Consider the following 40,447-nt stretch of genomic DNA (forward strand, 5'->3'; position numbering starts at 1 on the left):
GACGGTGCCGAGGAGGATCAGCGGCGCCAGGATCGAGCGCAGCAGGACCCCGAGCACGACGAGCACGACGAGCAGGATCAGCGGGATGATCAGCTGGTTGTCGGCCGCCGAGGCCGCACGAACGTCGAGGCCGATCGCCGAGATGCCACCGACCTGGGCATCGGCGCCGTCGACCGCGTGCACCGCCTCACGGGCCCGTTCGACGGTGTCGTACGCCGCCTCGGAGTCGGAGGCCGCGGTCAGGGTGCGCTCGAAGTAGACGACGTCGCCGCGCACGAGACCGTCCTGGCTCTCCGGCGAGCCCGGGGCTGCGGAGGCGGACGCGGGCTGCAGGCCGTCGGTGTCGTCGAGCGCGGCCGCCACGGCCCCGGCGTCGGCGGCCCTGGCCACGACCTGCACCGGCGAGCCCTCGCCGGCGGGGAAGTGATCGGCGATGACCTCGTCGGCCACGATCGAGGGTTGCTCGGTCGTGAAGGTGTCGGCGTTCGAGAGCAGGCCCGAGTTGAGCTGGGTCATGCCGACGCAGGCCAGGCCGAGCAGCACGGTCGTGGTGACCCACACGGTGCGCGGGCGTCGGGCGACCCGGGTGCCCACGCGACCCCAGAGCCCGCTGCCCTCGGTCTTGACGTCGCCGAACCGCGGCACGAAGGGCCAGAACACCCAGCGGCCGAAGACCACGAGCAGCAGCGGCAGCACGATCAGCATCACGAGCAGGGCCACCACGATGCCGGCCGCGGTGACGGGACCCAGCCCGGCCGTGGAGTTCATCTGGGCAAAGCTCAGGCACAGCAGCCCGATCACGACCGTGAGCCCGCTCGCGACGATGGCGGGGGCCGCGCGGCGCAGGGCGTGGCTCATCGCGTCGATGCGGTGCTCGAAGTTGCGCAGCTCCTCGCGGTAGCGCGCCACGAGCAGCAGGGCGTAGTCGATGCCGGCGCCCAGCACGAGCACCGCCAGGATCCCGGCGCTCTGGCCGTTGACCGTGAGGTCGGCGTACCGGGCGAGCAGGTACACGACGCCTTCGGCGGCGCCGACGCTGAGCACGCCGCAGACCAGCGGGATGAGCCAGAGGAACGGGCTGCGGTAGGTGAGCAGCAGCATGACGACCACGACGCTGAGGGCGGCCAGCAGGAGGATCCCGTCGATGCCGGCGAAGGCCGTGGCCTGGTCGGCGCCGAAGGCGAGGGGGCCGCCGACGTAGCCCTGGAGCCCGCCCCCGGTGGAGGAGGCGACGACCTCCCGCATCGCGTCGACCGCGTCGGGGAGCTGCTCGAAGCCTGCGGTGTCGTCGATGCGGTAGGTCACCACGAGCTGCAGCGCCGTGCCGTCCTGTGAGGTGAGCCGGGCGACCAGGTCGTCGCTGATCTGACCGGCCGGAGCCGTGGCCGCGACCTGCTGCTCGGCTGGCGACAGGCTCAGCACGGCGGGAGCGACGGCGCTGACGACGTTCTCGTCGAGGTCCTGCAGCTCGGCCAGGGCGCCGCGGACGGTGACGACGTCGGCGGCCGTGATCCCGCTGTCGCGCACGAAGACCACGATCGCCGGTGACTCGTCGTCGCTCGCGAAGCCCGCCGTGCGCTCGATGACCTTGGTGGACTCGGCGTCACCGGGGAGCCAGCTGGCGATGTCGTTCTCCTGGACGTCGCCCAGCTTGCTGGCCATCGAGCCGAAGCCGCCGAGGACCGCGACGGCGACGACCAGGCCGGCGACGATCGCGGTCCACGTGCCGCGGCGTGAGCGCCCGGGGGACGGCGTGGGGGACGGCGGGGAGAGCGGGGTGGGGCTCGGCGAGCTGTTCATGACAGATCCTTCTCGGCGCGCTGCACGCTCACGGTGGTGCAGGTCGCGATCATCATGGTGCCCCCGACCGACACTCCGCGATGGGGGATTTCGCGCATTTCTCCCTGAGGGCGCCTGCTCACGTCGGCTGCGGAGCCGCGTCGCTCAGGCGTCGCCGGGCGGATCGGCCTCCCCAGCACCAGCGCCGACCGCGGCGGCGTGGGCTGACGTCCGACGGCCCTGGCTGCGGCTGCGATACTGGGGGAGATGAGACCTTCCTTCTCCGAGGTCGAGCACGCGTTGCAGGGCCGCTGGCCCGAGACGCGTCTCGAGCCCTCGCTCGACCGCATCGCGGCGCTGACCCGGCTGATCGGCGACCCCCAGCAGTCGTTCCGCGTCGTCCACCTGACCGGCACGAACGGCAAGACGTCGACGGCGCGCATGATCGACGCCCTTCTGCGCACGCTCGACCTGCGCACCGGCCGGTTCACGAGCCCGCACCTGCAGTCGGTCACCGAGCGCATCAGCCTCGACGGCGAACCGCTGTCGCAGGAGGCGTTCGTCGACGCGTTCGCCGACGTCGCCGCCTACGCGCAGATCGTCGACGAGTCGCAGCCGCACCCGCTGTCGTTCTTCGAGATGACCGTCGCGATGGCGTACGCGGCGTTCGCCGACGCCCCGATCGACGTCGCCGTGGTCGAGGTCGGCATGGGTGGCACGTGGGACGCCACCAACGTCGCCGACGCCGACGTCGCCGTCGTGCTGCCCGTCGCGATGGACCACGCGCGCTACCTGGGCGACTCGCTGACCGACATCGCCCAGGAGAAGGCCGGCATCATCAAGGCCGGCGCGCGGGTCGTCGTGGCCGAGCAGGAGCCCGAGGTCATGGACGTTATCGGCCTGCGGGCCACCGACGTCGGCGCGACGCTGGTGCGCGAGGGGATCGACTTCGGCGTCGCCGCGCGGCTCGTGGCCGTCGGCGGCCAGCAGCTCGACCTGCAGGGCATCGGCCGGCTGTACGAGGACGTCTTCCTGCCCCTGCACGGTGCGCACCAGGCGCGCAACGCGGCGCTGGCCCTGGCGGCGGTCGAGTCGTTCCTGGGCGGTCGCGAGCTCGACCCCGACCTCGTCCGGTCGGCGTTCGCCTCGGTGCACTCCCCGGGGCGGCTGGAGGTCGTGCGACGCAGCCCCACCGTGCTGCTCGACGCCGCCCACAACCCGCACGGCATCGAGGCCTCGCTCGCCGCGATCGGCGAGGAGTTCTCGTTCAGCCCGCTCGTCGCGGTCGCCGCCGTCATGGCCGACAAGGACGTCGACGAGATCCTCCGCGCGCTCGACGGAGTCGTCGCGCACCTGGTCTGCACGCAGAACTCCTCCGACCGCTGCCTGCCGGCCAGCGAGCTGGGCGAGATCGCCGAGGACCTGCTCGGCGAGGACCGCGTCACGGTGGTGCCCCAGCTCGACGACGCGATCGTGCGAGGCATCGCGCTCGCCGAGGCGATGGAGGGCTACGAGGACGCGATCGGCAGCGGCGGCGTGCTCGTGACCGGATCGGTCGTCACGGTCGGCGAGGCCCGCACGCTGCTCGTCCCCACCGTGGCCGAGGGGACCGATCGATGAGGGCGCGCCTGTGCGCCGCGATGCTGTTCTTCGAGGCGATCCTCCTGGGGCTCTCGACGCCGGTCATGATCACGGTCGAGGACGTCGACCGTGGGCTCGCCCTGTGGCTCGGCCTCGGGCTGGCCGTGGCCTGCGTCCTCGTCGCGGGCCTGCTGCGACGCCCCGGCGGGTTCGCACTGGGTCACGCGCTGCAGGTGGCCGCGATCGCCCTCGGTCTCCTCGCGCCGGCCATGTACTTCGTCGGCGGCCTCTTCGCCCTGCTGTGGTGGGGCGCCTACCGGCTCGGGGGCACGGTCGACAGCGATCGGGCGCGGTGGGCCGCCGAGGCCGAGCAGACCGCGGAACCCCAGGAGAACGGCGGCGCCGCAGAGGTGTGAACCGCCTCCGGCGGGTCTAGTCTCGAGCCATGGTCAGGGTCCTGGCGGTCGCCGACGAGGTCGCGCCCCAGGTCGATGACGTCAGGGTGCGCTCCCTGCGGCCCGATCTGGTGCTCGCGGCCGGCGACCTGCCGTGGGACTACCTGGAGTTCCTCGCCTCCTGCCTGGAGGTCCCGGTCGTGTTCGTGCCGGGCAACCACGACCCGGAGATCGCCGCGAGATCGGCCTGGGGCGGGCCCGTGTTCGACGGCGCGCGCCCGCACGGCGCGGTCAACGCCGACGTGCGGGTCGTGGAGGCTGCGGGACTGCGGATCGCCGGCCTCGGCGGGAGCGTCCGCTACAACCGAGGGCCCCACCAGTACACCCAGCGCGAGTACGTGCGGCGCGCGCGACGTCTGGCGCGACGGGCCCGTCGCGCCGGCGGCGTCGACATCCTCCTGAGCCATGCTCCGCCGCGGGGACTCGGCGACGAGGACGACGGTCCGCACGTCGGCGTGGAGTCGATGCACGACCTCCTCGCCGATCTCGAGCCGCGGTGGCACGTGCACGGGCACATCCATCCCCACGGTTTCCCCCGGGCCGATCGTCAGGTCGGTCCGACCACCATCACGAACGTGGTGCCCTGGCGCCTGCTGGAGGTCTGACATGCCGCGCGAGAGTGGTTCTCCCCGGGTCGACGCCGAGAGCGACTTCCTGCGTGCCCGTCGCCAGCAGGTGCTGGCCGGTCTCGCGGCACGGGTGCGCGGCGCCACCGACGACGTCGTGCAGGCGATGTCCTTCGACGAGGTCGTCGAGGCGCTGGGTCGTCGCGGCGAGCGCTACGCCGGGACCCGTGTCATCCCGCTCGACGCCATCGTGGGCTCGGTCGACAAGGTCAAGGACTTCGACCGCCGGTTCCGCCCCACCTCGACCCGCAGCCGCGAGCGCTGGGAGCGTCTGGCGCGGGCCAGCCGCAAGGGGGAGGAGATCCCGCCGATCGAGGTCTACCAGGTCGGCGACTACTACTTCGTCCGCGACGGGCACCACCGGGTCTCGGTCGCGCACAGTCTCGGGGTGACGCTGATCGAGGCGCGCGTCACGGTGGTCGACACGCTCTTGACCCCGGTCGGGGTCGGTGCCCGCGACGAGCTGGAGCTCAAGCACTGGCGACGGCTCATGCTGGAGCGGGTTCCGTTCACGGGGGAGGCGCGCGCCGCCGTCGCGGTCGACCATCCCGTCCAGTACGGCGAGATCGCCGAGAACGTCGAGGCCTGGGCGACCCGGCGCATGCACGCCGAAGGGGCGTACATGGACCGGGAGACCATGGCCCGGCGCTGGTACGAGGAGGAGTACTGCCCCGTCGTGGAGCTCATCGAGGAGGCCGGGGTGCGCGGGCCCCACGAGCGCCCGACCGAGGCCTATCTGCGCATCGCCTGCGAGCGCTACACGTTGATCCGCGACCACGAGTGGAGCGCCGAGATCATGGAGCAGGTCGGCAAGGGCAAGCGCCGCAAGCGGTAGGTCCACGCGACCCAGTGGTCCCCTGACGGCTCCCCGCGGAGGTGGGACCGAGTCTGAGGGGTTGTGGTTGCTGCGTGGTCGAATCTGAGGGGGTGAGGGTGCCCGAGCACCCTTAATCCCTCAGACTGCGTCCACCGGGCAGCCGGTGACGGAGGTCGTCAACGATTCAGAGCCCGACGGTCAGGTTCTCCCCGCTCGACGGGTCGAACAGGTGCATCCGGTCGGTGTCGATGAACAGCCGCGTGTGCTCGCCGTCCTCGCCCGTGCTGGCTGCGTCCAGCGACACGACGAGCTGGGTGCGCAGCGAGTCGCCGTCGGCCTCACGGGCGAGCTCGCGGAGCTGGTCCTGCACCTGGGGCTCGGCCTCGTAGGGCACGTAGGCGTACTGCTGGTCGCCCAGCCACTCCCGCACATCGATCGTGGCCTCGAAGGTGCGGGCCGCGTCGACCGAGTCGTCGCCGATGACCGAGACGTCCTCGAAGTGCTCCGGTCGGATGCCGGCCATCAGGAGCCCCTTGCCCTCCGTGGCCTTCGCCTTCGGCGCCGGGAGCGGGAAGGTCCCGAACGGCAGGGTGACCTGGCCGTTCTCGACCGTGGCCGGCAGGAAGTTCATGGGGGGCGAGCCGATGAAGCCGGCGACGAAGAGGTTGGCCGGCTGCTCGTACAGCTCGCGCGGCGTGGCCAGCTGCTGCAGGATGCCGCGCTTCATGACCGCGACGCGGTCGCCGAGCGTCATGGCCTCGGTCTGGTCGTGCGTCACGTAGACCGTGGTGATGCCGAGCTTCTTCTGCAGGCGGGCGATCTCGGTGCGCATCTGGCCCCGCAGCTTCGCGTCGAGGTTCGAGAGCGGCTCGTCGAACAGGAAGGCGTCGGCCTGGCGGACGATCGCCCGTCCCATCGCCACGCGCTGGCGCTGACCACCCGACAGGTTGGCGGGCTTGCGTTCCAGGTGCTCGTCGAGGTCGAGGGTCTTGCTCGCCTCACGGACCTTCTCGTCGATCTCCTTCTCGGGCCGTTTCTGCAGGCGCAACGGGAAGGCGATGTTCTCGTAGACCGACAGGTGCGGGTAGAGCGCGTAGTTCTGGAAGACCATCGAGAGGTTCCGGTCGCGCGGCGCGAGGTCGTTGACCCGCTTGCCGCCGATCACCATGTCGCCGCCGGAGATGTCCTCCAGGCCGACGATCATCCGCAGCAGGGTCGACTTCCCGCACCCCGAGGGGCCGACGAGGATCAGGAACTCCCCGTCCGCGACGTCGATGCTGACGTCGTTGACGGCCGGGAACCCGTCGCCGTACTTCTTGACGATGTTCTTCATCTCGATGGTGGCCATGGATCAACCCTTCACTGCGCCGGCGGTCAGGCCGGCGACGATCTTGCGCTGGAAGAACAGGACGAGGATGACGATCGGGACCGTGGCGACCACGGCACCGGCCGCCAGGAGCGACGCGGGCCGGTTGAACGGGTCGTTGCCCACGAAGAACGACAGGGACGCCGGAATCGGGCGGGCTGCCTCGGTCGAGGTCAGCGAGATGCCGAACACGAAGTCGTTCCACGCGAAGAAGAACGTCAGGATCGCGGCCGTGAAGACCCCCGGCGCCGCGAGCGGCACGATGACCTTGCGGAACGCCTGCCACTGGGTCGCCCCGTCGACCTGGGCCGCCTGCTCCATCTCCCACGGGATCTCGCGGAAGAACGCCGACAGGGTCCAGATCGCGAGCGGGAGGGTGAAGGACATGTACGGGATGATCAGCCCGGGCCAGGTGTCGTAGAGCCCGATCGTGCGCCACATGTCGAACAGGGGTCCCACGAGGGAGACGACCGGGAACATCGCGATCACGAGCGCCGTCGTGAGCACGAACTTCTTGCCCTTGAAGTCCAGCCGGGCGATCGCGTAGGCGGCGAGCGTGGCGATCGCGACCGACAGGATCGTCGCGATCAGCGAGATCCCGATCGAGTTGAGGATCGACCTGCGGAACTGCGCGTACTGGTCGTCGAACAGCAGGTCGCGGTAGTTGTCCCAGCCGGCCCCGCCGCCGCTGGAGGGGAAGAAGCCGGGGCTGCCGTTCGTGACGGCGGCCTGCGACTTGAACGACAGCGAGATGATCCACACGACCGGCAGCAGGCACCAGCCGAGCACGAGCGCGACGCCGAGCACCATGCCACCGCGCTGCACGCGGTCCTTGTTCTTGCCCGTCAGTGCCATGTCAGCTCTCCTGCCTGGCGTCGGCGAGATTGACTCGGAAGACCTTCACGATCACGAAGGCCACGACCAGCACGGACAGGAACAGCAGCACCGAGAGGGCCGAGCCGATGCCCAGCTGGAACTGCTCGATGACCTGGCGGTACGTGAGGAACGAGATCGACTCGGTGCCGTTGGCGCCGGCGGTCATGACGAAGATGTTGTCGAAGATGCGGTAGGCGTCGAGGGCGCGGAACAGGACCGCGACCATGATGGCTGCCTTCATGTTCGGCAGGATCACCTTGTACAGCCGCTGGAACCACGTGGCGCCGTCGACCTTGGCCGCCTCGATCATGTCCTCCGAGACCTGCGCCAGTCCGGCGAGCAGCAGCAGCGACATGAAGGGCGTCGTCTTCCAGATCTCCGACGCCATGATCGCGATCATCGAGGAGTCGTACTGGGCGAACCAGTTGAAGTCGTCGCCGATGAACGGCAACCAGCCGTTGACGAAGCCGTTGCTGTTGGAGAAGGCGAACTGCCACGCGAAGCCCGAGACGACCGTGATGACGCCGTAGGGGATCAGGATGGAGGTCCTGACCAGGCCGCGGGCGAAGATCAGCCGGTGCATCACGAGGGCGAAGGCGAAGCCGATCACGAGCTCGAAGAACACCGTGACGAGCATGATCATCACGGTGTTGCCCGTGTCGCGCCAGAACAGCTCGTCGCTCAGGGCGGTCCAGTAGTTCGACAGGCCGACGAACTCGCGATCGTCCGGGGCGGTCAGCGAGTAGCTGAACAGGGAGAGGTACAGCGCCCGCAGCATCGGGAACGCCGTGACGAACAGCATCAGCACGATCGCCGGTGCGACGAGCTTGCGGGCCAGGGAGTTCTCGGTGCGTTCCCGGTCGGTCACGGCCGCCTTGCGCCGGGGTTCCTGGGAACGTGATGCCTTGGGCGCGGTCGTGGTGCTCACAGCAGTGCCTCCCCGCTCAGGATCTGCCGGAGGAACTCGGCGGACCGCTTCGGCGTCGTGTTCGGGTCGACCGAGGTCGGCGGGTGCCAACGCGACTGGATCGCGCTGGAGATCTGGCTGTAGTACGCGCTCTTGGGGCGCGGGCCGCCGGTGTCGACGCTGTCGCGCCAGAGCTCCAGCAGGTCGGCCGGGTAGGCCTCCTTCAGGGCGTCGGAGTCGTAGACCGACTGCCGCGACGGCATGAGTCCCTCGTTGACCGCGAGCTGGGTCTGCGCCTCCGAGCTCGTGATGCAGACCGCGGCCTCCTGGGCGAAGTCGACGTTGTCGGAGAAGGCGCCGACACCGATCGTGATGCCGCCGATGGGCGGCGCGGAGTCCTCGCCGGCGACGGTCTGGGGGTACCGCGCCCAGCCGAGGTCGTCGAGGGCGGCCTCGTCGGGTGGACCGCCGGCCTCGCCGACCGCGCCGGCGTAGTTCTGGTAGACGAAGGTCCAGTTGGTCATGAACTCGCCGGGCCCGTCGTCGGGGTACATCTGGCCGAGGCTCGTGCCCTCGTTCGAGGTCGTGAAGTCGGGTTGCGCGGCGCCGGAGTCCGCGAGCTTCTGGATCACGGCCGCGGCCGCCTTGCCGGCGTCGGAGTCGATCGTGACCTTCGCGTCGCGACCGTCCTCGACCGTGTCGGGGTCCAGGATGTTGCCGCCCGCGCCCTGGATCAGGGCGTTGATCCAGACCACGTAGGCCTCGTACTTGTTGGCCTGGACGCCGACCGTGGCGTCCTGCGACGCAGCGGCGTCGATGACCTCGCCCCACGTGACGGGCTGGTTCATGTCGAGGCCGGCCGCCTCGGCGAGGGACTTGCGGTACCAGAGCACCTGCGTGTTGGACCACTGCGGGGCGGCGACGACCTGGTCGTCCCACTGCACGGTCTGCGCAGCGCCCTCGAGCACGTCGTCGTCGAGGACCTCGTCGGCCAGGTCGCCGGTGAAGGGCTCGAGCCAGCCGGCGCTCGCGAACTCCGGGACGAAGACCGGGTCGAGGCTCATCAGGTCGGTCGAGCTGTCGCCGGCCGCGAGGCGACGGGCGAGCTGCGTGCGCTGGTCCGTCGCGCTGGCGGGGAGCAGCTGGATCTCGATGTCGTAGTCGTCGGTGCTGCAGTCCTCGGCGAGCTGGTTCAGCGTGTCCTGACCGTCGGGGTTGATGTACCAGTTCAGCGTGGGCTTGCCGTCACCACCGCCGCAGGCCGTGAGCAGCGTCCCGGCGAGCACGAGGCTCGTCGCCACCGCGAGCTGTCGAGGCCCTGCCGTCGGCCGCACCCTCATCGGACCTCCCCGGATTCGCCACGGGAACGTGCTCCCCGTCACAGTCCTCGCACGGTATGCCTGTCGGCCGGTCGTCGCAACAGCGGGATCGGCGAGCGCTCAGGCGGGCACGAACCAGACGGTCGTGTCGACCGGCAGCGCCGAGTCCGGCAGGGGGCCGGACGCGGCCAGCACCCGTGAGCCGGGCGGGATCGGCACGGGCTCGGTTCCCAGGTTGGTCAGGACGGCGGTCGCGCCGGCGTCGCCGGTGACCTCGAACGCGAGGACGTCGGCGGGCGCGACGTCGGCCCAGGTCAGCTCGCCGCGGCCGAGCCCGCGGTCGCGGCGCACCCGCAGCAGCGTGCGGTACAGCTCGAGCGTCGAGCCGTCGACGCCGTCCTGGCGGTCGACCGCCAGGTCCCGATAGCTCTGCGGCTGTGGGAGCCACGTGGCGTCGGTGGGGCCGAAGCCGAACGAGGGTCGGTCGGCCTCCCACGGCACCGGGACGCGGCATCCGTCGCGGCCGGGGGAGGTGTGGTTCGAGCGCTCCCAGGTCGGGTCCTGGCGCGCCTCGTCGGGCAGGAGCGTCGCCTCCGGCAGCCCGAGCTCCTCGCCCTGGTACAGGTAGGCCGAGCCCGGCAGGGCCAACATCAGCGCCGTGGCGGCCCGGGCGCGCCGCAGCCCGAGTGCCGGGTCGGGCTGGGGGTCGTCGGGGCCGATGCCCTCCGACCTCGTGCGTCCCGCCTGGGGCGGGTACCCGAGCCGGCTGGCGTGGCGGACGACGTCGTGATTGGACAGCACCCAGGTCTGGGGGGCGCCGACCGCAGCGACGCTCGTGAGGCCCTCGTCGATCGAGATTCGCAGCTCACTCGCGATCCACGGCGTCATGAGGAAGGAGAAGTTGAACGACTGGTGCAGCTCGTCGGGACGGACGTAGTGCGCCAGGGAGTCGATCGGCAGGACCCAGGCCTCGGCGCAGAGGATCCGGTCCCGGTCGGCCCCCGGCACGGCGTACTCGTCGACCAGGCGTCGCCAGGCGCGGTAGATCTCGTGGACGCCGGGCTGGTCGAACATCGGCTGGAGGGCCGTGGCCTGCGTCGCGGGGTCGAAGTTCTCGGGACCGTCCGGCAGGCCGTCGGCCTTGACGAGCCCGTGGGCGACGTCGATCCGGAATCCGTCGACGTCGCGGTCGAGCCAGAACCGCAGGACCGACTCCAGCTCGTCCCCGACCTCGGGGTTGGTCCAGTCGAGGTCCGGCTGGCTGGCGTCGAACAGGTGCAGGTACCACTGCCCCGGCGAGCCGTCCGGGCTCGTGGTGCGAGACCAGGCCGGGCCGCCGAACATGCTCTGCCAGTTGTTGGGCGGCAGCTCGCCGGCGTCGCCGCGCCCGTCGCGGAACAAGTACCGGGCGCGTGCGGCGCTGCCCGGTTCGGACGCGAGGGCCTCACGGAACCACGCGTGCTCGTCGGAGGTGTGGTTGGGCACGACGTCGACGATGACCCGCAGCCCCAGGTCGTGCGCCCGGGCGACGAGAGCGTCCGCGTCGGCGAGCGTGCCGAAGATCGGGTCGACGTCGCGAAAGTCCGCGACGTCGTATCCCGCGTCGCGCTGCGGGGAGGTGTAGAACGGCGAGAGCCACACCGCGTCGACGCCGAGCGCGACGAGGTGCTCCAGGCGCGAGGTGATGCCGGGCAGATCACCGATGCCGTCGCCGTCGGAGTCCGCCCACGACCGCGGGTAGACCTGGTAGATCACGGCGTCACGCCACCAGGCCCGGTCGTCGCGGGTCGTGCCGGACTGGTCCCCAGATGGCGTCCCGAGCATGGGCGCTACGTTACGGTCATGGCTCAGCGCACGCTCGTCCTCATCAAGCCCGACGCCGTCCGCCGCGGACTCGTGGGGGAGATCCTCCGGCGCTACGAGGCCAAGGGCCTCACGATCGTGGCGATGGAGCACCGCGCGATCGACGCGCAGATGGCCGACGCCCACTACGCCGAGCACGTCGAGCAGCCCTGGTACCCGCCGCTGCGGGAGTTCGCGGTGTCCGGCCCGCTCGTCTCGCTCGTGCTCGAGGGCGACGAGGCCATCGCGGTGGTCCGGCTGCTCAACGGCAAGACCGACGGACGCGTGGCCGATCCGGGCACGATCCGCGGCGATCTCTCGCTCTCGAACCGGGAGAACCTCGTGCACGCGTCCGACTCTGAGGAGTCGGCCGCTCGCGAGATCGGGCTCTGGTTCCCCCAGCTCTGAGGTGATCGTCGCGCGCCCGGCTCACCTCCGGGTCGCGGCGGCGATCGTCGCGCCCGCGACCGCCATGGCGCCGGCCCCGACGAGAAGACTCGTCGAGGACGACGTGTGCTCCGCCAGGACGCCCAGCAGGACGCCGGCGGCCGATGCCGACCCGAGGAACGCCATCGACGTGATCGACAGGGCGGTGCCGCGGTGGGCGTCGTCGACCCGCTCGTGCACCAGGGAGTTGTAGGTCGACCCGAATCCGGTGTGCACGAGGTAGCCGAGCCAGAATCCGGCCACCAGCAGCGCCGGACCCGTGGCGAGCGACATCGCCAGCAGCCCGACTCCCTCGATCGCGACCAGGGCGACGGCCACGCCCCGCGGACGACGTCGGCGCAGGATCCGGCTCACGACGGCCGAGCCCACCGACGCGAAGCCCCAGGCCGCCGCCGCGACGACGCCCATCTGGGCCGCGGCCTGGGCCCGGTCGCCGCTCAGCTCCGCGAGGCGGACCGGCATGAAGGTCTCGAGCGCGACGACGCCGACCGCGACGATCGTCATCGCGACGGCGAGTCCGCGCAGCCCGGGGCGGGCGACGGTCGCGACCCCGCCTCGCAGGGCCTCGGCCCACACGGCCCCGGTCGACGCCCCGCGCGGGGGAGCCGGGTCCATGAGCCAGGCGGCGGCTGCTCCCTGGACCAGGACGACCACGATCGCCACGCCGAAGGGCACCGCAAGCGTGACGGAGGTCGACCACGGCGCGACCGAGAGCAGCGCCGCCGTCGCGAGCGAGCCGGTGGCGATGCCGGCGCTGATGACGCTTCCGGCCCGCGCCAGCCCGGAGGGCACCTCGTGAGCCGCGCCACGGGCATGCTCGGCGTCGACGAACCACGCCTCCAGGGGGCCGCTGTCGAGGGCGCGGAACACTCCGGTGACGGCCCACGCGAGGGCGAAGGTCGCGACGGAGTCGGCCACGAGCACCAGGGCGTAGGCGGTTGCTGCGGCGGCCACGGACGCGAGCAGGACCGGGCGCCGGCCCCACGCGTCGGTCAGGGCGCCGCTCGGCACCTCCAGTAGCAGCACGACGACGCCCTGCGCGGCCATCGCGACGCCCAGCTCGGCCAGGGTCAGGCCCCGTTCCAGGGGCAGGAGGGCGGCTACGGGGATGATCAGGCCCGTCGCGAACCAGCGCAGGGCCAGGAGCGTCAGGTACCGGTGCGTGAGCGTCATGGGGCGCCCGGGAGCGCAAGCACGTGGAGCGCCACGAGGCGCTCGCCCCGGTGGTCGAGGTACTCGTGCACGACCTCGCTCAGACGTCCCACGAGCTCGGTCAGCTGGTCGTCGTCGAGGCGCAGGAGGTAGTCGGAGTGTCCGAGGTCGGGGTGCTCGTCGGACTTGACGGTGTCGAGCGCTGCGAGCTGGTGGGCGAGGTGCTCCTGCTGCACTCCGCGGACGACCGCCATCGCGGCGCGCCCCTCAGCGGTGTTCGACAGCGACGCGGGCAGCTCGGTGAGCTGGGCCGTGGCGCGCCATCGCCGCTCGCGGGCGTCGCGGGCCACGTCGTCGGTCACGAAGCCGTACCGCTCGAGCTGGCGCAGGTGGTACGACAGCGACCCGCTCGACTCGCCGAGCGCGCGGGCCAGCTCGCTCGCGGTCGACGGACCGGTACGGCGCAGCTCGGCGAGCGCGGTGATCCGGAGGGGATGGGCCAGGGCCTTGAGGGTGTCGACTCCGTCGACCACGCGGGTGCGCATTCCGCAAAGATATCTTTGCAAAGTGGCGGAGGCAATCATGCCGAGGGTGGGCACCTACGCTCGGGGCATGACCGAGGAACGGGCGCGCGCGGCCCTCGAGGTCCTCGTCCGACGTCGTCCGCGTGCTCGACGCTCAGGTCGCCGACGTCACGGAACCGACTGCCTCTGATCCCTCGGGGTGAGGTGGGCCGCGGCACGATGTGGACACTTCAACACCCAGATCGGCCCGCTACAGGTGTGAAAGTGACCACATCTGGTCGGGGCGGACCTCGATCGGGGGTGGCGCGTCAGTCGAGCGGCGGGGCGGCGATCGAGCCCAGGACGGCGTGGTACGTGCCGCGGACGTCCTCGGGCAGCCACACGACATCGTGATCCTTGGCCCCCAGGACCACGTCGCCCTCGAGACTGACCCAGTCGAGCGCCTGGCGGGGAGCGTCGCGCAGGGCCTTCTCGGTGTGCTCCGGTTCGAGCGCGACCAGCGTGACCCGCACGCGCATCTCGGCGTCGTTGGCGTTCGCGACGCCGATGCCCCAGAAGTCCTCGGGGTTCGCGGTGGCCTTCTTGTCGAGATCGACCATGACGGTCGTGGGCTCGGTGTCGAGGCCCGCGACCTCGATCTCGACCAGGTCGACGACCTCGGTGTCGACGAAGCGGACCGACCGGCACCCCGGGCCCTCGAAGCGCAGGACGTCCTTCGTGACCGAGTTCGAGGGCACCACGACCTGGCCACGCGTGAGGCCCTGCAGTGACGTCACGGTGACGAGCGGCAGCTCGCGCCCGTAGAAGTCGAGCGGGCGGAAGCGCAGCACCGGCACGAGGTCGGTGTCGGTGCTGTTGGTCATCGTGAGCACCTGGTCCAGGCCGCCGTCGGTCGCCTTCGCCTCGTACCGCACCGTCAGGGGTCGAGGCTTCTTCGTGAACAGGCCCATGGGACGACTCTAGACACCTGCGGGGCGCTGGTCCGACGGCGTTAGGCTGGAACCCATGTCCGTCGAGTCGTTGTTCCCCCGATTGGAACCGGTGCTGCCGCAGGTCAGCAAGCCCATCCAGTACGTCGGCGGTGAGCTCAACGCCACCCTGAAGGACTGGGACGCCGTCACCGTGCGGTGGGCGCTGATGTACCCCGACGCCTACGAGGTCGGCCTGCCCAACCAGGGCGTCCAGATCCTCTACGAGATCCTGAACGAGCGTGACTGGATCCTGGCCGAGCGCACGTACGCGGTCTTCCCCGACATGGAGCAGGTCATGCGGGACCACGAGATCCCGCAGTTCACGGTCGACGGGCACCGCCCCGTCAAGGCCTTCGACCTGCTCGGCGTGTCCTTCTCCACCGAGCTGGGCTACACGAACCTGCTCACGGCGCTCGACCTCGCCGGCATCGCGCTGCACGCGGTCGACCGCGGCGACGACGACCCGATCGTCCTGGTCGGCGGTCACGCCTCGTTCAACCCCGAGCCGGTCGCCGACTTCATCGACGCGGCCGTCCTGGGCGACGGCGAGGAGATCGTCCTGGCGATCAGCGACATCGTGCGTGAGTTCCGCGAGGAGGGCTCACCCGGTGGTCGCCACGAGCTGCTGCGCCGCCTCGCGGCCACCGGCGGCATCTACGTGCCGCAGTTCTACGAGGTCGACTACGACGCCGAGGGGTTCATCGAGGCCATCGTGGTCAACGAGCCGTCGGCTCCCGAGCGCGTCGCCAAGCACACGCTGATGGACCTCGACTCCTGGCCGTACCCCAAGACCCCGCTGGTGCCGCTGGCCGAGACGGTGCACGAGCGGTACAGCGTGGAGATCTTCCGGGGCTGCACGCGAGGGTGCCGCTTCTGCCAGGCGGGCATGATCACGCGGCCCGTGCGGGAGCGCTCGCTCCAGGGCATCGGGGAGATGGTCGCCAACGGCCTGGAGCAGTCGGGCCTCGACGAGGTCGGACTCCTGAGCCTCTCGAGCGCCGACCACTCCGAGATCGGCGAGCTCGCGACGCAGCTGGCCGATCGGTACGAGGGCACCAACACGTCGTTGTCGCTGCCCTCGACCCGGGTCGACGCGTTCAACATCTCGCTGGCCAACGAGTTCAGCCGCAACGGCCGCCGCTCGGGGCTCACGTTCGCCCCGGAGGGCGGCAGCGAGCGCCTGCGGCGGGTCATCAACAAGATGGTGTCGGAGGAGGACCTCATCCGCACCGTCGCCGCCGCGTACTCGCACGGCTGGCGGCAGGTCAAGCTCTATTTCATGTGCGGGCTGCCCACCGAGACCGACGAGGACGTCCTGCAGATCGGTGAGCTCGCCAAGCGCGTCATCGACACCGGGCGCGAGGCGTCCGGCCGCAAGGACATCCGCTGCACGGTCTCGATCGGCGGATTCGTGCCGAAGCCGCACACGCCGTTCCAGTGGGCCGCCCAGCTCGACCACGAGACGACCGACGAGCGGCTGCGCAAGCTGCGCGCCTCGGTGCAGTCGGACAAGAAGTACGGCAAGGCCATCGGGTTCCGCTACCACGACGGCAAGCCCGGCATCGTCGAGGGACTTCTGTCCCGCGGTGACCGCCGCGTCGGCAAGGTCATCGAGGCGGTGTGGCGCGACGGTGGCCGTTTCGACGGCTGGAGCGAGCACTTCTCCTACGACCGGTGGGCGACCATGGCGGAGCGGGCGCTGGCCGACGAGCCCGTCGACCTCGCCTGGTACACGACGCGCGAGCGGGGTGCCGAGGAGATCCTGCCGTGGGACCACCTCGACTCCGGCCTCGACAAGGACTGGCTCTGGGAGGACTGGCAGGACGCACTGGCCGACGACCCGGTCGAGGTCGAGGACTGCCGCTGGACCCCGTGCTTCGACTGTGGCGTCTGCCCGAGCATGGACACCGACATCCAGATGGGGCCGACCGGCCAGAAGCTCCTGCCGCTGAGCGTGGTCTGACGTGGCCTCGGCCGGACCGGTGGCGGTCGACCGCGCCGGGCCCCGCGATGTCGGTTCCGCCGCCGCGTTCAGCGTCGTGGCGGGACTCGCGTCCGCGATCCCGATCGGCCGGGCCTCCCGGCGCGCCCGGCGTCTCGTCGCGGGAGCCTCGGCGGTCGTGGCGGGAGCGGCCGCGGCCCGGCTCACCGCAGCCGCTGCCTCGGCCGAGCGTGAGGCTGCGGCCGACGGGCCGGCACCACCGCCCACGGCGCGCCAGGGTGTCGGACCTGCGGTGGCCGGCGCGGTGGCCGCGGGCGCGACCGCCGGCACCGTGCTCGCGTCGATCGCGATGGACCGTCGCTTCGAGGCCTTCCTGGGCCGGCGGGGCGTTCGCCGACCCCGGCTCGTGATCGGCGTCGTCGCGGGGCTGGGGTCGTTCGCGATGGACCGGCTCGAGGGACTCGTCGAGCCGCCGCAGCGGGGTCGTTAGGAGCCGTCGAGCTCGTCCTCGAGCAGCCGGTCGCGCGCCACGAGCATGCCGACCGGTCCCAGCAGCAGGGCGGCCACCATCAGGACGATCACGGGCACGTCCCACGCGCCCGTGAGGTCGTGCAGGAGCCCGGTGCCGAACGGTCCGAGACCTGCGACGAGGTAGCCGACCGACTGCGCGAAGGCCGACAGTCCGGCCGTGCCGCCCGCCGACGCGGTCCGGCGGCCGAACATCGTGAGCACCCACGTGAAGGCGGTGCCGCCGAGCCCCAGCAGCGCGGCCCACAGGAACGGGGCCGAGGCGGGAGCCAGCAGCACGCCGAGCCAGCCGGACGCCGTGACGATCGCGAAGAACCAGGGCAGCACGGGCCGATCTGCCGTGCGCCGGATGAGGGTCGGCAGCAGGAGCGTGACCGGGATGCCCACCGCAGGCACCAGGCCCTGGGCGAGCCCGGCCTGGCCGGAGTCGAGCCCCGCGTCGATCAGGATCGCCGGGAACCACCCGAACTGCGCGTAGGCCTGAGCCGACTGCAGCCCGAAGAACACGGCGCAGGCCCAGGCCAGCGGACTGCGGGCCAGGCGCGCGAGCGTGGGTCCGCGGGGGCGGTCGAGGCGCCCGGCCCGCCCGTCGCGCAGCGCGAGGGGCACCCACGGCAGCAGTGCGGCCAGGGCCAGCACGGCCCAGGCGCCCAGGCCGATGCGCCAGTCGCCGAACGTGTCGGCGATCGGCACCGTCAGCACCGATCCGAGCGTCGCGCCTCCCATCAGGGCGGCACCGTAGAGCGAGCTGATGAGGGGTAACCGGTCCGGGAAGTGCTCCTTCGCCAGGGCGGGGAGCGCCACGTTCCCGATGGCGCACCCGGCCAGCGAGACGACCGTGAGCGCCAGGAACGGGATCGGCGCGTCGACGAGCGGGCGCAGGGCCAGTCCTGCACCCGAGACGAGCAGAAGCGCCGCTGCCGTGCGGTCGAGCCCGAGGGCCCGCACGACGCGGGCCGTCGTCGCACCGAAGACCGCGAAGCACAGCACCGGCAGCGTCGTCAGGACGCCCGCCACCGTCGCGCTCATCCCGAGATCGGCCCGCAGCGGATCGAGCACGACCCCCACGCTGCCGACCGCGACCCGCAGGTTGAGGGCGAGCATCACGATCGCGGCGCCGACCAGCCACGCCGATCTCGGTCGTGCTGTGGCGATCAGCGGTGGACGGGTCACCGCACCATTCTGGGTGCCGTGTCCACCTCGACTAGCCTCGGGTGGGTGAGCACCACCCTGGAGGGAACGCCGAACCCCGAGGCGCCGAACCCGCAGCTGCCGATCGTGCAGAAGCTGCGGGTCCGCTACGCCAAGCGGGGCCGGCTGCGGTTCACGAGCCACCGCGACTTCGGGCGGGCCTTCGAGCGGGCCGTGCGCCGGGCGAAGGTGCCGATCGGCTACTCCTCGGGCTTCACGCCGCACCCGAAGATCTCGTACGCCAACGCGGCCCCCACGGGCGCCGCCAGCGAGGCCGAGTTCCTCGAGATCGGGCTGACCCGCGAGTGCGACCCTGACGCGGTGCGCGAGGGACTCGACGCGGCGCTACCGCCGGGACTCGACATCGTGGCGGTCGTCCCGGCCACGCCGGGCACGTTCGCCGACCGGCTCGAGGCGTCCCGGTGGTGCATCGAGATCCCCGGCGCGACGGGGCTCGAGGACGCGGCCACGGGCTTCCTGGCCGCCCCCGCGGTGACCGTGGAACGGATGACGAAGCGGGGTCTGCGTGACATCGACGTCCGGGGCGCGGTCGACACCCTGGTCGTGCACGGCGACCGGGTCGACGTCGTCGTGCGGAGCATGATCCCGACGGTGCGCCCGGACGACGTCGTCGGCGCGTTGCGTCAGTTCGGGGCCGTCGTCTCGGGGGCCACGATCGCGACGCGCATCGAACAGGGACCCCTCGTCGACGGGGTCGTGGTCGACCCGCTCACCTGACCCCGGGACCACCGAGATCCAGGTGACGTCCCGGTGGCCGTGAGGTGACTGTGCGATACTGGCGACGGTCGTTCCTGCGTCACTGACGCTGTTCGGCCGGACAGAACGCAGGACCACCATCGTGGTGGGACCCGCCTCGACCGCGACGCACCCACCAGGTGTCGACCGCGGCGGCGCACCCCAGCACCCTGACGGCCCTGGCCGCCGTCCCCGACCGCCCGGTCGGAACCGCCCCAGACTTCGAGCCCGCGTGCCGGGCCGTGACACTCCTCGAACCGCCCGCGGGCGGCCGAGGTGAAGGAGAGCAGATGCTCGACGAGGACCCCACCCCGACCCCCACCACCGAGCAGGGCGGGTCCACCCGCTCGACGTCGCGACCGCGGCGCCGCGCCGCTGGCCGTCCTGCAGGACCGCCGGTGGCGGTGAGCGGCGACATCTTCGCCGCCCCCGGCGAGGCGGCGCCGTCGGCCCCCGAGGCCGCAGCCGAGGGCGAGTCGAGCACCGACGCGGTCGAGGGACCCAAGGCCGGCGGCACGCGTGTCACGAGCCGGGCCAAGCCGACGGGCGGGCGCCGGTCGCGTCAGGCCCCTGCGACCGCCAAGGCCGACAGCAAGGTCGACACCACGGACGACAGCAAGGTCGACACCGCGGACGACGCTGAGGTCGAGCTCGAGGACGACCTCACCGACGAGCTGACCGACGACGTGGACTCCGTCGACCCCGTCGACGAGGACCCCGAGGACGACGCGGAGACCGGCGCAGGCGAAGTGGTGACGCCGGGGATCGGCGGGCTGCTCTTCCAGGCCCCGCCCGCCGTGCGGGCCCCCGCGCGCCGGCGTGCGGCAGCCGACACCGAGGACGACGACGAGGACGACGACCGCTCCTCGGGCGGCAACCGGGGTCAGCGTCAGCGCTCCGAGCGCTCCGAGCGTGACGACAGCTCCAGTCCCGCTGACGAGAACGACTCCGACCAGGACGACGACTCCGACGACGAGGACGGCGGCGCTGGCAAGCGTCGTCGCCGCAGCCGCGGTGGTCGTCGTCGGCGCAAGGGCGGCGGGGGCCAGCAGGGCAGCGACGACGACGCCGCGCAGGAGAACGAGGACGACCAGTCCGACGGAGCCGGCGACGACTCCGACGACGAGACGGGTGGCTCGGGCACGACGCGGCGCCGCCGCAGCCGTCGACGGGCGGGCGACGGCTCGGGTGGGGCCGGCTCGGCCGACGACCCGGAGAACACCGTGGTCCGGGTCCGTGAGGGACGTTCGGCCGAGGACGAGATCACCGGTGTCACCGGGTCCACCCGGCTCGAGGCCAAGAAGCAGCGTCGGCGTGAAGGTCGCGAGGCCGGACGCCGTCGGGCCCCGATCGTCAGCGAGTCGGAGTTCCTGGCCCGCCGCGAGGCCGTCGACCGTGAGATGATCGTGCGTCAGCACGTCGGGTCCGGGGCCGGCTCGAGCGCTGCCTCCGACACCTACACCCAGATCGCGGTGCTCGAGGACAAGGTGCTCGTCGAGCACTACGTCGCCCGCGAGTCACAGACCTCCCTGATCGGCAACGTCTACCTGGGCAAGGTCCAGAACGTGCTGCCGAGCATGGAAGCCGCATTCGTCGACATCGGCGCCGGTCGCAACGCCGTCCTGTACGCGGGCGAGGTCGACTGGTCGACCCTCGGCAACGGCAAGGCCCGCAAGATCGAGGACGCGTTGACGCCGGGGCAGACCGTGCTGGTGCAGGTCTCGAAGGACCCGATCGGCCAGAAGGGTGCCCGCCTCACGAGCCAGATCAGCCTCCCGGGCCGGTTCCTGGTCTTCGTGCCCGGCGGCCAGAACAACGGCATCTCGCGCAAGCTGCCCGACACCGAGCGCGCGCGCCTCAAGACGCTCCTCAAGGAGGTCCTGCCGGAGGACGCCGGCGTCATCGTGCGCACGGCTGCCGAGGGCGCCACCGAGGAGCAGCTGACGCGCGACGTCACCTCGCTCAAGGCCCGCTGGGACGACATCGAGCGCAAGGTCGCGGCCGGTCGCGCGCCCGAGCTGCTCTACGCCGAGCCCGACCTCGTCATCAAGGTCGTCCGCGACCTGTTCAACGAGGACTTCTCCTCGCTCGTGGTCGAGGGCCGCGAGGCGTGGGACAACATCTCGAGCTACGTCGGCCACGTGGCCCACGACCTCGCCGATCGCCTCACGCTGTGGGAGCCCGGCGAGGACACGGCCTCCGACGTCTTCGCCGAGTACCGGGTCGACGAGCAGATCCACAAGGCGCTCGACCGCAAGGTCTGGCTGCCGTCCGGCGGCTCGCTCGTCATCGACCGCACCGAGGCCATGACGGTCGTCGACGTCAACACCGGCAAGTTCACCGGCTCCGGGGGCAACCTCGAGGAGACGGTCACCAAGAACAACCTCGAGGCCGCCGAGGAGATCGTCCGCCAGCTCCGCCTGCGCGACATCGGCGGCATCATCGTGATCGACTTCATCGACATGGTCCTGGAGTCCAACCGTGATCTCGTGCTGCGCCGGCTGGTCGAGTGCCTCGGCCGCGACCGCACGCGTCACCAGGTCGCCGAGGTCACCTCGCTCGGTCTGGTGCAGATGACCCGCAAGCGCATCGGCACGGGTCTGCTCGAGTCGTTCAGCACCGACTGCGACCACTGCAAGGGCCGTGGCGTGCAGCTGCACGCCGAGCCGGTCGAGCCCCGCAAGGACGACGGTCGTCGTCGCGGTGGCCGTGGCGGTCGTGGCGGCCAGGGTGGCCAGGGCGGTTCCGGGAACGGCGGCGGTCAGCAGTCCAAGGGCGGCGCCACCGCGTCCCGCGCGGACGACGGCGACTCGGTCAAGGACGGCGGTGCCAAGCGCGGCCCAGCCAAGGACAGCCCAGCCAAGGACGGTGCTGCCAAGGACGGTGCTGCCACCGACGGCGCTGCCCAGGATGGGGACGCCAAGAACGACGAGTCCACGAGCGGCGGCGCCACGGGCCGCCGGCGGGGCGGTCGCGCCCGCCAGCAGTCCGCGCCGACCGACGAGACGGGCGCTGACTCCGGCGCCACCGACGAGCTCGCCGCGGTCGACGCGCCGACGTCCGACGCCCCGGCCACCGAGGCTGCCGCGCCGGCTCCGCAGGACGACCAGAAGGCTCCGCAGGACGACGAGAGCGCTGCCCCGCCGGCGGCGGAGGCCGTCTCGGAGCCGGGTGTGACCGATCCGAAGGCGTCGGACGACGCACCCGTTTTGACCGAGGAGGGTCAGGCTCCGTAGACTTGACCGTCGGTGTGCTCACGGATCGTCGTGACGCGCCCCTCTGATTCGGATGCGCCGTCCGCGCGCATCAGTCCCGCAAGGCTTTCGACGAAGGAATTCCCCGTGGTGTACGCAATCGTGCGCAGTGGCGCCGGCCAGCAGAAGGTGGCCGTCGGCGACGTCATCGAGATCGACCAGGTGGCCTCGGCCGCCGGCGAGTCCGTCTCGCTTCCCGCCGTGCTCCTGGTCGACGGCGACGCCGTCACGACCGATGCCGCCAAGCTGGCCAAGGTCAGCGTGACGGCCGAGGTGCTCGGTGGCACCAAGGGCAAGAAGATCATCATCCAGAAGTACAAGAACAAGACCGGGTACAAGAAGCGCCAGGGGCACCGTCAGAAGTTCACCCAGGTCAAGATCACCGGAATCAAGTAGAGGACCTGACACATGGCTCACAAGAAGGGCGCGGCGTCCACCAAGAACGGCCGCGACTCCAATGCCCAGCGACTCGGCGTCAAGCGCTTCGGTGGCCAGGAGGTGAACGCCGGCGAGATCATCGTCCGCCAGCGTGGCACCCACTTCCACCCCGGCACCAACGTCGGCCGCGGTGGCGACGACACCCTGTTCGCGCTCTCGGCCGGTGCCGTGGAGTTCGGCACCAAGCGCGGCCGCAAGGTCGTCAACATCGTCCCGTCGTCGGTCTGATCCGGCGCTGACGCAAGGCTCTTCGGCAGGAGGGCGGTCCGCCAGGTGCGGGCCGTCCTCCTGCTGCTTTCTTTCCACGTGTGACACCGAGGAGGTGACATGGCGATCCCCAGCTTCATCGACCGCGTGACGCTGCAGGTCTCGGGCGGATCAGGCGGCCATGGCGTCGCCTCGGTCCATCGCGAGAAGTTCAAGCCGCTCGGCGGGCCCGACGGCGGCAACGGCGGCCACGGTGGCGACGTGATCCTGCGGGTCGCGGCCGACGTCACCACCCTGATCGACTACCACCACGAGCCCCGGCGCGCGGGCGGCAAGGGCATGCCCGGTGCGGGCTCGAACCGCAGCGGTGCCAACGGCGAGAACCTGGTGTTGCCGGTGCCGGACGGCACGGTCGTCCGTGACGCCGCGACGGGTGAGCAGCTGGCCGACCTGATCGGTGTCGGCACCGAGGTCGTCATCGCGGCGGGTGGTCGCGGCGGGCTCGGCAACGCGGCGCTGGCCTCGTCCAAGCGCAAGGCCCCCGGATTCGCGCTCAAGGGCGAGCCGGGCGACGAGCTGAGCGTGACTCTCGAGCTCAAGGTCGTGGCCGACATCGGCCTCGTGGGCTTCCCGAGCGCCGGCAAGTCCAGTCTCATCGCGGCCCTGTCGCGGGCGCGCCCCAAGATCGCCGACTACCCCTTCACGACGCTGGTGCCGAACCTCGGCGTCGTCACGGCAGGTCAGACGACCTTCACGGTCGCCGACGTGCCCGGCCTGATCGAGGGCGCCAGCGAGGGCAAGGGCCTCGGCCACGACTTCCTGCGGCACATCGAGCGCTGTGCGGCCCTGGTGCACGTCATCGACTGCGCGACCGTCGAGCCCGGCCGGGACCCGCTGACCGATCTCGACGTCATCGAGAACGAGCTGGCGCGTTACGCCGAGGCCACCGAGACCGATCTCCTGGACCGGCCCCGGCTCGTGGCCCTGAACAAGACCGACGTCCCCGACGCCGCCGAGATCGCCGAGTTCGTGCGCGCCGACCTGGTCGCCCGGGGCCTGCGGGTCTTCGACGTCTCGGCGGCCAGCCACGCGGGTCTGCGGGAGCTGAGCTTCGCGATGGCCGACATCGTCACGTCGCGCCGTGACGCCGAGCCTGACGCACCCCCCACGCGGATCGTGCTGCGGCCCCGCGCCGAGGCCGGTGTCGACGCCGAGTTCACGGTCGTGCGCAAGGGCCCCGAGGACGCCCCCCAGTGGGTCGTCCGGGGCGAGAAGCCCAAGCGGTGGGTGCGTCAGACCGACTTCTCCAACGACGAGGCCGTCGGCTTCCTGGCCGACCGTCTCAACCGGTTGGGCATCGAGGACCGCCTGCTGCAGCTGGGTGCCGAGGCAGGCGACGACGTCATCATCGGCGGCACGGGCCCCGAGGACGACGGCGCCGTGGTGTTCGACTTCGATCCCCAGACCCCGGCCGGCGCCGAGGTGCTCGGCCCGCGTGGCGGCGACCTCCGCTTCGACGAGAACGACCGCCGCACCAACCGGCAGCGCCGTGACGACCTGGCCGCCCGACGAGCCGCCGAGGCCGAGGCGTTGCAGGCCCGCAGCGTGTTGGACGACGACGACTACTTCGAGCCCGACGACGGTGACGACTCCGGCAGCGACGAGGGTGTGGAGGTCGTGCAGCTTGACGAGGAGACCGACGCGCGATGAGCCGCGTGGTCGTCAAGATCGGGTCGTCGTCCCTGACGACGCCGGACGGTCACATCGACCCTGACCGGCTCGAGCTCCTGGTCGAGGCGATCGCCGCGGCTCGCCATCGCGGCGACGACGTCGTGCTCGTGAGCTCCGGAGCGATCGCGGCCGGTCTCGGGCCGCTCGGCCTGCCGGAGCGACCCCGTGACCTGGCCACGCAGCAGGCGGCGGCCAGTGTGGGCCAGGGTGCGCTGATGGCCGAGTACTCCAGCCGGTTCGCGGTCCGCGGACTCACGGTCGGCCAGGTGCTGCTGACGGTCGACGACGTGACCCGGCGCAGCCACTACCGCAACGCGCACCAGACGTTCGCCAAGCTGCTCGAGCTCGGCATCGTGCCGGTCGTCAACGAGAACGACACCGTCGCGACGAGCGAGATCCGGTTCGGCGACAACGACCGGCTGGCGGCACTCGTGGCCCACCTCGTGCACGCCGATCTGCTCGTGCTGCTCTCGGACGTCGACGGCCTCTACACCGCCCACCCCGCCGAGCCGGGCTCGCGTCCCATCTCGACAGTGTCGGACGAGTCCGACCTGGCCGGGGTCGACATCGCCCGGGTGGGCTCGGCGGTCGGCACCGGGGGGATGGTCACCAAGGTCGAGGCCGCCCGCATCGCCACGGCCGCTGGCATCCCGGTCGTCCTGACCCGCGCGGACCGGGCTGCCGCGGCGCTCGAGGGCCGCGACGTGGGCACGCGTTTCGCGACGACGGGCAAGCGCCGGTCGTCGCGGCTGCTCTGGCTGGCGCACGCGAGTCAGACCAAGGGGTCGGTCGTGCTCGACGACGGCGCCGTCCGGGCGCTGACCGAGCGCGGCGCGTCGCTGCTCGCCGCCGGGGTCACCGGGGTCACGGGGGAGTTCGCCGCCGGCGACCCGGTCGACCTGGTCGACGCTGCCGGGACGGTCGTGGCCCGCGGGCTCGTGAACTTCGACAGCAGCGAGCTGCCGGGCCTGCTCGGACGGTCGACCGCCGATCTCGTGGCCGATCACGGGCCCGACTACGACCGCGAGGTCGTGCACCGCGACGACCTCATGATCCTGCGGCGCTCCCGCTAGTCCTGCGGATCCAGCCTCCCGGGGCCGCCACGCGCCGAACGGCGCGGCGGCGATGCGCGGCTGGCGTCATGGGATCAGAGCGCGCTGCGGGCCGGGCGTCGATCGATTCTGGGATGTTCGTCCAACGTCGAGGAGCGCCGCTCCGCGCAGTCGTCGTGGGCGGAACGGGCGGTGCAGGATCGCCGCGAGTCAACCGGCCGGGAGACCTGACTACGCCGATCTTTGGGGGGCGACGTGACGGTGCGCAGGACCATGACCGACGCCCGGGCGGCGGGGGCGACACCGGGGAGCGCGCGGTGACGGCCGCGGGGCAGCGGCAGGGGCCGACCCTGCGCCCCTCGCTGCGGGATGTGCAGGCGGCCGAGGCGTCGTCGCGTCTGAGCCAGGCCAGCTGCGTCGGGCGCGAGCTGGAGTGGGCCGAGGGCGAGCAGGTCTGGACCGAGGCGCGGTCCATCGAGGAGGCCCTGGCCGCGGCGGCCCCGCTGATCGAGATCTGCCAGGGCTGCCCCGTGCGTGCCGCCTGTGCCCAGTGGGCCGAGATCGACCGGTACACCGGCGTCGCGGGGGGCCGGCCCTACGTGCGGGGCGTGCACCGCCCGTACGCCTGGGCGCACCGCCGCGACCTGGACCGCGAGGAGCAGGACGAGCCGACGCGGCGCCGAGCCCGCTAGCAGGGTGCCCGCACGGCCGCGGCATAGAATCCGCGCATGAGCCTGCGGTCCCACGACGCCCCCACGACGGTCCGCGACGCGGTGCACGCGACGGCGCGGCGGGCCCGAGAGGCCTCTGCCACGCTCGCGACCGCCACGCGCGCGACCAAGGACGCCGCGCTCCTCGCGGCGGCCGACGCCTTGGTCGAGGCCACGGACCGCATCGTCTCGGCCAACGACCTCGACGTCGAGGCCGCGCGGGCCTCCGGCACGGGGGAGAACGTCGTCGACCGGTTGCGCCTCGACCCGGCCCGGGTCGCCGCGTTCGCGCAGGGGGTGCGCGACATTGCGACGCTGCCGGACCCGATCGGTGAGGTGGTGCGCGGATCGGTGCTGCCCAACGGCCTGCGACTGACGCAGGTCCGGGTGCCGATGGGCGTGATCGGCATGATCTACGAGGGCCGGCCGAACGTCACGGCCGACGCCGCCGCGATCTGCCTCAAGGCGGGCAGCGCGGTCGTGCTGCGTGGCTCGGCGTCCGCCGCGCGCTCCAACGCCGTCATCGTCGATGTCATGCGGGGCGCGATCGAGCGGACGGGCCTGCCGGCCGACCTGATCTCGCTCCTGGCGAGCGATGACCGCGCCTCGGCGACCGAGCTCATGCGCGCCCGTGGCCTGGTCGACCTGGTCATCCCGCGCGGCGGTGCCGGCCTGATCCGCGCCGTGGTGGAGGAGTCGACCGTGCCGGTGATCGAGACCGGCACCGGCAACTGCCACGTGTACGTCGACGCCGAGGCCGACCTGGCCATGGCGCTCGACATCGTGGTCAACGCCAAGACCCATCGCACGAGCGTCTGCAACGCCGCGGAGTCGCTGCTCGTGCACCGTGACGTCGCCGACGCGTTCCTGCCCGAGGTCGTCCGTGCCCTGCGCGACCACGGTGTCCTGATCCACGGCGACGACGCCTTCCGGGCGACCGACCCGGCCGTCGTGCCGGCCACCGACGACGACTACGCCACGGAGTACCTGGACCTGGAGATCTCCGCTCGCGTGGTCGAGTCGGTCGACGACGCGATCGCGCACGTGCGGCGGTTCTCCTCCGGCCACACCGAGGCGATCGTCACGCGATCGGCGACGACGGCCCGCCAGTTCACGCTCGGCGTCGACTCGGCCGCGGTCATGGTCAACGCCTCCACGCGGTTCACCGACGGCGGTGAGTTCGGCTTCGGGGCCGAGATCGGCATCTCGACCCAGAAGCTGCACGCACGCGGTCCGATGGGTCTGCAGGAGATGACCACCACGACCTACGTCGTGGAGGGTGACGGCCACGTGCGCTGACCGCGGCGTGGCGGCCCGAGGGCGCTGGTAGATTGTGCGCATGCTTTCCACGATCTTGGTCGCCGCTGCCGAGCACTCCGAGCACGCCGAGGAAGCCGCCGTCAACCCGTACATCATCGGTGCGGTGGCGCTCGGCATCCTCTTCTCGCTGCTGTTCATCCTGCTGGCCTTCGGCAAGGGCCGCGAGCACACCTGAGCACGAACCACGCCCCGCTCCGGCCTTCTGCCCCACGGCGGAGGGTCGGTGTCATGGGTGGCACGTTCGACCCCATCCACCACGGCCACCTCGTGGCCGCCAGCGAGGTGCAGGCCACGTTCGGGCTGGACGAGGTCGTCTTCGTCCCCACGGGCCAGCCCTGGCAGAAGGTCGACCGTGAGGTGTCGCCGGCCGAGCACCGCTACCTGATGACCGTGATCGCGACGGCGGCGAACCCGCGTTTCGAGGTCAGCCGGGTCGACATCGACCGCAGCGGCCCGACCTACACGGTCGACACCCTGACCGACATCGCTCGGCAGCGCCCGGACGCCGACCTGTTCTTCATCACGGGGGCCGACGCCATGGCGCAGATCCTCACCTGGCGCGATCACGACGAGATCTTCGAGCTGGCGCAGTTCGTGGCGTGCACCAGGCCGGGGCACGACCTGGACGAGTCGATGCTCGCCCACCTGCCGCAGGACCGGGTCACGGTGCTCGAGATCCCGGCCCTGGCCATCTCCTCGACCGACTGCCGCGACCGCGTCCGCAGCGGCCAACCCGTCTGGTACCTCGTGCCGGACGGCGTCGTCCAGTACGTCGCCAAGCACGAGCTCTACGCCTCCACCGACCAGGGAGTTCCCACCGCATGACCGCCACCGAGCTCGCCCTCGACCTGACCCGCATCGCCGCGGCCGCCGCGACCGAGAAGTCGGCCACGAACCTGCGTGCGTTCGACGTGTCCGACCAGCTCTTCATCACCGACGTGTTCCTGATCTGCTCGGTCACGAGCTCCACGCAGGCGCGCGCGGTGCAGGACGAGGTCGAGGACCGGCTCCGCGAGCGTGGCGCGAAGGCCGTGCGCCGCGAGGGCGCCCGTGAGGGGCGCTGGATCCTGCTCGACTTCACCGACATCGTCGTGCACGTCCAGCACGTGGAGGAGCGGGAGTTCTACGCCCTCGAACGACTGTGGCGCGACTGCCCCGAGCTCTCGGTCGCATGACGGGCGCTGACCGATGAGCCGGCAGGTCATCGTCTGGCGCCACGGGCGCACGGAGTGGAACGTCGCCGGGCGGGTCCAGGGACAGACCGACACCCCGCTGGACGAGGTCGGGGTGCAGCAGGCCGAGGCGGCTGCGCTGCGCCTGGCGGCCCTGGAGCCGCACCGCATCGTCTGCAGCGACCTGCAGCGGGCCCGCCACACGGCCGAGGCACTGGGTCGGGTGGCCGGCGTCGAGGTCGAGCCCGACGCGCGGTTCCGGGAGATGAACTTCGGCGCGCGTGAGGGACTCACGTGGCAGGAGTCGTTCGAGAAGTTCCCGGACGCGATGCGGGCCTGGATCGGCGGAGACGAGACCCAGATCCCCGACACCGAGACGCACCTCGAGGCGGGGGAGCGGTTCGCTGCGGCCCTGCACCAGGAGCTCGAGAGCCTCCCCGCCGACGCGACCCTCGTCGTGGTGGCCCACGGTGCCGTGATCCGCACGGGGGTGTGCTCCTTCCTGGGGTTCCCGCAGGCCACGTGGCGCACGTTCGGCGCCCTGAGCAACTGCTCGTGGTCGGTGCTCACCGAGTCCGGACCCCCGCAGCACCGCTACTGGCGGCTCACGGAGTGGAACGCGGGCACGTTGCCCGAGCCGGTCATGACCGACGACGACTGACCCGGTTTGGTGCTCGCGGGGGGCATCTACTAAGGTTGGTGATCGGCCTTCGGGTCACCCATCACGGGGCATTGGCGCAGTTGGTAGCGCGCTTCCATGGCATGGAAGAGGTCAGGAGTTCGAATCTCCTATGCTCCACTCGTCGTCGAGGGCCCCACTCATGTGGGGCCCTCGACGTTTTGCTGTGCCGCGTGGGCCCTCGGCGACGGAGTCGCCTGTGTTCTGCTCGTCATCGAGGGCTCCACACGGCTGAGGCCCTCTCATGGGCCGCGAAGTCTGAGCTGAAGGAGCGGGTCGAGTGTTTCGTGAGGTCCCGGTTCTCCCGGTCGTGATTCCCCTCGCCGTCGCCTCCCTGGTGGCGATGCTGTGGCACCTGCGCCGACGCGCCATGCTCACGGTCCCCCGTGCCGCTGTGGCCGTGGTGCTGTGCGTGTACGTCGCCGGGGTCGTGGCGAACACCGTGTTCCCCGTCTACCTGGACAAGCCCGGCGGACCTGGTCACTGGGCGGTCTACCTCATGCCGTTCGCGGACTACGGGCTCGGCGACGCCGTGACGAACGTCGTCGTGTTCCTGCCGGTGGGGGTGCTGGTGACGCTGCTGCTGCCCCGGGCCTCGTGGTGGGGGATCGTCGGCATCGCGACAGCCTTCAGTCTCCTGATCGAGGGGACACAGCTCGTGACGGCACGCTTCCTGGCCGGTGGCCACGTCGCCGACGTGAACGACCTGATCTTCAACGTCGTCGGCGCCGTGCTCGGTCTGGGCGTGTACTGCGGACTGGTCCGGATCTCGCCGATCGCGGCCGTCGTCGAGCGGTTCCGCTGGCGCTGAGCGACTCTCCTATGCTCCAGGTGCCCGTTGCGCGCCTCCAGGGGAGCGTGTCCCGACCCAGGAGCTCTCCATGATCATCGCCGGACTCGTCCTCGCCAGCGCCGCGGCGCTGCTCCACGTCTACATCTTCTATCTCGAGTCCGTCGCGTGGACCACCACGGCCCGTGGCGTCTTCGGCACGACGGCCGCGCAGGCCGAGGCGACGAAGGAGATGGCCTTCAACCAGGGCTTCTACAACCTGTTCCTCGTGGTCGTGACCGTGGTGGGCGTCGCGCTCGTCGCGGCCGATGAGCGGGCCGCCGGCGCGGCCCTGGTGCTCGCTGGCGCTGGCTCGATGACCGCCGCAGCAGCGGTCCTGCTGATCTCGTCGCCCGACAAGCGCCGTGCGGCGCTCACCCAGGGCGTCCTCCCGCTGCTGGGCACGGTCGCGGTGGTCGTCGGCCTGCTCGCCTGACGGCGGCGCCTAGGTCGAGGGCAGGCGCCGGGCCAGGAGCGTCGTGACGGCTCCGGCGAGCACCAGGACGCCGAGAGCGGCCTGCAGGCTGACGAGGTCGGACACGCCGCCGATCGCGGGTGAGGTGACGAGGAACCCGATCCGCATGAGCCAGCCGAGGATCGCGATGCCCGTTCCCTCGGGGAGCCCCGGCAGGCGTCCGGCCGCGGCGAAGGCCGCCGGCACCAACGTCGCACTGCCGAATCCGGCCAGGGCGAATCCGGCGAGCACCAGCGGGTACCCGGGCGCCGCCACGACCAGGACGCCGCCCGCGGCGATCAGCAGGCCGCCGGAGCGCGCGACGGGGGAGCGGCCCCAGCGGTCGGTCATGGGGTCGCCGAGGAGTCGTCCGACGAACTGCGCGCCGATCGCGACGGTCAGCCCGAGGCTCGCCACGGCGGCCGGTGCGGCGGTGTCGCGGGCCAGGTAGAGCACCGACCAGCTGTTGGCGACCTCCTCCGCGGTCGTGCCGGCCACGGCCAGCGCGACCAGCGGCAGCAGCAGGCGCCACGGACGATGCGGAGAGGCGTCGGACCCACCCCGTGCGCGGTCCTGCTCGGCGCGCAGGTCCTCCCGCACGTCCGGCGGGACCACGGCGAGCCGGCACGCGACGACGGCCACGACGGCCCAGATCGCGCTGTTGGCGATCATCTGGGTCGAGATCGAGACGTCCGCGGCGACCGCGCCGGCCCCGATCAGGCCGCCGGTCGCGGCCCCGATCGACCACAGGGCGTGGAACGAGTTCACGACCGATCGCTCGCGCCACTGCTCGACCAGTACCCCTTGGACGTTCTGGGCGGCGTCGACGACGGCATCGGTGGCCCCCGCCACGAGCATCGCGACGACGTACGCCGCGACTCCCAGGCCCGCATCGGCACTGACGCCCGCCATGGCCATCCCCGCCGCGAGCGCCACGGATCCGGAGGCGTTGGTGCGCAGGGTCCCGAAGCGCCGGATGACGCGTCCGGCGAGCGCGGCGGCGAGCAGCGCCCCCATGGGAAACGCCACCACGACGAGTCCGAACTCGCTGTTGCTCAACGAGAACGCGGCCTTGATCTCGGGGTACCGCGGGAGCAGGGCGGCGAACAGGACGCCGTTGGTGAAGAACATCAATGACACCCCGACGCGAGCTCGCCCGGGGGACGGGACGCGGGGGGAACGCATCAGCGCGCTACAGGACCAGCGCGAGCACGATGACCGGCGGCAGGGACACGAGCGAGGCGATGCTCGTGACCATCGTCATGGTCTTGAGGGCGCCCTGCGTCGTCAGATTCAGCAACGACTTGAACATCCAGAAGAAGTTGCTGTTGACCTGCAGGGCGAACATCGCGCCCGACGCGATCGCCAGACCGATCGCGACCGGCGCGACACCGGTGGAGCCCACGACGGGCGCGATGATGCCGGCCGCCGCGATGGCCGCGACCGAGACCGAGCCGATGGCCAGGTGCAGCACGGCGGCGATGAACCAGGCCAGCAGGATCGTCACGACGACCGGTGCGCCCGCGTCCGCCGAGAACAGGCCGGCGAGGGTCTGGTCCATGCCGGTGGCCGAGATGACCTCGCCGAGCGATCCGCCGATGCCGGTGATCAGCAGGATCTCGCCGGTCGTCCTGAAGCCACCGGAGAGCGCCTCGTCGGTGCGGTCCCGGCCCGACTTCCAGCGCGAGAGCGTGTAGGCCCCGAGCAGTCCGATGAAGAGGGCCACCGTGGCGTTGCCGAGGAATCCGATGAGGGGCGTCGAGAAGCCGCGGACGTCGGCGACGGCACCGAACGCGATGAGCACGAGCGGCACGAGGATCGGCAGGAGCAGCACGCCCAGCGGCAGGCCGGAGTCCAGGTCGTCGGCCGCCTGGACCGCGGCATCGTCGTTGGTGACGGCGTCGACGTCCTCGATCGCCTCGGGCTCCTCGTCGGTCCTGGGGTTCCAGTAGCGGGTGCGCAGCAGGACGGCGAACAGCAACGTCGTGGCGATCGCGGTGATCGGCCCCAGGAAGATCCCGTAGACCAGGTACTCGCCGAGCTTGACGTCGAGCAGGCTCGCGATCGAGACGGCGGCCAGGCCCGGGACGACGAAGACGTAGCCGGCGAAGATGCCGGCGCCGATGGCCCCGGAGAGCAGGGCCAGGCCGTTGCGGCCGACGTGGGGCGCCGAGGTGCGGGCCAGAGGGGCAGCGAGCACGACCTGCACGTCGACGTAGATCGACGGAAAGATCGTCGACAGCGCGGCCGTGAGGGCGTACGGGAGTCGTCGAGGTCCGACGACGCGCAGGAGGGCGCGCACGAGCATGCGGAACGCCCCGAGCGAGTGCAGGAGTGCCCCGATCGCGACACCGAAGCCGATCAGGAGGCCGACCTTCGCCATGATGTCGCCGAAGCCGAAGGTGATCGCCGTGACGGTGTCGGCGAAACCGACGCCGGCCGCCAGGCCCAGGTACAGGGACGAGATGATCAGCGAGATCACCGGGTCGACCTTCACCACGATGATCAGGCCGATCGCGAGCACGATCGCGATCGCGGTGTGCAGGACTTCCATGCAGATCCCCCTCGGTGCGGACGCGGATCGCGCTCCGTTGCTGCGATCCGGGTCACACCCTGCCAGAGTGCCTGGATACGCGGGAGTAGCCATAGGCGACGTCGCGGGGCTGTCGCGCGGGAGGCCTTCCGTGAAAAAATTCCGGTGACCGTGTCGATCTGGCGCCGTCCCGTTCGACGTGAGGGTGAAGGGCGAACCGATCGCCCCACATCGCAAAGGGGAAGACCATGAGCAAGTACATGCTGATCATGCGGAGCACGGCCGAGGCGCTCGAAGCCTCGAAGGACATGGACTTCGAGGAGATCATCAACGCGATGGGCGCGTACAACGAGTCGATGATCAACGCCGGCGTCATGGCGGGCGGCGACGGACTCGCCGATCCCTCGGAGGGCGTCGTGGTCGACTTCTCGACCGAGGACCGCATCGTCACCGACGGGCCGTACGGCGAGGTGCACGAGCTGTTCAACGGCTTCTGGATCCTGTCGGTCTCCTCCCAGGAGGAGGCGGTCGAGTGGGCCAAGCGGGCTCCCCTCGGTCCGGGGTCGAAGCTGGAGATCCGCCGGATCACCGACGAGTCGGACTTCGAGGAGTTCGCCGACAACGAGTTCATCCAGAAGGAGGCCGGGTGGCGCGAGCAGCTCGGCACCGACTGAGCGCATGAGGTCCTCGGGGTCGTCGCCCGCGCCGGGGAGCCTCGCCCGGACCGTCGACGCCGTCTGGCGGATCGAGGGGGCGAAGGTCGTCGCCACGGTCGCGCGCATGACGGGGGACCTCGCGCTGGCCGAGGACCTGGCCCAGGAGGCCGTCGCCGAGGCCCTGGAGCAGTGGCCCGAGGCGGGGGTCCCGCGGAATGCGGCGGCGTGGCTGACCGCGGTGGCCAAGCGCCGTGCGATCGATTCCTTCCGCCGACGCGAGCGGCTCGACGCCCGTCACGCAGCGCTGGCGCACCATCTCGAGGAGTCGGCGGAGCAGGTGTGGGAGCCGATCGCCGACGACGTCCTCCGCCTCGTCTTCACAGCCTGCCATCCCGTGCTCTCGCGGGAGGCTCAGGTGGCGCTGACGCTGCGGGTCGTCGGCGGGCTGGCGAGCGATGAGATCGCCCGGCTGTTCCTCGTGCCGACCACGACGATGCAGCAGCGCATCGTGCGGGCCAAGCGGACCCTGACCGAGGCGCGCGTGCCGTTCGAGGTGCCCGACCACACCGAGTGGTCGGCACGCCTGGGTGCGGTGCTGACCGTCGTGTACCTGATCTTCACCGAGGGCTACGCCGCGACCTCGGGGGAGCGGTGGGTGCGCCGCGAGCTGGCCGACGAGGCGCTGCGGCTCGGGCGGCTCGTCGGGGCCCTGGTACCCGGGGAGCCGGAGCCGTGGGGGCTGCTCGCCCTGATGGAGATCCAGTCCTCCCGCTTCGCCGCGCGGATCGAAGCCGCGGGAGCCCCGGTGCTGCTGGCCGACCAGGACCGCCGGCGCTGGGACCTGAGCGCCATCGGCCGCGGTCGGGCGGCGCTCGCCCGCGCCGATGCGCTGGGACGCGGGCGAGGTCCTTACGCGTTGCAGGCGGCGATCGCCGAGTGCCACGCGACCGCGCCCTCGGTCGACGCGACCGACTGGGAGCGCATCGTGGTGCTGTACGAGGCCCTCGGCCGCGTGGCGCCCAACCCCGTCGTCGACCTCAACCGCGCCGTGGCGGTCTCGATGGCCCGCGACGCGGCCACGGCCCTGGTGATCGTCGACGAGCTCGTGTCGGCCGGTGCGTTGCCGGGCTCGCACCTGCTGCCGAGCGTGCGCGGTGAGCTGCTGGCCCGCATGGAGCGCCACGCCGAGGCGCGGACCGAGCTGCTCGCCGCCGCCTCCCTGGCCCGCAACGAGCGCGAGCGAGCCGTGCTGGAGGCCAAGGCCGCCGCGCTGCCGCGCCCCGCGGGCTGAGGCAGCGCACGCCCGACGCCGGCAGGACCTCAGGATGTGGACACGTCGGCACCGCTCCAGGCCCGGATCGGGTGCGGACGTGTCCACATCTGGTGGTTCGAGGGGTGGTCGGGCGCGGGTCAGGCGAGGGCGGGGTAGTCGGTGTAGCCCTCGGCGCCACCGCCGTAGAAGGTCGACGGGTTCGGCTCGTTGAGGTCGGCGCCCTGCTGCAGGCGCTGGGCAAGGTCCGGGTTCGCGATGTAGGAGCGGCCGAACGCGACGGCGTCGATCAGTCCGGCGTTCAGGAGCCGGTCGGCCTTCTCGGTCGTGTAGGCACCGGCGCCCACGATCGGCCCGGGGAACGCCTCGCGCAGCGAGGTGCGGAACTCGTCGTCGAGCGCCGGGCCGCCGGCCCAGTCCGGCTCGGAGAGGTGCAGATAGGCCAGATCGCGCGTGGCCAGCTCGCGGGCGAGGTGCAGCCCGGTCTCCCCGCCGGTGAGGTCGTCGAGGCCGTTGAACGAGCCGATCGGCGAGATCCGGATGCCGACCCGGTCGGCGGACCAGGCGCCGACGACGGCGTCGACGACCTCGAGCGCGAGTCGCACCCGGTTCTCGAGCGAGCCGCCGTACGCGTCGTCGCGATGGTTGCTGACCTCGCTGAGGAACTGGTGCAGCAGGTACCCGTGGGCCCCGTGGATCTCCACCGCGTCGAAGCCCGCCTCCTGGGCGCACACCGTGGCGTGGCGGAACTCCTCGATCGTCCGCGCGATGCCGTCGGCCGTCAGGGCCTGCGGCGTGGGGCAGCTGACCCGCTCGGGCCGGCCGTCCGCCCCGCGCACCGTGGTGCGGTTGCGGTACGGCTCGGCCGAGGCCGACACGGGCGGCTCGCCGCCGTGGAACGACTCGTGCGAGACGCGCCCGACGTGCCAGAGCTGGGCGGCGATCCGTCCACCGGCCGCGTGCACGGCGTCGGTGATGCGACGCCACCCGGCGACCTGCTCCGCGGAGTAGATGCCCGGGGTGTCCATGTACCCCTTGCCCCACGTCGAGACCTGGGTGCCCTCCGACACGATCAGGCCCGCCCCCGCGCGCTGCACGTAGTAGTCGAGCATCAGGTCGTTGGGCACGTCGCCGGGCGGCGTGGCCCGCATGCGGGTCAGGGGTGCCATCAGCACCCGGTTGGGGAGCGCGAGGGCTCCGAGGGTCACAGGGGAGAACAGGCTCGTGGTCACGTGGTCATTCAACCTCCTGGCTGCGGGGGACTATTCCGCCGCTCCTGGCTCCGACACCTCGACGAGCCCACCCTCGGTGAGCTCGACCCAGCGGTCGATCCCGAGCCGGGCGAGGAACGCGTCGTCGTGGCTCACGACGAGCAGTCCCGAGCGGCTCGACGCGAGTGCCGACACCAGGGCCTCGATCGAGTCGAGGTCGAGGTTGTTCGTCGGCTCGTCGAGCACGAGCAGCTCGTGGGCCGGATCGGCCAGCAGGAGCCGTGCCAGGGCGACGCGGAATCGTTCGCCGCCGGACAGGGTTCCTACGGGGCGCGTCACCTCGGCGTCGCGCAGCAGGAACCGCGCCAGCTGTCCCCGGACGCGACCAGGTGGGGCCTCGGGGCAGGCCTTGCGGACGGTGTCGAGGACGGTGAGCGCGTCGTCGAAGTCGTCGAGCCGCTGGTCCAGGTGGCCGATCCGGTCGGTGAGGGCGAGCGCGTGGGGGCCGCCGTCGGGAGCCGCGTCGTCGACCAGCTGGCGCAGGAGCCGGGTCTTGCCGATGCCGTTGCGTCCGAGCAGGGCGATCCGCTCGGTACCCCGGAGCTCGACCATGGTGTCGCCGCTCGTCAGTGCGACGAGCCGGCGCCGCGGTGAGACCCGCGGGTCGGGAAGGTCGACGCGGATCGTCCGGTCCTCGCGCACCGCGCCGGCCGCCGTCGCCACGGCGTCGCGGGCGTGGTCGACCCGATCCTGCTGGGTGCCGCGCACCTTGGCCATCGAGTTCTCGGACTGGAACTTGCGCGTGTTGGCCAGGATCTTCGGCACGCGCTTCTCGCGCGCTGCCGTGGCCCCCACGTTGCTGCGATGGGCCAGACGCGTCTCGACCTCCTGGCGCTGTCGCTTCTCGGCGCGCAGCTTCTGCTCGGCGGTCCGCAACGCCTGCGCGGCGGCCTCCTGCGCGCTCGCCAGGTGCTCGCGCCAGGCGGTGAAGCCCCCGCCGAACGTCGTGAGGCCACCCGCTCGGAGCTCGGCGGTCGCGTCCATCCGGTCCAGCAGGGCGACGTCGTGGCTCACCACGATCAGCGCGCCGGGCCAGGCTGCCACGAGGTCGTGCACGCGCGCCCGGGTCTCGCGGTCGAGGTTGTTGGTCGGTTCGTCGAGCACCGTCACGTCGGCCGGTGCCCGTCGCAGCCCGGTGAGGGCCGTCAGGACGATCTCCCCGCCGCTCAGGGTCGTGAGCGGTCGCTCCAGCGCGAGGCGGTGCAGGCCGATCCCGGCGAGGTCGGCAGTACTGCGCTCGTGCACGTCCCAGTGCTCGCCGACGGCGTCGAAGTGCGCCGGGTCGGTGCTCCCGGACTCGATCGCCGCGAGCGCCGCGACGACCGCCCGGACCCCGAGGAGGTCGGCGACGGTCGCGCCGGCCAGCCGGTGGACGAACTGGTCGAGGTGCGCCACGGTGCCGTCGACCGTGACCGATCCGGAGTCGGGGACGAGCGTGCCGAGCACGAGGCGCAGCAGCGTGGACTTGCCCACGCCGTTGACGCCGACGAGCCCCGTCCGGCCGCGGCCGAACGTGCCAGAGACATCGGCCAGCACGGGTGTGCCGTCAGGCCAGGAGAAGGTGAGGCCGTCGAGGATGACGGCGGGGTGGGTCGAGGACATGAGGCTCGCAGGTGGTCAGTCGAGCGCTGACCGTGGAGCCCGTCCTGCGAGAGGCGGGTGGATCGACGACGTCAGCGCGTGGAACGCGGCAGATGACGATCGGCGAGCAGCACCTGAGCACCTCTTCGTGGGGCAGTGGGACCCGTTCATGGTACGGCGCGCGGACGGGCCTGACCGCCTCGGCGCCCGCGGCGACACCGGCCGGACCGACAACATTTCGCCTCGCCGACCGTGACCTGGGTCACGTTCTGCCGTTGAGGGGGCGTGGACATCTCCCGTCGTTCCGTGATCCAGAGGGGCGCCCTCGGCGCCGTCGTCGTGGTGGGCAGCCAGGTCCTCGGGCCGCTCGCCGCTCGGGCCGTGTCACCCGCCCGGGTGGCCCTGGGGCAGTCCGGGACGCTCGCCCGCAGCACCCTGCAGTCGACCTTCGCCGTGAGCGGCCCGAACGCGCGGGGCTACCGCAGCGTCGTGATCGCCGCTCCGGACCCGCACGTGGTGCGCACCGACCTCGGCATCGCGGCGGGAGCCGGGCGGGCCGCCAGTCGGGTGCACCAGGCCACGTTCGTGCAGCTGAGCGACGTGCACGTCGTGGACCACCAGTCGCCGGCGCGCCTGGAGTGGTTCGACCGTTTCGACGACCCGGGCACGTCGGGCGCCCCGACGATCGGCCTGTTCAGCTCGGCGTACCGCCCGCAGGAGATCCTGTCGGCGCAGGTGGCCGAGGCCATGGTGCGAGCGATCAACGCGCTCGGCGCGGGACCGGTGCTCGGCGCGCCGTTGCAGTTCGCGATCCAGACCGGCGACAACTCCGACAACAGCCAGCTCAACGAGGTGCGGTGGAACATCGACGTCCTCGACGGGGGCACGATCACCCCCGACAGCGGCGACCCGAGCCGGTACGAGGGCGTGGCCGACCAGGACGCGTTGACGTATGACACGCACTACTGGCATCCGGACGGGTCCCCGACGGGACGGGCCGACGACGACTACCGGGGCGACTTCGGCTACCCGACCGTGCCCGGTCTGCTCGACGCCGCTCGGGCCACGTTCGACGCCGAGGGCCTGAACGTCCCCTGGTACTCGGTGTTCGGCAACCACGACGGGCTCGTGCAGGGACTCTTCCCGGCCGGCGCCGTGCCGTTCGGGCTGATCTCGACCGGCAACCTCAAGGTCGTCTCGCCCCCGCTCGGGGTCTCGCAGGCGAACCTGCTCGACGCCGTCACGCGGCTCGACCTCGGCATCCTGCTGCAGGGCCTGAACCTCGGGGTGGGGGCCCGCCTCGTGACGGCCGACCAGAACCGCCGTCTGCTGACTCGCCAACAGGTCGTCGAGGAGCACTTCGCGACGAGCGGCAGCCCGGTGGGTCACGGCTTCACGACGCAGAACCGCTCGGCCGGGACGGCATACTACACCTTCGACCGCGGCAACGTGCGCATGGTCGTGCTCGACACGGTCAACCCCAACGGGTACTCCGACGGTTCGCTCGACGACACCCAGTTCGCCTGGCTCAAGCAGGTCGTCGACGCCACGACCGACAAGGCCGTCGTGGTGTTCAGCCACCACACCTCGGACTCGATGGGCAACCCGCTGCAGGGCCTCGGGGGTGACGTCCGGACGCGGGTCCTGGGTCCGGCGGTCGTGAGCTACCTGCTCGGCAAGCCGCAGGTCATCGCCTGGGTCAACGGCCACACCCACAAGAACCGCGTCATCCAGCATCCGCGGGCCGACGGCTCGGGCGGCTTCTGGGAGATCAACACCGCGGCGCACATCGACTTCCCGCAGCAGGCCCGGGTCATCGAGATCGCCGACAACGGTGACGGCACGTGGTCGATCTTCACCACGCTGCTCGACCACGCCGCACCCGCGTCCTTCGACGGCGACCTGGACAACCCGGTCTCGTTGGCGGCGCTCTCGCGCGAGCTCTCGGCCAACGACCCGCAGTCCGATCTCGCGACGGCGCGGGGCGACGTGGGCTCGCGCAACGTCGAGCTGCTCGTCCAGCGGCCGCCGGGCGTCGGCGGTGCGGGCGTGACGGTGCCCGGCACGGTCACGACGCCCGCTCAGACCTCCCCGACGAGCCCCGCCCCGGCGCCCCTCGCGGGCCTCCAGGGCGTGCTGACGTCGCTCCTCAACACCCTCACCGGCGGACTGTTCGGCCTGCGGCGCTAGGTGTGATGTCCAGTCACGTTG

At 71.7% G+C, this 40,447-nt stretch carries 38 protein-coding genes and 1 tRNA gene (1 of these 39 only partly in view); 25 read left to right on the forward strand and 14 right to left on the reverse strand.

Annotated elements, in window-relative coordinates; genetic code table 11:
• A protein-coding gene (locus KAG51_RS00820) for an MMPL family transporter (protein WP_290579626.1) crosses the window boundary here: on the reverse strand, positions 1–1,800 show its 5' portion. It extends 510 nt beyond the left edge of the window; 1,800 of the gene's 2,310 nt are visible here — the first part of the coding sequence; the start codon lies at positions 1,798–1,800; its stop codon lies beyond the left edge, outside the window.
• Positions 1,801–2,046: 246 nt separating this feature from the next.
• On the opposite strand from KAG51_RS00820, the gene KAG51_RS00825 reads away from it, so the two are divergent.
• From KAG51_RS00825 to KAG51_RS00840, 4 genes are read left to right on the forward strand one after another with little or no spacing between them, the layout of a single operon-like run.
• Entirely contained in the window at positions 2,047–3,399 is a 1,353-nt protein-coding gene (locus tag KAG51_RS00825; RefSeq protein WP_290579628.1) for a folylpolyglutamate synthase/dihydrofolate synthase family protein, read from the forward strand.
• A complete protein-coding gene (locus tag KAG51_RS00830; RefSeq protein ID WP_290579630.1) occupies positions 3,396–3,776 on the forward strand; it encodes a DUF4233 domain-containing protein in 381 nt (126 codons plus the stop codon). The genes KAG51_RS00825 and KAG51_RS00830 overlap by 4 nt, the downstream gene beginning before the upstream one ends.
• 29 nt (positions 3,777–3,805) lie before the next feature.
• A complete protein-coding gene (locus KAG51_RS00835) occupies positions 3,806–4,420 on the forward strand; it encodes a metallophosphoesterase (RefSeq protein ID WP_290579632.1) in 615 nt (204 codons plus the stop codon).
• A 1-nt stretch (position 4,421) separates the two neighbouring features.
• On the forward strand, positions 4,422–5,276 hold the full coding sequence (locus KAG51_RS00840; RefSeq protein WP_290579634.1) for a hypothetical protein: 855 nt from the start codon (positions 4,422–4,424) through the stop codon (positions 5,274–5,276).
• A 166-nt stretch (positions 5,277–5,442) separates the two neighbouring features.
• Here KAG51_RS00840 and ugpC read toward each other — a convergent pair whose 3' ends face one another.
• The 5 genes from ugpC to KAG51_RS00865 all read right to left on the reverse strand — a co-directional run bounded on the left by ugpC (position 5,443) and on the right by KAG51_RS00865 (position 11,550).
• Entirely contained in the window at positions 5,443–6,606 is a 1,164-nt protein-coding gene (ugpC, locus tag KAG51_RS00845; protein ID WP_290579636.1) for a sn-glycerol-3-phosphate ABC transporter ATP-binding protein UgpC, read from the reverse strand.
• 3 nt (positions 6,607–6,609) lie between these two features.
• Positions 6,610–7,479: a carbohydrate ABC transporter permease gene (locus KAG51_RS00850; RefSeq protein ID WP_290579638.1), complete on the reverse strand. Its 870-nt coding sequence runs from the start codon at positions 7,477–7,479 to the stop codon at positions 6,610–6,612.
• Between the two features lies 1 nt (position 7,480).
• Entirely contained in the window at positions 7,481–8,428 is a 948-nt protein-coding gene (locus KAG51_RS00855; RefSeq protein ID WP_290579640.1) for a sugar ABC transporter permease, read from the reverse strand.
• Positions 8,425–9,747, reverse strand: a complete 1,323-nt coding sequence (locus KAG51_RS00860) for an extracellular solute-binding protein (protein ID WP_290579642.1) — start codon at positions 9,745–9,747, stop codon at positions 8,425–8,427. Before KAG51_RS00860 ends, KAG51_RS00855 begins: the two co-directional genes overlap by 4 nt.
• 99 nt (positions 9,748–9,846) lie before the next feature.
• The gene (locus tag KAG51_RS00865) at positions 9,847–11,550 is read right to left on the reverse strand and encodes a glycoside hydrolase family 13 protein (RefSeq protein WP_290579644.1); all 1,704 of its coding nucleotides are present in this window, start codon (positions 11,548–11,550) and stop codon (positions 9,847–9,849) included.
• A gap of 18 nt (positions 11,551–11,568) precedes the next feature.
• On the opposite strand from KAG51_RS00865, the gene ndk reads away from it, so the two are divergent.
• Entirely contained in the window at positions 11,569–11,976 is a 408-nt protein-coding gene (gene ndk / locus KAG51_RS00870) for a nucleoside-diphosphate kinase (protein ID WP_290579646.1), read from the forward strand.
• Between the two features lie 21 nt (positions 11,977–11,997).
• Here the strand turns inward: ndk and KAG51_RS00875 are convergent, their stop codons facing one another.
• The 3 genes from KAG51_RS00875 to KAG51_RS00885 all read right to left on the reverse strand — a co-directional run bounded on the left by KAG51_RS00875 (position 11,998) and on the right by KAG51_RS00885 (position 14,641).
• Positions 11,998–13,188 (reverse strand): MFS transporter, encoded by a 1,191-nt coding sequence (locus tag KAG51_RS00875; protein ID WP_290579648.1) that lies wholly within the window; start codon positions 13,186–13,188, stop codon positions 11,998–12,000.
• The gene (locus KAG51_RS00880) at positions 13,185–13,712 is read right to left on the reverse strand and encodes a helix-turn-helix domain-containing protein (RefSeq protein ID WP_290579650.1); all 528 of its coding nucleotides are present in this window, start codon (positions 13,710–13,712) and stop codon (positions 13,185–13,187) included. The genes KAG51_RS00875 and KAG51_RS00880 overlap by 4 nt, the downstream gene beginning before the upstream one ends.
• A gap of 287 nt (positions 13,713–13,999) precedes the next feature.
• Entirely contained in the window at positions 14,000–14,641 is a 642-nt protein-coding gene (locus tag KAG51_RS00885) for a hypothetical protein (protein ID WP_290579652.1), read from the reverse strand.
• Positions 14,642–14,696: 55 nt separating this feature from the next.
• On the opposite strand from KAG51_RS00885, the gene KAG51_RS00890 reads away from it, so the two are divergent.
• On the forward strand, positions 14,697–16,625 hold the full coding sequence (locus KAG51_RS00890; protein WP_290579654.1) for a TIGR03960 family B12-binding radical SAM protein: 1,929 nt from the start codon (positions 14,697–14,699) through the stop codon (positions 16,623–16,625).
• A 1-nt stretch (position 16,626) separates the two neighbouring features.
• Complete coding sequence (locus KAG51_RS00895; RefSeq protein ID WP_290579656.1) at positions 16,627–17,094, forward strand: hypothetical protein; 468 nt, start codon at positions 16,627–16,629, stop codon at positions 17,092–17,094.
• Here KAG51_RS00895 and KAG51_RS00900 read toward each other — a convergent pair.
• The gene (locus tag KAG51_RS00900) at positions 17,091–18,305 is read right to left on the reverse strand and encodes an MFS transporter (protein WP_290579658.1); all 1,215 of its coding nucleotides are present in this window, start codon (positions 18,303–18,305) and stop codon (positions 17,091–17,093) included. The genes KAG51_RS00895 and KAG51_RS00900 overlap by 4 nt on opposite strands.
• A gap of 45 nt (positions 18,306–18,350) precedes the next feature.
• Between KAG51_RS00900 and KAG51_RS00905 the strand changes: the two genes are divergently transcribed.
• From KAG51_RS00905 to KAG51_RS00975, 15 genes are all read left to right on the forward strand, one after another.
• The gene (locus tag KAG51_RS00905; RefSeq protein ID WP_290579660.1) at positions 18,351–19,061 is read left to right on the forward strand and encodes a TIGR03936 family radical SAM-associated protein; all 711 of its coding nucleotides are present in this window, start codon (positions 18,351–18,353) and stop codon (positions 19,059–19,061) included.
• A 308-nt stretch (positions 19,062–19,369) separates the two neighbouring features.
• Entirely contained in the window at positions 19,370–22,315 is a 2,946-nt protein-coding gene (locus KAG51_RS00910; protein ID WP_290579662.1) for an Rne/Rng family ribonuclease, read from the forward strand.
• A gap of 108 nt (positions 22,316–22,423) precedes the next feature.
• The gene (gene rplU, locus KAG51_RS00915; RefSeq protein WP_290579707.1) at positions 22,424–22,729 is read left to right on the forward strand and encodes a 50S ribosomal protein L21; all 306 of its coding nucleotides are present in this window, start codon (positions 22,424–22,426) and stop codon (positions 22,727–22,729) included.
• A 12-nt stretch (positions 22,730–22,741) separates the two neighbouring features.
• A complete protein-coding gene (gene rpmA / locus KAG51_RS00920) occupies positions 22,742–22,999 on the forward strand; it encodes a 50S ribosomal protein L27 (RefSeq protein ID WP_290579664.1) in 258 nt (85 codons plus the stop codon).
• Between the two features lie 99 nt (positions 23,000–23,098).
• Positions 23,099–24,688 carry a GTPase ObgE gene (obgE, locus tag KAG51_RS00925; protein WP_290579666.1) on the forward strand — a complete coding sequence of 530 codons (1,590 nt, stop codon included), beginning with the start codon at positions 23,099–23,101 and terminating at the stop codon, positions 24,686–24,688.
• On the forward strand, positions 24,685–25,782 hold the full coding sequence (gene proB / locus KAG51_RS00930) for a glutamate 5-kinase (protein ID WP_290579668.1): 1,098 nt from the start codon (positions 24,685–24,687) through the stop codon (positions 25,780–25,782). The genes obgE and proB overlap by 4 nt, the downstream gene beginning before the upstream one ends.
• Before the next feature lie 296 nt (positions 25,783–26,078).
• Complete coding sequence (locus KAG51_RS00935) at positions 26,079–26,453, forward strand: hypothetical protein (protein WP_290579670.1); 375 nt, start codon at positions 26,079–26,081, stop codon at positions 26,451–26,453.
• Between the two features lie 36 nt (positions 26,454–26,489).
• Entirely contained in the window at positions 26,490–27,770 is a 1,281-nt protein-coding gene (locus KAG51_RS00940) for a glutamate-5-semialdehyde dehydrogenase (RefSeq protein ID WP_290579672.1), read from the forward strand.
• A 40-nt stretch (positions 27,771–27,810) separates the two neighbouring features.
• Positions 27,811–27,966: a hypothetical protein gene (locus tag KAG51_RS00945; protein ID WP_290579674.1), complete on the forward strand. Its 156-nt coding sequence runs from the start codon at positions 27,811–27,813 to the stop codon at positions 27,964–27,966.
• Positions 27,963–28,616 (forward strand): nicotinate-nucleotide adenylyltransferase, encoded by a 654-nt coding sequence (gene nadD / locus KAG51_RS00950; RefSeq protein WP_290579709.1) that lies wholly within the window; start codon positions 27,963–27,965, stop codon positions 28,614–28,616. Before KAG51_RS00945 ends, nadD begins: the two co-directional genes overlap by 4 nt.
• Positions 28,613–28,966: a ribosome silencing factor gene (gene rsfS, locus KAG51_RS00955; RefSeq protein WP_290579676.1), complete on the forward strand. Its 354-nt coding sequence runs from the start codon at positions 28,613–28,615 to the stop codon at positions 28,964–28,966. Before nadD ends, rsfS begins: the two co-directional genes overlap by 4 nt.
• A 13-nt stretch (positions 28,967–28,979) precedes the next feature.
• A complete protein-coding gene (locus tag KAG51_RS00960) occupies positions 28,980–29,624 on the forward strand; it encodes a histidine phosphatase family protein (protein WP_290579678.1) in 645 nt (214 codons plus the stop codon).
• A gap of 65 nt (positions 29,625–29,689) precedes the next feature.
• Positions 29,690–29,762 (forward strand) — tRNA-Ala (locus tag KAG51_RS00965).
• 160 nt (positions 29,763–29,922) lie between these two features.
• The gene (locus KAG51_RS00970; protein ID WP_290579680.1) at positions 29,923–30,453 is read left to right on the forward strand and encodes a VanZ family protein; all 531 of its coding nucleotides are present in this window, start codon (positions 29,923–29,925) and stop codon (positions 30,451–30,453) included.
• Positions 30,454–30,523: 70 nt separating this feature from the next.
• Positions 30,524–30,907 (forward strand): DUF1304 domain-containing protein, encoded by a 384-nt coding sequence (locus tag KAG51_RS00975; RefSeq protein WP_290579682.1) that lies wholly within the window; start codon positions 30,524–30,526, stop codon positions 30,905–30,907.
• A gap of 9 nt (positions 30,908–30,916) precedes the next feature.
• Here KAG51_RS00975 and KAG51_RS00980 read toward each other — a convergent pair whose 3' ends face one another.
• Positions 30,917–32,056: an MFS transporter gene (locus KAG51_RS00980; protein ID WP_290579684.1), complete on the reverse strand. Its 1,140-nt coding sequence runs from the start codon at positions 32,054–32,056 to the stop codon at positions 30,917–30,919.
• 61 nt (positions 32,057–32,117) lie between these two features.
• A complete protein-coding gene (locus tag KAG51_RS00985; protein WP_290579686.1) occupies positions 32,118–33,479 on the reverse strand; it encodes an SLC13 family permease in 1,362 nt (453 codons plus the stop codon).
• 227 nt (positions 33,480–33,706) lie between these two features.
• Here KAG51_RS00985 and KAG51_RS00990 point away from each other — a divergent pair, with 227 nt between their 5' ends.
• The gene (locus KAG51_RS00990; RefSeq protein WP_290579687.1) at positions 33,707–34,132 is read left to right on the forward strand and encodes a YciI family protein; all 426 of its coding nucleotides are present in this window, start codon (positions 33,707–33,709) and stop codon (positions 34,130–34,132) included.
• 4 nt (positions 34,133–34,136) lie between these two features.
• A complete protein-coding gene (locus KAG51_RS00995; RefSeq protein ID WP_290579688.1) occupies positions 34,137–35,405 on the forward strand; it encodes a sigma-70 family RNA polymerase sigma factor in 1,269 nt (422 codons plus the stop codon).
• Positions 35,406–35,524: 119 nt separating this feature from the next.
• Here the strand turns inward: KAG51_RS00995 and nemA are convergent, their stop codons facing one another.
• The gene (gene nemA / locus KAG51_RS01000) at positions 35,525–36,616 is read right to left on the reverse strand and encodes an N-ethylmaleimide reductase (protein WP_290579689.1); all 1,092 of its coding nucleotides are present in this window, start codon (positions 36,614–36,616) and stop codon (positions 35,525–35,527) included.
• 30 nt (positions 36,617–36,646) lie between these two features.
• A complete protein-coding gene (locus tag KAG51_RS01005; protein WP_290579691.1) occupies positions 36,647–38,257 on the reverse strand; it encodes an ATP-binding cassette domain-containing protein in 1,611 nt (536 codons plus the stop codon).
• 285 nt (positions 38,258–38,542) lie between these two features.
• Here KAG51_RS01005 and KAG51_RS01010 point away from each other — a divergent pair, with 285 nt between their 5' ends.
• A complete protein-coding gene (locus KAG51_RS01010; protein ID WP_290579693.1) occupies positions 38,543–40,426 on the forward strand; it encodes a TIGR03767 family metallophosphoesterase in 1,884 nt (627 codons plus the stop codon).
• Positions 40,427–40,447: the final 21 nt, after the last annotated feature.

The sequence above is a fragment of the Aeromicrobium sp. genome (assembly GCF_023146395.1).
Taxonomy (GTDB): Bacteria; Actinomycetota; Actinomycetes; order Propionibacteriales; family Nocardioidaceae; genus Aeromicrobium.

Coding starts and splice junctions, on each gene's coding strand:
- KAG51_RS00840 (WP_290579634.1), top strand. CDS start 4,422: ATGCCGCGCGAGAGTGGTTCTCCCCGGGTCGACGCCGAGAGCGACTTC.
- KAG51_RS00825 (WP_290579628.1), top strand. CDS start 2,047: ATGAGACCTTCCTTCTCCGAGGTCGAGCACGCGTTGCAGGGCCGCTGG.
- KAG51_RS00860 (WP_290579642.1), bottom strand. CDS start 9,747: ATGAGGGTGCGGCCGACGGCAGGGCCTCGACAGCTCGCGGTGGCGACG.
- KAG51_RS00985 (WP_290579686.1), bottom strand. CDS start 33,479: ATGGAAGTCCTGCACACCGCGATCGCGATCGTGCTCGCGATCGGCCTG.
- KAG51_RS00945 (WP_290579674.1), top strand. CDS start 27,811: ATGCTTTCCACGATCTTGGTCGCCGCTGCCGAGCACTCCGAGCACGCC.
- ndk (WP_290579646.1), top strand. CDS start 11,569: ATGGCTCAGCGCACGCTCGTCCTCATCAAGCCCGACGCCGTCCGCCGC.
- KAG51_RS00960 (WP_290579678.1), top strand. CDS start 28,980: ATGAGCCGGCAGGTCATCGTCTGGCGCCACGGGCGCACGGAGTGGAAC.
- ugpC (WP_290579636.1), bottom strand. CDS start 6,606: ATGGCCACCATCGAGATGAAGAACATCGTCAAGAAGTACGGCGACGGG.
- KAG51_RS00835 (WP_290579632.1), top strand. CDS start 3,806: ATGGTCAGGGTCCTGGCGGTCGCCGACGAGGTCGCGCCCCAGGTCGAT.
- KAG51_RS00995 (WP_290579688.1), top strand. CDS start 34,137: ATGAGGTCCTCGGGGTCGTCGCCCGCGCCGGGGAGCCTCGCCCGGACC.
- KAG51_RS00975 (WP_290579682.1), top strand. CDS start 30,524: ATGATCATCGCCGGACTCGTCCTCGCCAGCGCCGCGGCGCTGCTCCAC.
- KAG51_RS00830 (WP_290579630.1), top strand. CDS start 3,396: ATGAGGGCGCGCCTGTGCGCCGCGATGCTGTTCTTCGAGGCGATCCTC.
- KAG51_RS00865 (WP_290579644.1), bottom strand. CDS start 11,550: ATGCTCGGGACGCCATCTGGGGACCAGTCCGGCACGACCCGCGACGAC.
- rpmA (WP_290579664.1), top strand. CDS start 22,742: ATGGCTCACAAGAAGGGCGCGGCGTCCACCAAGAACGGCCGCGACTCC.
- KAG51_RS01005 (WP_290579691.1), bottom strand. CDS start 38,257: ATGTCCTCGACCCACCCCGCCGTCATCCTCGACGGCCTCACCTTCTCC.
- KAG51_RS00980 (WP_290579684.1), bottom strand. CDS start 32,056: ATGTTCTTCACCAACGGCGTCCTGTTCGCCGCCCTGCTCCCGCGGTAC.
- KAG51_RS00890 (WP_290579654.1), top strand. CDS start 14,697: ATGTCCGTCGAGTCGTTGTTCCCCCGATTGGAACCGGTGCTGCCGCAG.
- proB (WP_290579668.1), top strand. CDS start 24,685: ATGAGCCGCGTGGTCGTCAAGATCGGGTCGTCGTCCCTGACGACGCCG.
- KAG51_RS00875 (WP_290579648.1), bottom strand. CDS start 13,188: ATGACGCTCACGCACCGGTACCTGACGCTCCTGGCCCTGCGCTGGTTC.
- KAG51_RS00880 (WP_290579650.1), bottom strand. CDS start 13,712: ATGCGCACCCGCGTGGTCGACGGAGTCGACACCCTCAAGGCCCTGGCC.
- rsfS (WP_290579676.1), top strand. CDS start 28,613: ATGACCGCCACCGAGCTCGCCCTCGACCTGACCCGCATCGCCGCGGCC.
- KAG51_RS00910 (WP_290579662.1), top strand. CDS start 19,370: ATGCTCGACGAGGACCCCACCCCGACCCCCACCACCGAGCAGGGCGGG.
- obgE (WP_290579666.1), top strand. CDS start 23,099: ATGGCGATCCCCAGCTTCATCGACCGCGTGACGCTGCAGGTCTCGGGC.
- KAG51_RS00990 (WP_290579687.1), top strand. CDS start 33,707: ATGAGCAAGTACATGCTGATCATGCGGAGCACGGCCGAGGCGCTCGAA.
- KAG51_RS00940 (WP_290579672.1), top strand. CDS start 26,490: ATGAGCCTGCGGTCCCACGACGCCCCCACGACGGTCCGCGACGCGGTG.
- KAG51_RS00850 (WP_290579638.1), bottom strand. CDS start 7,479: ATGGCACTGACGGGCAAGAACAAGGACCGCGTGCAGCGCGGTGGCATG.
- KAG51_RS00885 (WP_290579652.1), bottom strand. CDS start 14,641: ATGGGCCTGTTCACGAAGAAGCCTCGACCCCTGACGGTGCGGTACGAG.